This is a genomic window from Nocardia transvalensis, assembly GCF_015477765.1.
Lineage (GTDB): Bacteria > Actinomycetota > Actinomycetes > Mycobacteriales > Mycobacteriaceae > Nocardia > Nocardia transvalensis_A.
This window is the reverse complement of the sequence record NZ_JADLQQ010000005.1, coordinates 396,154-451,437: the sequence shown is the minus strand read 5'-3', so window position 1 is coordinate 451,437 and position 55,284 is coordinate 396,154. Positions and strand designations below refer to the sequence as shown.

Annotated in this window: 57 protein-coding genes (2 of these 57 cut by a window edge); 24 read left to right on the top strand and 33 right to left on the bottom strand. The window is 68.3% G+C overall.

The annotated features are described in order from the left end of the window. The 5 genes in view from IU452_RS17215 to IU452_RS17195 are tightly spaced (at most 9 nt apart) and all read right to left on the bottom strand, a layout consistent with a single transcriptional unit that may run on beyond the window. Positions 1–911, bottom strand: the 5' portion of a protein-coding gene (locus IU452_RS17215; protein ID WP_195110063.1) for a phage portal protein. The gene continues 361 nt to the left of window position 1, outside the view; the window shows 911 of its 1,272 coding nt (coding positions 1–911); it begins with the start codon at positions 909–911; its stop codon lies beyond the left edge, outside the window. Beyond that, a complete protein-coding gene (locus IU452_RS17210) occupies positions 908–2,374 on the bottom strand; it encodes a terminase large subunit domain-containing protein (protein ID WP_195110062.1) in 1,467 nt (488 codons plus the stop codon). Before IU452_RS17210 ends, IU452_RS17215 begins: the two co-directional genes overlap by 4 nt. Then, a complete protein-coding gene (locus IU452_RS39495) occupies positions 2,371–2,805 on the bottom strand; it encodes an HNH endonuclease (protein WP_195110061.1) in 435 nt (144 codons plus the stop codon). The genes IU452_RS17210 and IU452_RS39495 overlap by 4 nt, the downstream gene beginning before the upstream one ends. Before the next feature lie 9 nt (positions 2,806–2,814). Next, on the bottom strand, positions 2,815–3,675 hold the full coding sequence (locus tag IU452_RS17200) for a MarR family winged helix-turn-helix transcriptional regulator (RefSeq protein WP_195110060.1): 861 nt from the start codon (positions 3,673–3,675) through the stop codon (positions 2,815–2,817). 3 nt (positions 3,676–3,678) lie between these two features. Next, on the bottom strand, positions 3,679–3,864 hold the full coding sequence (locus tag IU452_RS17195) for a helix-turn-helix transcriptional regulator (protein WP_195110059.1): 186 nt from the start codon (positions 3,862–3,864) through the stop codon (positions 3,679–3,681). A 128-nt stretch (positions 3,865–3,992) separates the two neighbouring features. On the opposite strand from IU452_RS17195, the gene IU452_RS17190 reads away from it, so the two are divergent. Together IU452_RS17190 and IU452_RS17185 are read left to right on the top strand one after the other, a co-directional pair. After that, positions 3,993–4,586, top strand: a complete 594-nt coding sequence (locus tag IU452_RS17190) for a helix-turn-helix domain-containing protein (RefSeq protein ID WP_195110058.1) — start codon at positions 3,993–3,995, stop codon at positions 4,584–4,586. Continuing rightward, positions 4,586–5,764, top strand: a complete 1,179-nt coding sequence (locus tag IU452_RS17185; RefSeq protein WP_195110057.1) for a tyrosine-type recombinase/integrase — start codon at positions 4,586–4,588, stop codon at positions 5,762–5,764. Before IU452_RS17190 ends, IU452_RS17185 begins: the two co-directional genes overlap by 1 nt. Positions 5,765–5,779: 15 nt before the next feature. Here the strand turns inward: IU452_RS17185 and glnA are convergent, their stop codons facing one another. Continuing rightward, positions 5,780–7,216, bottom strand: coding sequence for a type I glutamate--ammonia ligase (glnA, locus tag IU452_RS17180; RefSeq protein WP_195110056.1), 1,437 nt, complete (start codon positions 7,214–7,216; stop codon positions 5,780–5,782). 318 nt (positions 7,217–7,534) lie between these two features. Then, positions 7,535–8,371, bottom strand: a complete 837-nt coding sequence (locus IU452_RS17175; protein WP_195110055.1) for an alpha/beta fold hydrolase — start codon at positions 8,369–8,371, stop codon at positions 7,535–7,537. An 80-nt stretch (positions 8,372–8,451) separates the two neighbouring features. On the opposite strand from IU452_RS17175, the gene IU452_RS17170 reads away from it, so the two are divergent. Continuing rightward, the gene (locus tag IU452_RS17170) at positions 8,452–9,054 is read left to right on the top strand and encodes a CGNR zinc finger domain-containing protein (RefSeq protein WP_195110054.1); all 603 of its coding nucleotides are present in this window, start codon (positions 8,452–8,454) and stop codon (positions 9,052–9,054) included. A gap of 36 nt (positions 9,055–9,090) precedes the next feature. Then, positions 9,091–9,549 (top strand): RDD family protein, encoded by a 459-nt coding sequence (locus IU452_RS17165; protein ID WP_195110053.1) that lies wholly within the window; start codon positions 9,091–9,093, stop codon positions 9,547–9,549. Positions 9,550–9,561: 12 nt separating this feature from the next. Here the strand turns inward: IU452_RS17165 and IU452_RS17160 are convergent, their stop codons facing one another. The 9 genes from IU452_RS17160 to sucB all read right to left on the bottom strand — a co-directional run bounded on the left by IU452_RS17160 (position 9,562) and on the right by sucB (position 18,967). Next, positions 9,562–9,876 (bottom strand): hypothetical protein, encoded by a 315-nt coding sequence (locus IU452_RS17160; RefSeq protein ID WP_195110052.1) that lies wholly within the window; start codon positions 9,874–9,876, stop codon positions 9,562–9,564. Next, positions 9,873–10,085, bottom strand: a complete 213-nt coding sequence (locus IU452_RS17155; protein ID WP_195110051.1) for a hypothetical protein — start codon at positions 10,083–10,085, stop codon at positions 9,873–9,875. The genes IU452_RS17160 and IU452_RS17155 overlap by 4 nt, the downstream gene beginning before the upstream one ends. A gap of 180 nt (positions 10,086–10,265) precedes the next feature. Beyond that, positions 10,266–11,009: a DUF4191 domain-containing protein gene (locus IU452_RS17150; protein ID WP_195110050.1), complete on the bottom strand. Its 744-nt coding sequence runs from the start codon at positions 11,007–11,009 to the stop codon at positions 10,266–10,268. 66 nt (positions 11,010–11,075) lie between these two features. Then, a complete protein-coding gene (locus IU452_RS17145; protein ID WP_195110049.1) occupies positions 11,076–13,277 on the bottom strand; it encodes an elongation factor G-like protein EF-G2 in 2,202 nt (733 codons plus the stop codon). A 182-nt stretch (positions 13,278–13,459) separates the two neighbouring features. Then, positions 13,460–14,512: a lipoyl synthase gene (gene lipA, locus IU452_RS17140; RefSeq protein ID WP_195110048.1), complete on the bottom strand. Its 1,053-nt coding sequence runs from the start codon at positions 14,510–14,512 to the stop codon at positions 13,460–13,462. A gap of 21 nt (positions 14,513–14,533) precedes the next feature. Continuing rightward, entirely contained in the window at positions 14,534–15,307 is a 774-nt protein-coding gene (gene lipB, locus IU452_RS17135; protein WP_195110047.1) for a lipoyl(octanoyl) transferase LipB, read from the bottom strand. A gap of 133 nt (positions 15,308–15,440) precedes the next feature. Next, positions 15,441–16,028, bottom strand: coding sequence for a GNAT family N-acetyltransferase (locus tag IU452_RS17130; RefSeq protein ID WP_195110251.1), 588 nt, complete (start codon positions 16,026–16,028; stop codon positions 15,441–15,443). 202 nt (positions 16,029–16,230) lie between these two features. Further along, positions 16,231–17,130, bottom strand: a complete 900-nt coding sequence (locus tag IU452_RS17125) for a TIGR01777 family oxidoreductase (protein WP_195110046.1) — start codon at positions 17,128–17,130, stop codon at positions 16,231–16,233. A 13-nt stretch (positions 17,131–17,143) separates the two neighbouring features. Further along, positions 17,144–18,967 (bottom strand): 2-oxoglutarate dehydrogenase, E2 component, dihydrolipoamide succinyltransferase, encoded by a 1,824-nt coding sequence (gene sucB / locus IU452_RS17120; RefSeq protein WP_195110045.1) that lies wholly within the window; start codon positions 18,965–18,967, stop codon positions 17,144–17,146. Positions 18,968–19,341: 374 nt separating this feature from the next. On the opposite strand from sucB, the gene IU452_RS17115 reads away from it, so the two are divergent. Continuing rightward, entirely contained in the window at positions 19,342–19,674 is a 333-nt protein-coding gene (locus IU452_RS17115) for an oxidoreductase (protein ID WP_195110044.1), read from the top strand. Here IU452_RS17115 and IU452_RS17110 read toward each other — a convergent pair. Beyond that, the gene (locus IU452_RS17110; protein WP_195110043.1) at positions 19,671–20,300 is read right to left on the bottom strand and encodes a peroxiredoxin-like family protein; all 630 of its coding nucleotides are present in this window, start codon (positions 20,298–20,300) and stop codon (positions 19,671–19,673) included. The genes IU452_RS17115 and IU452_RS17110 overlap by 4 nt on opposite strands. Positions 20,301–20,382: 82 nt before the next feature. Between IU452_RS17110 and IU452_RS17105 the strand changes: the two genes are divergently transcribed. Further along, entirely contained in the window at positions 20,383–21,318 is a 936-nt protein-coding gene (locus IU452_RS17105; RefSeq protein ID WP_195110042.1) for an AraC family transcriptional regulator, read from the top strand. Positions 21,319–21,443: 125 nt separating this feature from the next. On the opposite strand, the gene IU452_RS17100 is transcribed toward IU452_RS17105, so the two are convergent. Together IU452_RS17100 and IU452_RS17095 are read right to left on the bottom strand one after the other, a co-directional pair. Further along, complete coding sequence (locus tag IU452_RS17100) at positions 21,444–22,949, bottom strand: leucyl aminopeptidase (RefSeq protein ID WP_195110041.1); 1,506 nt, start codon at positions 22,947–22,949, stop codon at positions 21,444–21,446. A gap of 10 nt (positions 22,950–22,959) precedes the next feature. After that, positions 22,960–23,814, bottom strand: a complete 855-nt coding sequence (locus IU452_RS17095; RefSeq protein WP_324192675.1) for a TetR/AcrR family transcriptional regulator — start codon at positions 23,812–23,814, stop codon at positions 22,960–22,962. Between the two features lie 88 nt (positions 23,815–23,902). Between IU452_RS17095 and IU452_RS17090 the strand changes: the two genes are divergently transcribed. The 3 genes from IU452_RS17090 to IU452_RS17080 all read left to right on the top strand — a co-directional run bounded on the left by IU452_RS17090 (position 23,903) and on the right by IU452_RS17080 (position 26,895). Beyond that, a complete protein-coding gene (locus IU452_RS17090; RefSeq protein WP_195110040.1) occupies positions 23,903–24,517 on the top strand; it encodes a GNAT family N-acetyltransferase in 615 nt (204 codons plus the stop codon). Positions 24,518–24,556: 39 nt separating this feature from the next. Beyond that, complete coding sequence (gcvT, locus tag IU452_RS17085; protein WP_195110039.1) at positions 24,557–25,657, top strand: glycine cleavage system aminomethyltransferase GcvT; 1,101 nt, start codon at positions 24,557–24,559, stop codon at positions 25,655–25,657. Between the two features lie 137 nt (positions 25,658–25,794). After that, the gene (locus IU452_RS17080; protein WP_195110038.1) at positions 25,795–26,895 is read left to right on the top strand and encodes a branched-chain amino acid aminotransferase; all 1,101 of its coding nucleotides are present in this window, start codon (positions 25,795–25,797) and stop codon (positions 26,893–26,895) included. Positions 26,896–26,906: 11 nt separating this feature from the next. On the opposite strand, the gene IU452_RS17075 is transcribed toward IU452_RS17080, so the two are convergent. The 3 genes from IU452_RS17075 to IU452_RS17065 all read right to left on the bottom strand — a co-directional run bounded on the left by IU452_RS17075 (position 26,907) and on the right by IU452_RS17065 (position 29,273). Then, complete coding sequence (locus IU452_RS17075; RefSeq protein ID WP_195110037.1) at positions 26,907–27,620, bottom strand: MBL fold metallo-hydrolase; 714 nt, start codon at positions 27,618–27,620, stop codon at positions 26,907–26,909. A 103-nt stretch (positions 27,621–27,723) separates the two neighbouring features. Next, complete coding sequence (locus IU452_RS17070; RefSeq protein ID WP_195110036.1) at positions 27,724–28,695, bottom strand: carbohydrate kinase family protein; 972 nt, start codon at positions 28,693–28,695, stop codon at positions 27,724–27,726. A 227-nt stretch (positions 28,696–28,922) separates the two neighbouring features. Next, on the bottom strand, positions 28,923–29,273 hold the full coding sequence (locus IU452_RS17065) for an iron-sulfur cluster assembly accessory protein (protein ID WP_195110035.1): 351 nt from the start codon (positions 29,271–29,273) through the stop codon (positions 28,923–28,925). 228 nt (positions 29,274–29,501) lie between these two features. Here IU452_RS17065 and IU452_RS17060 point away from each other — a divergent pair, with 228 nt between their 5' ends. Beyond that, a complete protein-coding gene (locus tag IU452_RS17060) occupies positions 29,502–30,176 on the top strand; it encodes a DUF3043 domain-containing protein (protein WP_195110034.1) in 675 nt (224 codons plus the stop codon). Positions 30,177–30,329: 153 nt separating this feature from the next. Here IU452_RS17060 and IU452_RS17055 read toward each other — a convergent pair whose 3' ends face one another. Further along, positions 30,330–30,515 carry a hypothetical protein gene (locus IU452_RS17055; RefSeq protein WP_195110033.1) on the bottom strand — a complete coding sequence of 62 codons (186 nt, stop codon included), beginning with the start codon at positions 30,513–30,515 and terminating at the stop codon, positions 30,330–30,332. 86 nt (positions 30,516–30,601) lie between these two features. Here IU452_RS17055 and IU452_RS17050 point away from each other — a divergent pair, with 86 nt between their 5' ends. Beyond that, positions 30,602–31,558 (top strand): helix-turn-helix domain-containing protein, encoded by a 957-nt coding sequence (locus tag IU452_RS17050; RefSeq protein WP_195110032.1) that lies wholly within the window; start codon positions 30,602–30,604, stop codon positions 31,556–31,558. A 48-nt stretch (positions 31,559–31,606) separates the two neighbouring features. Here the strand turns inward: IU452_RS17050 and IU452_RS17045 are convergent, their stop codons facing one another. Then, positions 31,607–32,458 (bottom strand): alpha/beta fold hydrolase, encoded by an 852-nt coding sequence (locus tag IU452_RS17045; RefSeq protein WP_195110031.1) that lies wholly within the window; start codon positions 32,456–32,458, stop codon positions 31,607–31,609. A 651-nt stretch (positions 32,459–33,109) separates the two neighbouring features. On the opposite strand from IU452_RS17045, the gene cobT reads away from it, so the two are divergent. Both cobT and IU452_RS17035 read left to right on the top strand, forming a co-directional pair. Continuing rightward, on the top strand, positions 33,110–35,083 hold the full coding sequence (gene cobT, locus IU452_RS17040; RefSeq protein ID WP_324192674.1) for a nicotinate-nucleotide--dimethylbenzimidazole phosphoribosyltransferase: 1,974 nt from the start codon (positions 33,110–33,112) through the stop codon (positions 35,081–35,083). A gap of 45 nt (positions 35,084–35,128) precedes the next feature. After that, on the top strand, positions 35,129–35,878 hold the full coding sequence (locus IU452_RS17035) for an adenosylcobinamide-GDP ribazoletransferase (RefSeq protein WP_195110029.1): 750 nt from the start codon (positions 35,129–35,131) through the stop codon (positions 35,876–35,878). Here the strand turns inward: IU452_RS17035 and IU452_RS17030 are convergent, their stop codons facing one another. The 5 genes from IU452_RS17030 to asnB form a co-directional block, all read right to left on the bottom strand. Continuing rightward, positions 35,879–36,316 (bottom strand): pyridoxamine 5'-phosphate oxidase family protein, encoded by a 438-nt coding sequence (locus IU452_RS17030; RefSeq protein ID WP_195110028.1) that lies wholly within the window; start codon positions 36,314–36,316, stop codon positions 35,879–35,881. 63 nt (positions 36,317–36,379) lie between these two features. Next, positions 36,380–36,787, bottom strand: a complete 408-nt coding sequence (locus tag IU452_RS17025; RefSeq protein WP_195110027.1) for an ester cyclase — start codon at positions 36,785–36,787, stop codon at positions 36,380–36,382. Positions 36,788–36,820: 33 nt separating this feature from the next. After that, a complete protein-coding gene (locus IU452_RS17020; protein WP_324192673.1) occupies positions 36,821–37,477 on the bottom strand; it encodes a TetR/AcrR family transcriptional regulator in 657 nt (218 codons plus the stop codon). Positions 37,478–37,509: 32 nt separating this feature from the next. Further along, positions 37,510–39,120 (bottom strand): purple acid phosphatase family protein, encoded by a 1,611-nt coding sequence (locus IU452_RS17015; RefSeq protein ID WP_195110026.1) that lies wholly within the window; start codon positions 39,118–39,120, stop codon positions 37,510–37,512. A 149-nt stretch (positions 39,121–39,269) separates the two neighbouring features. Next, on the bottom strand, positions 39,270–41,195 hold the full coding sequence (gene asnB, locus IU452_RS17010; protein ID WP_195110025.1) for an asparagine synthase (glutamine-hydrolyzing): 1,926 nt from the start codon (positions 41,193–41,195) through the stop codon (positions 39,270–39,272). Positions 41,196–41,613: 418 nt separating this feature from the next. Here asnB and IU452_RS17005 point away from each other — a divergent pair, with 418 nt between their 5' ends. Further along, a complete protein-coding gene (locus IU452_RS17005; protein ID WP_195110249.1) occupies positions 41,614–42,612 on the top strand; it encodes a cytochrome c oxidase subunit II in 999 nt (332 codons plus the stop codon). A gap of 13 nt (positions 42,613–42,625) precedes the next feature. Next, a complete protein-coding gene (locus tag IU452_RS17000; protein WP_195110024.1) occupies positions 42,626–43,042 on the top strand; it encodes a cytochrome c oxidase subunit 4 in 417 nt (138 codons plus the stop codon). Between the two features lie 46 nt (positions 43,043–43,088). On the opposite strand, the gene IU452_RS16995 is transcribed toward IU452_RS17000, so the two are convergent. Together IU452_RS16995 and IU452_RS16990 are read right to left on the bottom strand one after the other, a co-directional pair. Continuing rightward, positions 43,089–43,910, bottom strand: coding sequence for an SDR family NAD(P)-dependent oxidoreductase (locus IU452_RS16995; RefSeq protein WP_195110023.1), 822 nt, complete (start codon positions 43,908–43,910; stop codon positions 43,089–43,091). 120 nt (positions 43,911–44,030) lie between these two features. Continuing rightward, complete coding sequence (locus IU452_RS16990) at positions 44,031–45,305, bottom strand: FAD-binding oxidoreductase (protein ID WP_195110022.1); 1,275 nt, start codon at positions 45,303–45,305, stop codon at positions 44,031–44,033. 178 nt (positions 45,306–45,483) lie between these two features. Between IU452_RS16990 and IU452_RS16985 the strand changes: the two genes are divergently transcribed. Beyond that, positions 45,484–46,248 (top strand): SDR family oxidoreductase, encoded by a 765-nt coding sequence (locus tag IU452_RS16985; RefSeq protein WP_195110021.1) that lies wholly within the window; start codon positions 45,484–45,486, stop codon positions 46,246–46,248. A 5-nt stretch (positions 46,249–46,253) separates the two neighbouring features. On the opposite strand, the gene IU452_RS16980 is transcribed toward IU452_RS16985, so the two are convergent. Beyond that, positions 46,254–46,931, bottom strand: a complete 678-nt coding sequence (locus IU452_RS16980) for a VOC family protein (protein ID WP_195110020.1) — start codon at positions 46,929–46,931, stop codon at positions 46,254–46,256. 114 nt (positions 46,932–47,045) lie between these two features. Here IU452_RS16980 and IU452_RS16975 point away from each other — a divergent pair, with 114 nt between their 5' ends. Both IU452_RS16975 and IU452_RS16970 read left to right on the top strand, forming a co-directional pair. Next, on the top strand, positions 47,046–47,384 hold the full coding sequence (locus tag IU452_RS16975; protein WP_416382332.1) for an MmcQ/YjbR family DNA-binding protein: 339 nt from the start codon (positions 47,046–47,048) through the stop codon (positions 47,382–47,384). 86 nt (positions 47,385–47,470) lie between these two features. Then, positions 47,471–48,139 carry a hypothetical protein gene (locus IU452_RS16970; RefSeq protein WP_195110018.1) on the top strand — a complete coding sequence of 223 codons (669 nt, stop codon included), beginning with the start codon at positions 47,471–47,473 and terminating at the stop codon, positions 48,137–48,139. Positions 48,140–48,172: 33 nt separating this feature from the next. On the opposite strand, the gene IU452_RS16965 is transcribed toward IU452_RS16970, so the two are convergent. Beyond that, positions 48,173–49,096: a helix-turn-helix domain-containing protein gene (locus IU452_RS16965; protein ID WP_324192672.1), complete on the bottom strand. Its 924-nt coding sequence runs from the start codon at positions 49,094–49,096 to the stop codon at positions 48,173–48,175. A gap of 48 nt (positions 49,097–49,144) precedes the next feature. Here IU452_RS16965 and cysD point away from each other — a divergent pair, with 48 nt between their 5' ends. The 6 genes from cysD to IU452_RS16935 form a co-directional block, all read left to right on the top strand. After that, entirely contained in the window at positions 49,145–50,050 is a 906-nt protein-coding gene (cysD, locus tag IU452_RS16960) for a sulfate adenylyltransferase subunit CysD (RefSeq protein WP_195110017.1), read from the top strand. Then, positions 50,050–51,888 carry an adenylyl-sulfate kinase gene (gene cysC, locus IU452_RS16955; protein WP_195110016.1) on the top strand — a complete coding sequence of 613 codons (1,839 nt, stop codon included), beginning with the start codon at positions 50,050–50,052 and terminating at the stop codon, positions 51,886–51,888. Before cysD ends, cysC begins: the two co-directional genes overlap by 1 nt. Positions 51,889–51,903: 15 nt before the next feature. Beyond that, positions 51,904–53,082 (top strand): hypothetical protein, encoded by a 1,179-nt coding sequence (locus IU452_RS16950; protein ID WP_195110015.1) that lies wholly within the window; start codon positions 51,904–51,906, stop codon positions 53,080–53,082. Between the two features lie 74 nt (positions 53,083–53,156). After that, positions 53,157–53,936, top strand: coding sequence for an SDR family oxidoreductase (locus IU452_RS16945; RefSeq protein ID WP_195110014.1), 780 nt, complete (start codon positions 53,157–53,159; stop codon positions 53,934–53,936). Positions 53,937–53,979: 43 nt separating this feature from the next. Continuing rightward, positions 53,980–55,116 carry a sulfotransferase family protein gene (locus tag IU452_RS16940; protein ID WP_195110013.1) on the top strand — a complete coding sequence of 379 codons (1,137 nt, stop codon included), beginning with the start codon at positions 53,980–53,982 and terminating at the stop codon, positions 55,114–55,116. Positions 55,117–55,135: 19 nt separating this feature from the next. Next, on the top strand, positions 55,136–55,284 hold the start of the coding sequence (locus IU452_RS16935; protein WP_195110012.1) for a MaoC family dehydratase. It continues 304 nt past the right edge of the window; 149 of the gene's 453 nt are visible here — the first part of the coding sequence; it begins with the start codon at positions 55,136–55,138; its stop codon lies off the right edge, out of view.

Below are 55,284 nucleotides of genomic sequence, written 5' to 3'. Positions count from 1 at the left end.
ACCCCGACGTAGTGGGCGGGCAGCGCGGACACGGCCATGATCTGACCGAGCAGCACCCGCACCGATGCCTCGTATCCGGCGAGGTCGGCCGAGGGGAGCTGGCCGAACTTGCTGTCGGCCGATTCGCTGATCATGGCGCGGTTGCCCTCGGGGATCGGGTTCACCGCGTTGCCAGCGTCGTCTTCCTCGAGCTCGATCCCGGTGGCCCAGCGACGCGGCCGGCCGACGTACTCGCTGGTGACCATCATGTCGGCTAGGGACTTGTTCAACGCGTCCACCAACGGTTTGAGGTCCTCGATCTCCGAGACCCCGTCCTCGAGCAGACGGTCACCGTTGCGCAACCGGACCACGGGCACTACCCCCAGCGGGTTCGCGAGCTCGTCGACGGTCGCGAATCCCTGTGTGGTTGCGCCGGTCTGGGGAGCGCGCAGGCGCATGATCCGGTCCGGCAGGTACAGGACAGCCTCGGTCGTGGTGTCGGTCTCCCACCGCTTGATCGCCGCCGTGATGTGGCGGGTACCGGGATCGGTGAGCACGGCAACCTGTTTGGCCGATTCCACGGTCACCTTCGCGCGTCCGTAGCGGTCGGCCCACACGATGACATACGCACTGCCCAGCAGCAGTGCTTCCCGGTGTGCGATGGCGCTGGTCTGATCGAGGTCGTTGCGTAGCCAGTCGGCCCACACGTCGGCACCGGTGAACCCGGTGACCCGCAGCCGCTCCGCGAGCGCGGTCACCGCCAGGCGCGGGATGTTGGAGGCCATGCGGCCGAAACGGTTGCCGAGCGCGGTTTTCGCTTCCGGGGACAGGAACGCCAGCGGTTGGCGACCGGTGTAGTAGCGGTCCAGTTCGGCGTAGCGGGCGGCTGGTTCGTCGAGGCGTTGTAGCAGCGTGGTCACCAACTCGGTCATTGAAAACTCCTCACTCGCTTTCTCGTGGATTTGGTCGAATGCCATGCGGCGCGGTCGAAGGCGACGATTGCCGCGACGGCGGCGTCGATCTTGCGGGGCGACCCGCGCTTGTCCTTGGACACCAGATCGCCCATCGGAGTGCGTTTGGCGACGCAGTGCGCGACGTGCGCGGCCAGCCGCGGGTCTCCGTCGTGGGTCACGGTGTGGGTGACCACGGCCTGATACAGGCGGTCGGTGGCCGGGGCCATCCGTGCGGCGTGGGCGGTGTTCCACTCCAGGACACGCCGTTCACCGTGCCGCTTGGCCCATGCCTCGATCTCGCTGCGCCACCCCCACGGGTCGCACGCCAGCTCAAGCACGTCGTAGGTGTCGAACGCGACCGCGACGGCGTTGTCGACGTCTTCGCGCGGCACTCGCCAGCGCGGGTCTCCGGGGTTCTCCCACAGCCCTTCCACCCACAGGTGCCCGTCGAGCGTGCAGCCGACCAGGGCGGTCGAGTCACCGGATGCCGAACCATCGAATGCCAGCACCACACGTGGCTTGCCGACGGACAGTGACATCCCGTCACCGTCCCCGGCGCACGCTTCCCACGCACCCCACGGCAACCACGACTCAGCACCGCCCACCCACTGCCCGAGGCGCAGCTGTCGGAACACCGGTTCGCGGATCGTGCGCCGAGCCGCCTCGATGCCATCCTCGGACAGGAACGGGTCTCGGCACGACAGCGCCGGATTCGCGACCCGCCACGCAGCACGGTCGCTGGTATCGCAGCCCTCTGGGGCGCGGAACTCGCGGAAGAAGAACGCCGGATCGTCTACGGCGCGTCCGTGTTCCACCAACCGCCACATGACGCTGTCCGGGGACGCGGCCGGGGTGCTGATGGCCAGTGTCAGTGATTCCGGGCGCTTGCCCGCGACCGAGGTGACCGCCTCCCATACGCCTTCGGTCACCACGTGCAGCTCGTCCACGATCTGAAGGGATGGATCATGCCCGTGCAGCGCGCCGACCTCGGCGGGCAGCGGCAGCAGCGTCGCGTCGTTCTCCGGGACGTACAACCGGTCCGCGTACACCTGCACCCGTTCGGCCAAAGCCGGATTCAGCTCCACCATCCGCTTCGCATACTTCAGCGTGATGTTGGCCTGCCGCTGATCGGAGGCGACCACCAGCACCTCGGCCGAGGGCGGGCCGACGAACAACTCCGCCACCGCCAGCGCGGCGGCCAGCATCGTCTTCCCGTTCGCGCGCGGGATCGACACCAACGCCGTCCGTACCCCCGCCGCATACGCGCCACGCACGATGTCGACCTGAAACTGCCGCAGCCGCAATGGCTTTCCCGCACCATGCCCGCGCGGGGTGACGAGGTATTCGCGGATGAACCGCTCCCGGCGACGCGCCCGGTCACGCGGCCAGCCCTTGAACGACAACGGCGGGGCGTCGATCTGCCCCTTCGGCCCCGCCTTCATCGCGATTCCCATGCGGTGTTTTCGGTGCTGCCAACGAAAAGGGTTGCGGCATCTCTGCTGGCGCCGCGCGAGATGTGAGTCGCAAACTTGGCCTCACCGGGGGCCGGAAGAACTTCTCGAGTAGGGGCTATCCCCCGGGCCCCCTTGCGGCCGTTGCACCGCCTACACAGCACCTGAAGATTTCTCAGCTCATACGCGAGATCCGGGCGCGTACTTACGGGGGCGATGTGGTCGACGGTCAACTCGTCGGTGGCACCACACGACGAGCACCACGGCTGTACCCGCCGCAGTCGCGCAGACAACCGCTTCCACCGCCCGCCGTTCCAATGCACATGGTCATGGTCACGAACACGGTCATCTCTCAGTGCGTGCTCCGGGCAGCGCGCGGTGGTGCTCGGTTCGCCGCAGTCCAGGCACGGGCGCAAGATCATGGTCTTCTCCTATGCGGATTTGCTGTCGTCGATGTACGCCCGGCGACGCGACGACGGGAGCTTTGGTTTCGGTTTCTGCCGTCCGCGCAAGACGGCCCAGCGCACGCTCGTGTAGTGGTCGCCCGCGTCGAGCATCTGCTGAGCCTTCGCCCGCTCCCCGGCCAGGAACCCACCCGGCAACTGGCTGTCCAGCCACGCCAGCGGGTTCGCCGCCGGATCCGATCCGAACTCGGCGACCGGCGCAGGAACGCTCGGGGCAGGCTCGACCGGCGCGGCAGCACTGGGGGTGAAGATCGCCTCGAACCCGTGCGCGTGGACGGTCTCCTCCACCACCTCAGCGGCGATCACTTCGGCGGGGCTCTGCTCAGCCACGCGCCCGCGCGCGCCCGCGTCAGCTAACGCAACGACCGCCGCCTGATCAGATGCATTGGTGGAATCCCCTGGTAGTAGTTCCTGGTGGGGGATAACTGAGTTGTCCCCTTCACCGGGTGCCGATTTACCCCCTTCCGAAACTGAGTTACCCCCTTCCGAAAATGGCTTACCCCCTTGCGAACCCGAAGGGGACAACCCGGTTACCCCCTTCGGGACAGCCAGCGAGTACACATTGGCCTTGCCCTTCCAGTACTGGTTTCCGCCCGGATCGACCAGCACGATCCACCCCTTCGCGGTCAGGGTTCGCAACGCCTTCTTCAACGTCGGCGGCGATACCTGCGCCGCCTCGGCCAGCGCCTTCATTCCTGGGTACGCGTTGGTCAGGTCGCCGTTCGCCCACGTGCTCAGATTCAGCAGGATGCGATACTCGGCGTGCGACAGATCCGCACCCCGTAGCGCCTCCATCCAGGCGAACTTGTTCAACGACCGGCCCGTCATGGCTCAGGCCACACCCCCACGCGTGGTCTCCGCCTCCTGAGCCTTGATCCAGCGCGCAACCTCGCTGCGCCGGTACACAACTCGCTTGCCGCCAAGGCGGAACGATGCCGGGCCCTCACCGATATGCCGCCAGTACCGCCACGTCGATTCCGGGATGCCAGTCAGCGAACTGACCTCTCTCGTCGTCAAGTACTCACGATGACCCTCTCGGGCAAGCTGATCCACCTGAACTCCATTTCGGATTGATCTGCAAGGCCATCTCAGATTATCGCTGGATTGGAGTGACAGCAAACAACAGTTTGGATTATCGTTGGCACATGCCGGATGACCATGACCATGACGAGTTGCCCGAGCCGACGCCTGGGGCGCAGCACGGCAGGCGGTTCACGCGCCCTGGCGAGCGCGGCCGAGCCGCGCTCGAAGCCGTACGCGCGCAACGGACATCGTTATCGGCTGAAGAGGTCTTCGCATCGAACCTGAAGACTCTGCGTGGTGATACCGGACTCTCCCAAGAGGCTCTTGCGGAGCAAATGTCGGAGCGCGGGTTCAAGTGGCATCAGGCAACGGTGTACAAGATCGAGAACGGTAGCCGACAGGTGCAGCTCGGTGAGGCAAAGGCCGTCGCCGCCATCCTCGGTGTGCCACTCGATCGACTCACCGATGACACGGACTCGGTTCAAGCAGTCTCGAAGATCCGCGCGATGCTGGTTCAACTCGACAAGTACGACCACCAGCTGTGGAGCGCTGCCATGCTGTACGAGGGGCTGAGGGAAGATCTCGAACGAGATTTCTACGCCCTGACTGACGAGCACCGAGATCTGATGCCCGACAACGAAATTGATGAGATCAGGGAGCGTATCGGGACAAGCGCCGCGCGCATAGCCAGTGACAATGAACGGGCCCCGTTCTGATGACTGTGCGCCGAAATCGCCGCGCTGGCGTAGAAGATCTGTGGTACAAGACCATCCGCAACGAGGACGGAACCACCGAGCGCGTGCCGTCCAAGCTGCACGGTACGGGCAAGCGGTGGCGGGCACGCTACGTTGATGACACCGGCAAGGAATTCACTCAGCGGTTCACCCGCAAGACCGATGCTCAGGACTGGCTGAACAAGGCCACATCTGCGCTCGAGCAGGGCACCCATGTAGCACCTCGCGACGCCAAGCTGACGGTCGAGCAATGGTGCGACGAATGGGTGAAAGGCTATGCGGTGCACCGAGATACAACGGTTCGGCAGGCCAAGGTGCACATCGCGCAGATCAAAGAGGAGTTCGGGAAGATCCAGCTGTCGGCGGTCCGGCCGTCGATGGTGAAGGCGTGGTGCGCCAAGCTGAAGGATCGCGGCCATGAACCGAGCTACGTGTACGCGCTGCACTCCCGGCTGTCACAGATCCTCGGTGACGCCGTGCTGGACGGCATTCTGGCCCGCAACCCATGCTCCCGTCGCACATCACCACCCGCAGGCAAGCAGAAGGTGTACTGCGCCACCACAGAGCAGGTGTGGGCGATCTACGACGCGATGCCGACGCACATGCGCAGCGCCATCCTGCTCGGCGCGTTCGCCGGGCTCCGGGTGTCGGAGGCGTGCGGGATCCGCGTCCGCGAAGACATGGACTTCCTGCGCGGCGTCGTATACCCGCATCAGCAGTGGGGCGGCAAGCCGTTGAAGACGGACGGTTCGGAAGCGCCGATTCCGATCGCCCGTGAGCTGGCACTGATGTTGTCGGCGGCCGTCAAGGAATTCCCAGGGGATCACGTCGTCAGCGACGAGTTCGGCAACCCGGTCCCGCCGTGGCAGGTCGAGCGTGCCCTACGCGATGCGCGCGGCGGAATTGCCGGTCTACCTGACGAATTCAGCTTCCAGGATCTGCGTCACTACCTTGCGTCGCTGCTGATCGCGGCTGGCGCGAACATCAAGGTCGTGCAGGCACGCATGCGGCATGCCAACGCCAAGACCACCTTGGACACCTACGGGCATCTGTGGCCCGATACAGACGAGTCCACCCGCAAAGTGATCGCGGATGTGATCACGAAGCGGATGGACTCTACTGCGTACTCTCTGCGTACCGATGCCTTGAATCAGGGGTGAATTCCCTGATCGGGCTTACACGTCGAAGTAGAGCTCGAACTCGTAGGGGTGCGGGCGGAGGTTGACCGGGGCGATTTCGTTGTCGCGCTTGAGCTGGATCCAGGTTTCGATGAGGTCCTCGGTGAAGACGTTGCCTTCGGTGAGGTAGTCGTGGTCCTGCTCGAGCTTGTCGATGACCGAGGCCAGGCTGGTGGGGGCCTGGGGGATGTTCTTGGCCTCCTCCGGCGGGAGCTCGTAGAGGTCCTTGTCGACCGGGGCCGCGGGCTCGATCTTCTTCTTGATGCCGTCCAGGCCGGCCATCAGCATGGCGGCGAAGGCCAGGTACGGGTTGCCCGAGGAGTCCGGCGCGCGGAACTCGATGCGCTTGGCCTTCGGGTTGTTGCCGGTGACCGGGATGCGCACGGCCGCAGAGCGGTTGCGCTGCGAGTACACCAGGTTGATCGGGGCCTCGAAGCCCGGGACCAGGCGGTGGTAGGAGTTCACGGTCGGGTTGGTGAACGCCAGCAGCGACGGCGCGTGGTGCAGGATGCCGCCGATGTACCAGCGCGCCAGGTCAGACAGGCCGCCGTAGCCGGCCTCGTCGTGGAACAGCGGCTTGCCGTCCTTCCACAGCGACTGGTGCACGTGCATGCCCGAGCCGTTGTCACCGAACAGCGGCTTCGGCATGAAGGTGACGGTCTTGCCCTCGGCCCACGCGGTGTTCTTGACGATGTACTTGAACAGCATCAGATCGTCGGCCGCCGACAGCAGGGTGCCGAAGCGGTAGTTGATCTCGGCCTGGCCCGCCGTGCCCACCTCGTGGTGGCCGCGCTCGAGCTCGAAGCCCGCGTTCTGCAGGTTGGTCGAGATCTTGTCGCGCAGGTCCACGTAGTGGTCGTACGGCGCGACCGGGAAGTAGCCACCCTTGTTGCGGACCTTGTAGCCGCGGTTGAGGGTGCCGTCCGGGTTGAACTCGGCACCGGTGTTCCAGGAGCCCGAGATCGACTCGATCTCGTAGAAGGCGCCGTTCATCGCCGAGTCGTAGCGGATGGAGTCGAAGATGTAGAACTCCGCCTCCGGGCCGAAGAACGCGGTGTCGGCAATGCCGGTGGAGCGCAGGTACTCCTCGGCCTTGCGCGCGATATTGCGCGGGTCGCGGCTGTAGGCCTCGCGGGTGAACGGATCGTGCACGAAGAAGTTCAGGTTCAGCGTCTTGGCGGCCCGGAACGGGTCGATCCGGGCGGTGCTGAAGTCGGGCAGCAGCAGCATGTCCGACTCGTCGATCGACTGGAAGCCGCGCACCGAAGAACCGTCGAACGCCAGGCCCTCCTCGGCCAGGTCGGCGGTGAAGGTCTTCGCCGGGATCGAGAAGTGCTGCTGGATACCGGGGAGATCGCAGAAGCGGACGTCGACGTACTCGACTTCCTCCTCCTTGATGTACTTGATGACCTCGTCGGCCGTGCTGAACGCCACTTAGTACTCCTTACGGATCGGTTCCCAGCCAGTGCCGCGTGCTGGGTTCGTCGCAGAACGCTATGGATGCGGTGTTTCCCGGCAATCAAGAATGTGTTTCGCCGGTGTTACACGTGCCGCTAGCCGCCGGGCAGCGATGTTCCCGCGCCCTGCCAGCAGCTCGGCCGGTTACCGATGTGTGCTCGACCAGCACGCACATCCTGCCACCAGTGGGATTGCGGCACCCGTCCGGACCCGCAAAAGATTCGGTAAGGACCGGCGCGTCGCGCCCGCGTGGCGTCGAAAGTTTACCGCCCGCAATCGGTGTCGTCCGAATGGTCAGGCTGCGCGGTCCAGTACGCCGAGGACGGTCGCGACGACCGCCTCGGGAGCGTCCTCCTGCACGAGATGACCCGCGCCGGGGACGGGGCGGAATTCGGCGCCCGGGATGCGCTGGGCGAGTTCGCGGCCGCGATCTATCGGGATCCACGCGTCCTGCTCGCCCCACAGCACGGTGACCGGACAGTCGATCGATCCGTAGCGATGCTCGATCTCGTCGGTGTACCGGTCGCTCATCTGGGCGATCTGCCGATAGAAGGCGGCCTGCCCGGTCGGGCCCAGCCACGGCTCGAGGTAGCGCCACAGCTCGGACTCGGTGAGTGGATCGTGGGCGGCGCCGCGGATGTAGGCGCGCACCAGCGCCTCGTGGGCGTAGGCGGGGAGGGCGGCGAAGACGTCCTCGTGGGCGCGGGTCGCCTGGACGAAAGGGGATCCGGAGGGGCCGAGCGCGACGGGATCGATGAGGGTCAGCGTGCGGTAGTCGCGGCCGTTCAGCAGCAGGGTGCGCAGGGCCGTGGTGCCGCCGAAATCGTGGGCCACCACATCCGGCCGTAGCAGTCCCCAGTGTGCGAGCAGGGCGGCGAACAGGCGGTTCTGCAAGCCGAGGGAGACGTCCTGGCCCGCGCGCATCTCCGAGCGTCCGTAACCGAGCAGGTCGAAGTAGTACACCCGCCGGCGGGCGGCGAGGTAGGGGGCGATCCGCCGCCATACCACCGAGGAGAAGGGGGTGCCGTGCAGCAGGACCAGGGGTTCGCCGCGGCCGATGCTGCCGTGGCGAACCTGTTGTCCCTCGAACTCGAACACCTCGGACAGGTGGCTGCCGTCGAACTCGTTCATCCCTAACCCCTAAAGCGTCATATTCCGGTTAGAATCCGAGAGTAGGGCAGGATTGTCACGGGTTCAAGGAGAGTCGGCGCATGACGACGTGGACGTCGAGCAATTTCATCGGCGGGCATCCCGTCCTGGACTTCGTGAACACGGCGGGCGGGCGGACCAGGGCGCGCGATGTCGAGCGATTGACGCGCTGGCGCGACGCGCTGGAGTGGGCTGTCCGGGCGGGTGTGCTCGACGGGACCGGCGCGGCTCGGCTGCGTGGCGATGCGGGCACGGCCGAGGGGGAGCGGGCGATCGGGGACCTGCGGGCTCAGCGCGAGGCCTTGCACGCCTATCTGATGGCGATCGTGGAGGACGCCGAGCCGCCCGCCGACGCGCGGGAAAGGGTCGAGGCGGACATCCGGGCGGCGTATGCGCACGCCCGGCTGTCGGCGCTGCCGAATCGGTCCGCTCCCTGGGACATTGGTGTCGGCACGGCCGGATTCGGGGTGCTCGGCGGGCGAATCGCCTTGTTGAGCAACGAATTACTGCTCGGTCCCGAGCGTGCGCAGATCCGCCTCTGCGGGGCGTGCTCGTGGATGTATCTGGACCCTTCACCGTCGGGTCGACGCCGCTGGTGTTCCATGGCGACCTGCGGGAATCGGGCCAAGGCCCGTCGTCACTACGACCGCGCGCGAAGGGTGTGACGTGGCCGACCCGGCCGCGGTGCCTAAGCTGGGGGCATGGGACGAATCACCGGTTCCTGGCTGTCGGGACCGAATGCGGCCGATCCGGGAGATCCGGCGCCGGGCGAATATCCGGGCGAGCTGCTGGGTCTGCCGGAATCGGGTGCGGGATCATTGGCATCGATGATGCGGCGCATCGTGGCGCTGTTCGTGGACTGGTTCATCGCCATGGGCATTGCCGCGCTGATCGTGCGCGGCGGCAGCGTCAACACCGTCACCCTGCTGGTCTGGTTCGTGATCGGCATCGTCACCGTGACGCTGTTCGGCTTCACGCCGGGCCAGTTCTTCCTGCGCCTGCGCGTCATCCGCATCGACGCGGCCGTCCCCGTCGGTTTCGTCCGCGCCCTGGCCCGCCAGGTCCTGCTGATCTTCGTCGTCCCCGCCCTGTTCACCGACTCCGACGGACGCGGCATGCACGACCGTGCCACCGGCACCGCGTTGGTTCGCTCGCGGTAACCGATAGTCGGGTCAGAGATCGAACCGCGCCCGCAGCGCGACCTTCAGGCGCTCGAGCTGCTCGCCGGTGAGGCGGGTCTTCAGCTCGACGAAGGCCGTCCGGGGAATGGTTGCCATCGAGTAGACGGCCACCACCTCGCTGTCGGAGAGGGGCACGGTCAGAAGTTCCAGTGCCGAGGGAACCTCGCGGGTGGGGGAGACCCGTGCGGCCATGACAGTCGGTCGGCTTCGTGCGAGCATATCCGCGTCCGCGACCACCGCCGAGTACTCTTGCCCCGAAATCGTTCGTACCGTCCAGATCTCGCCCTGCGCGGTCGGCTCGCTCATTCGGCGGGGTCCTGCTCCCATCCCAGTTCGAACGATAAATCCGGCCCTCCGTGCTGGGCCTCCCACTCGGTGAGCGCGCGGAGTTCGTCTTCGACCAGCCGGCTGCGAACCGCGCGGGCGATGTAATCGCTCATCTTGCCCTCGCCTGCTACATCCCGAAGTCGAGCCGCGATCTCGTCGGGAAGGACGATATTCATCTTCACGGCCATGTGCCCGATCGTACCTCGCATCATGTGCATGAAGCTGCCGTTGTCCTGTAGTTCCCGGCGTGCGTCCTCTAGTTCCCGGCGTGTGTCCTCTAGTTCCCGGCGTGCGTCCTCTAGTTCCCGGCGTGCGTCCTCTAGTTCCCGGCGTGCGTCCTCTAATTCCCGGCGTGCTTTTCGCCGGGATCAGCGGCGGCGAATGGTGCGCTGGACGCCGCGCATCTTGGCGCCGGTGGGGAGGGGGCCCTTGGGGAGGGCGGGGCCGCCACGGGTGGCCAGGGCGGACAGGCGGCCCTCGATGAGGTCCATGCGCTTGGTGTTGATGTTGCGGGGGAGTTTGGTGACGTAGCGCTGCAGGTCCTTCAGCGGCACCTGGCCCTCGTCGTTACCGATGACGATGTCGTAGATCGGGGTGTCGCCGACCAGCCGCGCGGTGCGCTTCTTCTCCTGTGCCAGCAGCGATTTCACGCGCTGCGGCGAGCCCTCGGCGACCAGGATGACGCCCGGCAGACCGATCACCCGGTGCACGGCGTCGAGCTGGGTGGTGGCGGCGACGCCGTTGGTGACGCGCCACTTGCCCTGCAGATTCTCCAGCACCCACGCGGCCGCCCCGGCCTGGCCCTCGGCCTTGGCATACACGTTCTTCTGCACGCGGCGGCCGAAGATGATGAACGCCACCAGCGCGCCCAGCAGCAGACCGATCGGCAGCAGGAACCACTGCAGGCCGAAGAACAGGCCGATCACGAACAGCACCACGGCGATGCCGACGAAGGCGCCGATCATCAACGGAAGCAGCAGCTTGTCTTCCTTGCGCTGCATCTGGAAGGCCTGCCAGAGCTGCCGACGCCGCTCCTTCGACGCCTGCTTGCGCGCCGCCTTCGCCGCGGCCTTCGCTTCCTTCGACGGTTTACCGCCCTTACCTGCTGCCATGGTTCTCAGGATAGTGGGCGAGGGTCCAGCGCCGCGCAGCCGGATCGGCCGGATTGCCCCGATCGATCAGGCCGGGGCCTTGGCCTGGGTGCGGATGGTCTCGGCGAGCTGGGTGGGCATGGGTTCGTGGCGGCTGTAGGTCCGGCTGAACTGCGCCCCTCCGTGCGAGAGGGAGCGCAGGTCGATGGCGTAGCGGCTCAGCTCCAGCTCCGGCACCTCGGCGCGGATGGCCGTGCGTCCGCCGCCGACCGGTTCGGTGCCCAGCACCCGGCCACGCCGGCTGGACAGGTCCGACAGGACCGCCCCGACGTAATCGTCGGACACCGTCACGCGCACCTCGGCGATCGGCTCCAGCAGGTTGATCTTCGCCGCCGCGGCGGCCTCGCGCAGCGCCAGCGCGCCCGCGGTCTGGAAGGCGGCATCGGAGGAGTCGACCGAATGGGCCTTGCCGTCGAACAGCGTCACCCGCACGTCCACCAGGGGATAGCCCGCGACCACGCCCTTGGTCGCCTGTGCGCGCACACCCTTCTCCACCGACGGAATGAATTGGCGCGGAACGACTCCGCCCACCACCTTGTCGACGAATTCGATTCCCGACCCCTCCGGCAGCGGCGCCACCTCGATCTCGCAGATGGCGTACTGGCCGTGGCCGCCGGACTGTTTCACATGCCGCCCGCGCCCGGTTGCGCTGGTGGCGAAGGTTTCCCGCAGCGCCACCTTGTGCTCGATCACATCCACCTGGACGCCGAACCGCGACCGCAGCCGCTCCAGGGCCACGTCGCGGTGCGCTTCGCCCAGACACCACAGCACCATCTGATGGGTCTGGCCGTTCTGCTCCAGCCGCACGGTCGGATCCTCGGCCACCAGCCGCCCCAGGCCCTGCGACAGCTTGTCCTCGTCGGCCTTGCTGTGCGCGCGAATGGCCACGGGCAGCAGCGGCTCGGGCATCGACCACGGCTCGATCAGCAGCGGAGTGTCCTTGGCGGACAACGTATCTCCGGTCTCGGCATGACCGAGTTTGGTGACGCAGGCGATATCGCCTGCGATCGCCTGGCCGAGCGGCCGTTGCTGTTTGCCGAAGGGGGCCGAGACCGCGCCCACCCGTTCGTCCACGTCGTGGTTTCGTTCTTCGGTGGGGCCGTGGCCGCAGACGTGCACCGTGTCGTCGGGGCGCAGGGTGCCCGAGAACACGCGCACCAGCGACAGCCGCCCGACGTAGGGGTCGGAGGCGGTGCGGATCACCTCGGCGGCGAGGGGCGCCTGCGGATCACAGGTCAGCGGCTCGGGGGCCGAACTGCCGGAGGGGGAGCTCGCCGAGACGGGATGCTCTGCGGGCGTGGGGAATCCGCGCGTGATCAGATCCAGGATCTCGACCATGCCCAGGCCCTGTTTCGCGCCCTCGGGCGGGGGAGCGGCGATCAGGATCGGATGGAAGCTGCCGCGCGCGACGGCCCGCTCCAGATCGGTGACCAGCGTGGTGAGATCGATCTCCTCGCCCTCGAGATAGCGGTCCATGAGGGTCTCGTCCTCGCTCTCGGCGATGATGCCCTCGATGAGCCGCCCGCGGGCCGTCTCGATCAGCTCGCTCTGTTCGGGTGTCGGTTCGGTGCGGGTGTGCTCGCCCGCGGAGTAGTCGAAGACCTGCTGGGTGAGCAGATCGATCAGCCCCGTCACGGGGCGGTGGCCGTCGGCGGCCTTCGGCCCGTACACCGGAAGATGCAGCGGCAGCATGCTTTCCGCCGCGCCGCCGCCGAGAAAGTCGCGACAGGTCTCGGCCATCTCGTCGAAATCGGCTCGGGCGGCGTCCAAATGGGTGATCACGAGCGCGCGGGGCATGCCGACCGCGGCGCATTCCTCCCACAGGGCGAGGGTCTGCCCGCCGACGCCCTCCGCACCGGCGGCGGCCGAGATCACGAAAAGGGCCGCGTCCGCGGCGCGCAGACCGGCCCTCAATTCGCCGACGAAATCGGCATATCCGGGAGTGTCCAGCAGATTGATCTTGATCCCGTCCCAGGCGATCGGGACCACCGACAACTGCACCGATCTATGTTGTCGCTGTTCGATGTCGTCGTAGTCGGACACGCAGGTGCCGTCCTCCACCCGCCCGGCCCGGGTGACCGCGCCGGTGGCCACGGCGAGCGCCTCGACCAGCGTGGTTTTCCCCGACCCACTGTGCCCGACCAGCACCACGTTGCGGATGTCCGTGGGACGCTCCACCGTGACTACCCTGCCGTTGCCTCCGGCGGGTGTGCTCGCCTTCTCGACCATGTGCCCTCACTCCCGGAGTACGACATGTGCGGTTAATCCGAGCTTCCCACCGACGACCACGACCTGTCAGCAATTCGAAAGATCCCGAGACACACCGAGATAGATCGAGCCACGCCCCTACCGGTCGGTCCGGGGGCGCGTGCGTGTATCCCCGTTGTTCCCGGCCTGCTTTTCCGCCGGGATCAGGAACCGAAGCGGGCGAGCACCGAACTGGCCTCCTGGGAGGCGGAGCCCTCCTCGGCGAGATGGGCCATCTCGGGCGCGATCTCGCGGCCGTGGTGGGCCATGGCCTGGGCGTAGAGGCGGCCGGCGCGGTAGGAGGAGCGGACCAGCGGGCCCGCCATCACACCGGCGAAGCCGATCTCGGTGGCCACGCGGGAGTGTTCGACGAACTCCTCCGGCTTGACCCAGCGGTCCACGGGGTGGTGCCGCGGCGAGGGGCGCAGGTACTGGGTGATGGTGAGGATGTCGCACCCGGCCTCGTGCAGGTCGCGCATGGCCTGGGTGACCTCCTCGGGAGTTTCGCCCATGCCGAGGATCAGATTCGACTTGGTGACCAGACCGGCCTCCCGGGCCGCGGTGATCACCGCCATCGAGCGTTCGTAGCGGAACGCCGGACGGATGCGCTTGAAGATGCGCGGGACCGTTTCGACGTTGTGCGCCAGCACCTCCGGGCGCGCGGAGAACACCTCGGCCAGCTGGTCGGGATCGGCGTTGAAGTCCGGGATCAGCAGCTCCACGCCGGTGTGCGGATTGAGTCGCTTGATGGCGCGCACGGTTTCGGCGTACAGCCAGGCGCCGCCGTCTTCCAGATCGTCGCGGGCCACACCGGTGATCGTCGAATAGCGCAGGCCCATCGCCTGCACGCTCTCGGCCACCCGGCGCGGCTCGTCGCGGTCGAGGGCGGCGGGCTTACCGGTGTCGATCTGGCAGAAGTCGCAGCGGCGGGTGCACTGTTCGCCGCCGATCAGGAAGGTCGCCTCGCGGTCCTCCCAGCATTCGAAGATGTTCGGACAGCCCGCCTCCTCGCAGACCGTATGCAGCCCTTCGCGTTTCACCAGGCCCTTGAGCTCCGAATACTCCGGGCCCATGGTGGCGCGGGTGCGAATCCACTTGGGTTTGCGTTCGATCGGGGTCTGGGCGTTGCGTGCCTCGATGCGAAGCAGCTTGCGTCCGTTCGGCGCGGCCGGGTTGAGCCCACCGTTCTTCGATGTCGGGGTGTCGACTGAGGTCACTGAACCGATGCTACGCCGATCTCATTCGGCCTTGGCGGGTGCTCCGGCACCGGCCGCGACCGGTGTGATCCGGGCAATAGTGTGATCGGAAACGGGCAGGTTGCCATCGAGGGCGCGCAGGATCGCGTCGGCGACCAGCGGGCGCACCTCGGCCACGGTGACGTCGCGGCCCAGTTCGCGGCTCAGCGTCGTCACCCCGGCGTCGCGGATGCCGCAGGGCACGATGGCCTGAAAGCCGTCCAGCGCGGAATTACAGTTCAGCGAGATGCCGTGCAGGGCCACGCCGCGCTGCACCCGCACGCCGATCGCGGCCACCTTCCGTTCCGGTTGCAGATCGTTCGCTGGAACCCAGACGCCCGAGCGCCCCTCGACCCGGCCGCAGCCGACGCCGAGGCCGCCGCAGACGGTGATGAGCGCCTCTTCCAACCGGCGCACGTAATCGACCACGTCGACGGGCTCGGCCAGGCGGACGATCGGGTAGCCGACCAACTGTCCGGGACCGTGCCAGGTGATCTTGCCGCCGCGGTCGACCGGGACGACCGGGCTTCCATCGATCGGCATATCTTCCGGCTCCGTCCGGCGGCCCGCGGTGAAGACCGACGGGTGTTCCAGCAACAGCAGCCGGTCCTGCCCGATGCCCTCGGCGCGCTCTGCGGCGATGCTGCGCTGCAGCTCCCAGGCGCGGTGGTAGTCGATGACGCCGAGATCCTCGACGATCACCGGGGTGTGGTCGGCGCGGGCGGATTCGACCAGCCGACGCGCCGGGATCACCGGCTGCGGCGACGTGTCGGTCATCGATGCGGGGGTACTGGCAGATTCGCTTGCAGGCGTGCTCTGTATGGACGGCTCGCTCACGGCGTCACCTCGCTGGCGCTCGATGCCGCCGTGCGCGATGCGCGCTGTGCCCATGGTTCGCTCGCAAGCTCGCTCACTGCTCCGACGTTACGCCATTGTTGCCGGTGGAAGCGACGGGCCCGGTGGCGGCCGGGTGCGCCGCTGCGGATGCCGCGTCGGGCGTCCCCTCGGGCAGCGTGAGTTGCATCAGCGTCAGATCCATCCAGCGGCCGAATTTGTGGCCGACCTCGGGCAGCACGCCCACGGTGCGGAACCCGAACTTCTCGTGCAGCCGAATCGAGGTGGTGTTCTCCGATTCGATGGCGGCGATCACCGCGTGCACGGTGCCGGATCGGCGGGCGCGCGCGAGCAGTTCGGTCAGCAATGCGGTGGCCACGCCGCGACCGTGGAAGCGGTCGGCGACATACACCGAGTTCTCCACGCAGAACCGGTATCCCGACTTCGGCCGCCACTGCGCGTAGGTGGCGTATCCGGCCACCTCACCATCGATATCGGCCACCAGCACCGGATAGCCCGCGGCGGTCCGTCCCCGCCACCACGTCAGCCGCTCGTCGAGCTCGACCGGCTCGGTATCCCAGATCGCCGTCGTCTCGGCGATCGCCGCATTGTGGATGACCAGGATCTGCGCCAGATCCTCTTCCCGTGCATCGCGAATCACCAACGCCGCCTGCCCGTTCTCACTCACCCGCCCACCGTAACCAGACCATTGCCGCCGCACCCGATCCGGTTCCCGAAACGTGGCACGCTCCACACGAGTGCCGCCTCGGTCCCCAGAGTCCGGACAGCCGCACCCCCTGCATGCATCCGCACACTTAGTAGGGCGTGCGGATGCATGCACGGGGTGCGGCTGACGTGGTGACCGTTCAGGGTTCGCGATTGAAGGTGGCCGCGAGGGCCTGGCCGATGGTGTGGTGATGGAAGGGGTAGCCCGCTTCCTCCAGGGCGGCGGGGATGGCGCGGGGGCCGTGCAGGATCGCCTCTTGGGCGAATTCGCCGATGAGCAGTCGCAGGGCGAAGGCGGGGACCACGAGGGCCGACGGCCGGTGCAGGGTGCGGGCGAGGGCCCGGCTGAATTCGGCGTTGGTGACCGGGGCGGGGCCCACCATGTTCACCGGACCGCGCACCCGGTCGTGGGTGAGAGTGAACACGATGCCGCCGATCTCGTCGGCCAGGGAGATCCACGGCACGTACTGGCGGCCGTTGCCCAACCGGCCGCCCAGACCCAGCGAATACAGCGGCTCGAGCATGTTGAGGATGCCGCCGTGCCGCGACAGCACGACGGCGCTGCGCAGCAACACCACCCGCACACCGGCCTCGGCCGCGGGACGGGTGGCCGCCTCCCAGTCGCTGCACAGCGTGCCCAGGAAGCCCGAGCCCGCCGGGTCGGATTCGGTGACCACCCGGTCACCGGTGTCGCCGCCGTAGTAGTGCACGCCGCTGGCGTTCACCAGCGTCGGCACCTCCGCGGCGGCGACCGCCCCGGCCAGCACGTCGGTCGGCGTGATCCGGCTGTCGCGCAGTTCCTGTTTGTAACTGCCGTTCCAGCGCCGGGCCCCGATCCCGGCGCCGCAGAGGTTGACCACCGCATCGGCACCCCGCAGGGCCCGCTCGGGCAGCAGCGCCCGGGCGGGATCCCAGGTGAACTCGTCGCGGGCCGCGGCGGGACGACGCACCAGGCGGGCCACCTCGTGCCCGTCGCGCCGCAGGGCCGCCACGAGCGCCGTCCCGATCAGCCCGGACGAGCCGGCGATCACAACCTTCATGCTCGACCGGTGCTTACAGGCCCAGATCCGCTTCGAACGCCGCTTCCTCCAGCCGGTGCTTGATGGTGGTGAGGAAGCGACCGGCGTCGGCGCCGTCGATGAGCCGGTGATCGTAGGTCAGCGGCAGGTAGCACATCGAGCGGATGCCGATGAACTCGTTGCCGTTGTCCGCGATCACCATGGGCCGCTTGACGATCGCACCGGTGCCCAGCATCGCCGCCTGCGGCGGGACCAGAATCGGGGTGTCGAACAGCGCGCCCTGGCTGCCGATGTTGGTGATGGTGAAGGTGCCACCCGCGAGCTCGTCCGGCTTCAGGCCGCCGCTGCGGGCGCGGTTGGCGATATCGGCGATCGCGCGGGCCAGACCGGCCAGCGACAGATCGCTGGCGTTGTGGATGACCGGGGAGAGCAGGCCCTGCTCGGTGTCCACCGCGATGCCCAGGTGCACGGCCGAGTGGTAGGTGATCTCCTTGGTGTCCTCGTTGTAGGAGGCGTTGACGTTCGGGTGCACGCCCAGCGCCTCGACCGCGGCCTTGGCGAAGAACGGCAGGAACGTCAGGTTGACGCCCTCGCGCTCCTTGAACGCGTCCTTGGCCTTGGCCCGCAGCGCCGCGATCTTGGTGACGTCGACCTCGTGGGTCTGGGTCAGCTGCGCGGCGGTGTGCAGCGACTCGAGGGTCTTGGCCGCGGTGATCTGGCGGATGCGGCTGGCCTTCTGGGTGGTGCCGCGCAGCGCCTGCAGTTGCGGGCGGACACCGGCCGGGGCCGCGGCGGCCGGAGCCTTCGGCGCGGCGGCGGGGGCGGCAGCGGCGGGCTGCGGAGCGGCGGCCGGAGCCTTCTGGGCCTCGGCGGCGGCGAGCACGTCCTGCTTGCGAATGCGGCCACCGACGCCGGAGCCCTTGATCGAGGACAGGTCGACGTTGTGCTCGGTGGCCAGCTTGCGCACCAGCGGGGTCACATAGGGGGCCTCACCGTTGCCGGAGGTGTCGGAAGGGGCCTGGGCGGGAGCCTGTGCCTGGGCGGCCGCGGGCTGCGGTGCGGGCTCCGGCTTCGGCTGCGGTGCGGGCTCGGGCTTGGGTTCCGGCTCGGGCTTGGGTTCCGGCTTGGGCTGCTCCTGCTGGGGCTGCGGGGCCTGCTGCTGCGGGGCCTGCTGGGCGGGCTCGGGCTGCGGGGCCGGGGCCGGGGCGGACTGCGCGGCCGGGCTTCCGCTGCCGATCACGCCGAGCTGACCGCCGACAGCGACGACGTCGTCCTCCTGCGCGGTGATCTCCAGCAGCGTGCCGGCGACCGGGGAGGGGATCTCGGTGTCGACCTTATCGGTGGAGACCTCGAGCAGCGGCTCGTCCACTTGGATCTGGTCGCCGACCTGCTTGAGCCAGCGGGTGACGGTCCCCTCGGTGACGGACTCGCCGAGCTCGGGCATCTTGACCGGGGTGCCGGAAGCCGAGTCGCCGGTGGAGGCCGCCGCGGGCTGGGGCTGCTCCTGCTGGGGCTGCGGCGCGGGCTCGGGCTGCTGAGCCTGCTGCTGCGCGGGTTCGGGCTGCGGGGCGGGCTCCTGCGCCTGCGGGGCGGGTGCCGAGGAATCGCCCGCGGCCTCACCGGCCTCACCGATCACGCCGAGCTCACCGCCGACCTCGACGACGTCGTCCTCCTTGGCCACGATCTTGGTGAGCACACCGGCGGCGGGCGACGGGATCTCGGTGTCGACCTTGTCGGTGGACACTTCGAGCAGGGGCTCGTCGACCTCGACCGTGTCTCCTTCCTGCTTCAGCCACCTGGTCACAGTGCCCTCGGTGACGCTCTCACCAAGAGCTGGCATCTGGACGGAGAAGGCCATGTCCGTTGACTCCTCTAACTGCTCGACGGGTCTACAACAGTTCGTCTCTCGGCGGGCGCCCACCGCGGGTCGCGGCGGATGTCCCTATCCAATTCGACAGGTTCGGGGGCCCTCCGTGGTTACGCAAGCTTCCTCCTACGGGCCCTGACCGAACCTGCCGGGAAGGCCACCGATCATTCTGTGTGGCACCGGAGATCCGTAGGGTTCTTGTTCCAACTCTCCATCCTTGCACTCGTCGCTGCGGCACGTGGCACAGGGCGGTCGTGTTGACCGCCGACGCCGCAGCGACGCCTGTCGCCGGGAATGTCCGAACTCCTGGCACTATCGATGGACCGGGTGCGAACGTCCGGTGTTCGAAGAGGAGGTGGGCGGAGATGGGTTTGCTGGATCGTTTCCGCCGCGGCGGGCCGACCGATGCGACCGATGCCCGGTATCTGTCCGAGTGGGTGCGCACCCACGTCGGCGTCGAGGCCTACGTCGAGCCGAAGACAACTGTGACCGATGTCACAGTCGTGCTGGTCGCGGCCGACGGCGAATGGACCCGGCGAGTGGTGGGGGAGCGGGGTGCGCTGCGGTTGTCGAGTTGGCTCGGCATTCCCGTCTACGACGTCCACCGCACCGGCTATCCACAGCGCATGCGCGACTACGACGCCCGCCGCCGCATCGAGCGGAGGCGGGCGATCGAGGACGAACTGCGATCGGACTAGCGAGTGAGCCCGGTCAGGATGTCCGCCGCCTCGGCACGGTTGCGGTAGTTGCCGTCGATGTGGGCGTAGCGGACGATCCCGTCGTGCCCGATGACGTAGGTGGCCGGGATCGGCAGTTCGCCGTCGGTGGCCGCCAGATCGGCGCCTGCCCTGTGATAGATGTCGCGGGCATCCTCGGCGACGGTGAACAGCAGACCGTAGGAGCGGGAGACCCCGTTGTCCGGATCGGACAGGACGGGAAAGGTGAGGGCGTTGCGCTCGGCTGTAGACAGCGAATCGTCCGGGCGTTGCGGCGAGATCGCGACCAATTGTGCGCCGTGGCTGCGGAATTCGGGCAGCGCCGACTGCAACGTGCGCAGCTGGATGTTGCAGAACGGACACCAACCGCCGCGATAGAACGACAGGATCACCGGGCCCGCGGTGAGCGCGTCGGAGAGGGTGAAGGGTGTGCCGGTGTGGTCGGGGAGGGTGAAATCGGGTGCCTTGTCGCCGACGGTCGTCGCGTCGGATCCGAGGGTGGTGAGACTTTCGGCATGGGCGTGCGCGCGCCTGCGGACGTCTTCCGGGAGCCGAGCGGCGAGCTGATCGGAGAGGCGAATCAGGTTGTGGGCGTAGCTTTCTGGCATATCGTCGACGCTATGATCGCAGGGGCCGCGCGACCATGATCGACAGTCGCGTATTCATAGCCGAACGTCTCGGGTGGATGTCATGGATGTGCTGACCGATGTGCTGGCGGCGACGGGGGTCAGCGGGGTGGTGCTCGCTCACCTGACCGCGGCCGGGCGCTGGGGGGTGCGGTTGGATCCGGTGCCCATGGCCGCCTTCCACGCCGTACTCGAGGGGCGGTGCTGGCTGCTGCGGTCCGGCGCCGAGCCCTTGGCATTGGGCGCAGGCGATTTCGTGCTGTTGCCGACCGGCGGCGGGCATGCGTTGGCGAGTGCGCCCGATGCGCCGCTGGTTCCGTACGAGCGGATCGCTCCGCCGCCGGGAACCCGCGCGATTCACCTGGACGGCCCCGGCGAGGTGACGCGGACGGTGTGCGGTGCGTACCGCTATGACAGTTACGGTTCGCATCCACTGTTCACGCTGTTGCCCGCGGTGGTGCGGGTGACCGCCGAACAGTCGGTGCGCCGACCGGAATTGGCCGCCACGCTCCGGTTGCTGGCCGCCGAGACCGGTGCCGGACGTCCCGGCGCCCAGACCGTCGTCGATCGGCTGGTCGACGTCCTGTTCATCCACGCGCTGCGCGCCTGGACCGAATCCCGCACCGAGACGGCCGCCTCCTGGCTGCTGGCCCTGCGCGACCCCGAGATCGCCCGCGCCATGGCCCTGCTCCACGAAAACCCCTCACACGCCTGGACCCTGGCGGAACTGGCCGCCCGCGTCGGCGTCTCCCGGGCCACCCTCGCCCGCCGCTTCACAACCTTGGTCGGCGACCCACCCCTGACCTACCTCACCCGCTGGCGCATGCACCTGGCCGCCCGCCGCCTCCGCAACACCCCCGACCCCATAGCATCCATAGCCCACGAGGTCGGCTACACCTCCGAATTCGCCTTCTCCCGCGCCTTCAAACGCATCCACGGGTCATCGCCTGCGGCATATCGTGCTGAGCACCACAAAGATCCAGCCCGCGCGACTGGATGAACCCGAGTTGCCAGCGTCTCCTGGCACCGCTCGGCCATTGCTCTGCCATCCGTTTCCCGGCGGCCCTGCGGCCCTTCTCATTCCCTGTGGCCCGGCCGCCAGGCCGGGCCACAGGGTCTCCACAACTACTCGGAGGCGATGTCGTCCAGGACGGTGATGAGGGTGCGGACCGGGACGCCGGTGCCGCCCTTGCCGATGTAGCCGTAGGGGCCGCCGGTGTTGTAGGCGGGGCCGGCGACGTCGAGGTGGGCCCACTGGACGTTCTCGGGGACGAACTCCTTGAGGAACAGGCCCGCCGAGAGCATGCCGCCCCAGCGGTGCCCGGCGACGTTGGCCAGGTCGGCGACCTTGGAGTTGAGGTCGGCGCGCAGTTCGGCGGGAAGCGGCATGGCCCAGCCGTTTTCGCCGACCTGCTGCGAGATGCGGGCGACCCGGTCGCGGAACTCGTCGGTGCCCATCACACCCGGCGTGCGGGTGCCCAGCGCGACCATCTGGGCGCCGGTCAGGGTGGCGACATCGATGAGGTAGTCCGGGTTGTCCTCACCGGCCCGCACGATGGCGTCGGCGAGAATGAGCCGGCCCTCGGCGTCGGTGTTGATGACCTCGACGGTGGTGCCGCCGTACTGGGTGAGCACATCGCCCGGCCGCTGGGCGGTGGCCGAGGGCATGTTCTCGGCCATGGGAACGGTCGCGGTGACCGTGATCGGCAGGCCCAGCCGCGCCGCCAGCAACGTGGTGGCGATGACCGCCGCCGCACCACCCATATCGGAGGTCATGTTCTCCATGTTCGCGGCGGGCTTGATGGAGATGCCGCCGGTGTCGAAGGTGATGCCCTTACCGATCAGCGCAACCTTCTTCGAACCGCCGCGGTAGGTGATGCGGATCAGCCGCGGCGGGCGCGAGGACCCCTTGCCGACGCCGATGATTCCGCCGTAACCGCCTGCCTCCAGGGCCTTTTCGTCGAGCACCTCGACCTCGAGCCCGGCGGCCTCGGCCAATTCCCGGGCCCGGGCCGCGAATTCGGCCGGATACAGGTGGCTGGGCGGGGTGTTGACGAAATCGCGCGCGGTGGCGACGGCCTCGGCGATCGTCTGCGCCCGGAACAACTCTTCCGCACCGGATTCCGGCGTCGGAACGAGGAATTCGACGCGGCGCACGGGCTGCTCGTCCGGCTTCGGTGCCGACTTGCTCGACTTGAACGGCGTGAAGGTATAGGCGCCCAGGTAGAGGCCCTCGGCCGCCGCACCCAGGTCCAGCCCCGACAGCGTGGTGACCGCGGTGCCCACCCCGGCCAGCGCCCGCCCGGCCACCCCGGCGGATTTACGGATCTGCTCGGCATCGACCTTGTCCTGCGCCCCCAGCCCCACGGCGAGCACGCTGGTCACACCCAGCCCCTCGGGCGCGGGCACCCGGGTCAACTCCTCGGCCTTGCCCTTGGCCCCGACCGCCCGCAACTGCTCCACCAGCGTCGCCCGCACCTCGCCGCCGAGCACATCCTCGAACGCATCCTCCGGCGCGAGCACCGGGCCGTCATCGGTACTGCACAGTCCCACGACGAGCACATCGGCATCCCCGATGCCAACCACACGAGCCAACTCCGGTCCCAGCGAACGATCTGCAACAGCTGTCATGCGCACCAGGCTACTGAACCGCGCCATCGCCCTCCTGCCCGGTGATATCCACCCGTCGGGCAGGCGTGTCGGCCGGAAAATGCCGGGCCGCGACACCCTCGAGCAACAGAGCCAGGCCCTCGTCCAGCAGATGATCGAAAACGAGGCGCGGCTCGTCGGCGTCTTCGGCGAAGAACCGGATCAGAGTCGGATGGGTGTCGGCGGTGACCAGGTCGCCCACCTGGGCGCGCAGTTCTTCGACGGGCGGGGACCAGACCGGGCTGCGTTCGGTACTGGTCAGCAGCGCCAACCCCTGCACCAGACCCGACACGGACAGATAGATCGTCAACATCGTGTCCCGGCTCATACCCGGGCGGTCGAGAGTGGCGAAGGAGCGTTCCAGGACGTCGAGCAGCGCCGGACTCATCGGGGGCCGGGTCTGTGCCAGCACCGGCAGCATCCATGGATGGCGTTGGTAGAGCTGCCATTCCGCCCGTGCCTCGGCGGCGAGCCGGCTCCGCCAATCCGCCGATGCGCTCGGCGGCGGCGTCTCGGCGAGGGCGAGTTCGGCCATCTCGGACAGCAGCGTGTCGCGATCGGGGAAGTGGCGGTACAGGCTCGCGGTCGCCACCCCCAGTTCGGTGGCGAGCCGCCGCATCGACAGCGCGTCCAGGCCTTCTCGATCCGCCAGGTTCACGGCCGCGCGGACGATGCCGACCATGGTCAGGTGCCGGGGCCGGGTGGGCCGCCGTAGCGGGGTCGCAGCTCGGCGGGCCCGGTAGGCACGGGCCTGGCACGAGCGCGAGCAGTAGCGGCGGCGGCGACCCCGCTCGGATTGTGGGCACGGTCCGTCGCAAACCATGCACCGCCGGTCTTGTTTCGTCACATCTACCAGTGTGACGAAAATGTCGTCCGATGGTGGCCGCGTGCCTAGTGTGGCGGAGGCATACACCGTTCACACCAGGAGGTTGGCGATGGAGACGAAACTACGGGTGCGCCGTGCGGGCCTGGACGAGGCCGAGAATGTCGCGCGGGTGCTCGCCGCGGCCAGTGTGGACGAGGTGGTGCTGGCGTGGGTCATGGACGGGCACCCCGAGATCGCCGAGCAGTACCGCGCGCAGTACGCGCCGGAACTGGTCGGCCAGGCACTGCGCGACGACGAGGTCTGGGTCGCGGGAGAAGGGGACGACATCTGGGCCGTCTCACTGTGGCAGACGGTGACCAGCCTGGACCGTGCTCAGGAGGAGGCGGCGCGGGCGCGCGAGTTGTACTCGACGGCGCCGCTGCCCCCGTTCCGGCGGCTCTCGGCGGTCACCGCGGCGATCGCGGACCGTCATCCGACCGAATTCCCGCACCGCTACCTGCAGCTCATCGTGACGCTCCCGCAGCATCGCGGGCAGGGAGCGGGCCATGCCATCGTGTCCGATCGGGTGAAGGCGGCCGCCGACGCCGGACAGCCCGCCTACCTCGAGGCCAGCACCGAGCGGTCGGCCCGGCTGTATCAGCGCTGCGGATTCGCCCGCATCGGCGATCCGATCCCGTTGCCCGAGAACGGGCCCACCCTGCTGCCCATGTGGTTCCGCGGCTGACGGTCCGTCCCGCCGAACGGGGCCGGTTAAGCTCGCCTGGTGACCGAGACGAAGCTGCTGCAAGGCCCGATTCACAACGTCCACGTCGAGTTGGGGGCGAGTTTCGCCCCGTTCGGGGGGTGGGAGATGCCGGTGCAGTACGGGGGGACCGTGGCCGAGCACACGGCGGTGCGGACCACCGTGGGGGTGTTCGATGTGAGCCATCTCGGGAAGGCGACCGTGCAGGGGCCGGGGGCGGCGGAGTTCGTGAATTCGGCGCTGACCAACGATCTGGGCCGGATCCGGCCGGGCAAGGCGCAGTACACGCTGTGCTGTACGCCCGAGGGCGGGGTGATCGACGATCTGATCGCCTACTACGTGAGCGACGACGAGATCTTCCTGGTGCCCAATGCCGCCAACACCGCGGCGGTGGTGGCCGAACTGCAGCAGGCCGCGCCGCAGGGGATCACGGTCACCGAGCAGCATCGGGAGTATGCGGTGTTCGCGGTGCAGGGCCCGAAGTCGGCGGATGTGCTTGCCGCGCTGGGGCTTCCGACCGATATGGAGTACATGGCCTTCGCCGACGCCGAGTGGGACGGCCGCCCCGTGCGGGTGTGCCGCACCGGCTACACCGGTGAGCACGGCTACGAACTGCTGCCGCGGTGGGCCGATGCCGAACCGCTGTTCCGCGCGCTGCTCGAGCAGGTGCGGGCGGCCGGTGGCCTGCCTGCCGGTCTCGGCGCCCGCGACACCCTGCGCACCGAGATGGGCTATCCGCTGCACGGACACGAACTGTCGCTGGACATTTCGCCGGTGCAGGCCCGCTGCGGCTGGGCGGTCGGCTGGAAGAAGTCCGAGTTCTGGGGCAAAGCCGCACTGGAACAGGAGAAGTCGGCGGGCCCGCGCCGAATCCTGCTGGGGCTGAAGGCCCTCGACCGCGGCGTGCTGCGCCAGGGCCAGACCGTCCTGCGCGGCGACGAGGCCGTCGGCGAGACCACCTCGGGCACCTTCTCCCCGACCCTGAAGATCGGCATCGCCCTGGCCCTGCTCGATACCGGCGCCGCCCTCGAACCCGGGGAGGTGGTGGAGGTGGACGTCCGCGGCCGCCGTCTCCGCGCCGAGGTGACCCGGCCCCCGTTCGTCACACCCCACACCTCCTGACCCTCGAGCGTGTCGCACACCGATGAGCGGGAGTGCGGGTGCGCTGGTGAGCAATCTGCACAGCACGCTCGGTTACTTCTATTCGGTATGCCGGACCGGGCTCCACGCGGTGGGCAGCGGGTTTTAGGATCAGCTGCATGACCGTTGCTGCGCAGTTCACCCGTGTCCCGCATCCCGCTCAGACTTCGGCGCAGCGGCGGCAGGAAATTCTGGCGGCGCCCGGATTCGGGCGGCACTTCACCGATCACATGGTGACCCTGGACTACGTCGACGGGCAGTGGGTGAACGGCCGGGTCGAGCCCTACGCCCCGCTGCCGCTGGACCCGGCGACCATGGTGTTCCACTACGGCCAGGCCATCTTCGAGGGGCTCAAGGCCTATCGGCAGGGTGACGGCAGCATCGCGACCTTCCGCATCGACGCCAATGCCCGCCGCTTCCAGCGCTCCGCGCGGCGCATGGCGATGGCGGAGCTACCGGAGGAGCTGTTCATCGAGTCGGTGCGCCAGCTGCTGGAGGTGGATGCCGATTGGGTGCCCGCCGCCGGGGGTGAGGAGTCGCTGTATCTGCGCCCGTTCATGTTCGCCACCGAATCCGGGCTCGGCGTCAAACCCGCCGAGTCCTACAAGTACCTGCTGCTGGGTTCGCCTGCGGGAGCGTACTTTCCGCGCGGCCTGAAGCCGGTGCGGGTGTGGCTGTCCACCGAATACGTGCGGGCCGCGCCCGGCGGCACGGGCGAGGCCAAGGTGGCGGGCAACTACGCCGCCTCGCTGCTGGCGCAGAAGCAGGCCGCGGACAAGGGCTGCGATCAGGTGGTGTGGCTGGACGCCTGTGAGCACCGCTACGTCGAGGAGATGGGCACCAACAACCTGTTCTTCGTCTTCGGCTCCGGCTCGCAGGCGCGGCTGGTGACCCCCGAACTGTCCGGGGCGCTGCTGCCGGGGATCACCCGCGACTCGCTGCTGACCCTGGCCGCCGACGCGGGCTACCAGGTGGAGGAGCGCAAGATCTCGGTCGAGGAGTGGCGCAAGGGCGTCGAGTCGGGTCAGATCACCGAGGTGTTCGGTTGCGGTACCGCCGCGGTGGTCATCCCGGTCGCCTCGGTGCGCTCGGCCGAGGGCGAATTCACCATCGGCAACGGCGAACCGGGCGAGGTCACCATGGCCCTGCGCGATACGTTGACCGGCATCCAGCGGGGTACCTTCGCCGATATTCACGGGTGGATGCGCAAGCTGGTGTGAGGCGGGGAGCCCTAGCCCGGCATGAGCATGTGCCACTGCTCCAATGTCTTCGGCCGCATCACGTAGTTGTTGTCGCGGACCGAGGACAACGCCGCATTGGGCTCCTGTGAATACCAGTGGCCGGGATATACCACCGGATCACCCTGCAACCCGGCCAGATAGCGCAGGCTGCGGAACATGGCGTCGGAGTCGCCGCCGGGGAAATCGGTGCGGCCGCAGCCGTCGATGAACAGGGTGTCACCGGCGATCAGGCGATCCTCGAACAGGAAGCATTGGCTGCCCGGCGTGTGCCCAGGGGTGTGCAGCAATTCGATCTCGAAACCACCGACGGCGACCTTGTCGCCGTGCTCGTGCCCGGTCAGCTCGCTCGGCGCGATACCGGTGACATTGGCGACCCACGGTAATTCCTGCTGATTCACGTGCACCGCGACGTCCACCCGTTCCAGCAGCTCACGCAGGCCGCGGAGGGTGAATCCGAGCATCGTGCCGCCCACGTGATCGGGGTGATGATGGGTGGCCAGCACGCCGGTCAGCCGCAGCCCGTCCGCCTCGGCGATATCCACCAGATCGCCCGCCGCATAAGCCGGATCCACGACCACGCACTCGCCGGTTTCACGATCACCGATCAAATACGCGAAATTGCGCATCTGAGTGGCGATCGGATCGCCCACGGCCCAATCCCGGCCGGACAGCAGCTGACGGAAATACAAACGGTCGGATCCCATGGATCTACCCTATTGCCCGGCAGCGAATTCCACGCATCCGGCCACGCTGTGAAACTTCACGGTGCCCGGCCGGTATTCACGAACTGCCCAACTGCGGGGCGGCTCAGTGCAGCACTGTGCCGATTTCCTCGGCCGCCTCGGCGCCGTAGGCGCTGCGGATACGCTCCAGCGCGCTCTCGCGCTCGAAGGTCCACTCCTGCGGACCGTCGGTCTCGAGCACGAGAACGGCCACCAGCGAACCCAACTGGGCCGACCGCTCCAGGCTGAGGCCGCCGGTATGGCCGGTGAGGAAGCCGGCGCGGAAGGCGTCGCCGATGCCGGTGGGATCCACCTTCGAGGTCTCGGGCACCACCTCGACGTTCACCTCGGTGCCGTCGCTGTCGACGATCTGCACACCCTTCGGGCCCAGCGTCGTGATCCGGATGCCCACCCGGCGGTCGATCTCGTCGAGGGTGAGACCGGCCTTCTGCCGCAGCAGCCCCAGCTCGTATTCGTTGGTGAACAGGTAGGCGGCGCCATCGATCAGCTCCAGCGCCTGCGTGCCGTCCAACCGGGCCAGCTGCTGGGAGGGGTCGGCGGCGAACGGAATGCCCGTTTCCCGGCATTCGCGGGTGTGGCGCAGCATCGCGTCCGGGTCGTCGGCGCCCACGAGGACCAGTTCCAGCTCACGGGTGCGGGAGATCTCGGCGATGGAGATCTCGCGGGCCTCGCTCATCGCGCCCGGATAGAACGCGGCGATCTGGGCCATTTCCTCATCGGTGGTGCAGATGAACCGCGCGGTGTGCGCCTTCTGCGATACGTACACGGCCGAGCAGTCGACGCCGTGCTGTTCCAGCCACTCGCGGTACTCCCCGAAATCCGGTCCCACCGCGCCCAGCAACAGCGGCGAACGGCCGAGCAGGCCCATCGCATAGGTGATGTTGCCGGCGACGCCGCCGCGGCGGATCGCGAGATCGTCGACGAGAAAGCTCAACGACACATGCTCGAGTTGGTCGGCGAGCAGCGCCTCGGAGAACCGTCCGGGGAAGTGCATGAGATTGTCCGTTGCGATGGATCCGGACACGGCGATCGTCACGAGAGCAGTCCTTCGGTATCGTGCGCTGCGCACGCTGGGGTCGTCGGGGTGTTACGAACTCGGTCGTCCGTAACGTACACCGTCCAAGAGCGGTCTCACCACCCTATCGTGCCCGGTGTCTCACTGGCGTGTTGGCTTGGGCCACAACCGGTCTCGACGTGCCCCGCGCACACGTCAGCGCGGAACCTCGGGAGGGGCCCCGCGCTGAGAGGTTTGCCCTTTATGTGTCAGTTGAAGCTGTCGCCGCAAGCGCAGGAGCCGGTGGCGTTGGGGTTGTCGATGGTGAACCCCTGCTTCTCGATGGTGTCGACGAAATCGATCGACGCGCCCTGCACGTAGGGGGCACTCATCCGGTCGACGGTCAGCGTGACGCCGCCGAACTCCGCGGTGAGGTCGCCGTCGAGACTGCGATCGTCGAAGAAGAGCTGGTAGCGCAGGCCGGCGCAGCCACCGGGCTGCACGGCGATCCGCAGCGCCAGGTCGTCGCGACCCTCCTGATCCAGCAGCGCCTTCGCCTTCGCGGCAGCGGCCTCGGTCAGAGTCACTCCGTGGGTGGCGGTCTCGTTCTGCACAGTCATGAACTCTCCTTCGGACCTGTGTTCCGTGAACAGCGCACGGCTCTCGAGCTGTCAACGCTTCTTCGCGGGTGGCTATTTCCAATCTTGCCACTCTCTCGGGCGTCGCAGGCCGGTCGACCCCTCGAACTGCGGGTCATCGTGTCCGATTCGGCCACGTTATGACCACTGACACACGCGCGGCGCGAACCGGATTTCCAGGTCGATCTGCTATCGAATAGCCTGGTCGGCGTGAAGTTCCTCCGCCGCGGCGATGCAAGCACCACCGACAACCTCGCCGACCAGACCTCGGCCGCCGACAGCGGCTCCGGCGGCGGCTCGGCCAACACCTCGGACCGGCCGGCCGCCACCGGCAAGGGGCGGCCCACTCCGAAGCGCCGGGATGCGCAGGGCCGCCGCCGCGGCCCGGTCGCGCCCGCCCCGTTGACCGCGAAGGAGGCCCGTGCTCGGCGCAAGGCCGCGCGCGGCACCCGTGAGGAGCGCAAGGCTGCCTCGGCGCAGCGGCGGGCCGATGCCGCCGAGCGGCGCCAGCGCATGCTCGCCGGTGAGGACAAGTTCCTGCCCGCGCGCGACCGCGGGCCGGTGCGCGCCTACGTGCGCGACCTCGTCGATGCGCGCCGCAACCTGGTCGGGCTGTTCATGCCGCTGGCGCTGGTGCTGATCTTCACCATGTTCCTGACTCCTGCCGTGCAGGCCTACGTCACGCTGGCCATGCTCGTGATGATGGCGTTCATGGCCGCCGAGGGCTTCCTGCTCGGCCGCATCGTCAACCGGCGGGTGCGCGAGCGCTTCCCCGACAGCACCGACTCGTCGCTCTCGCTGGGCTGGTACGCCTTCGTGCGGGCCTCCCAGGTCCGCCGCATGCGAGCCCCCAAGCCGCGGGTGAACCCCGGCGACGCCGTCTAGCCGCACCCTTCCAACAAACGCACCCCGCCCAGGGCCCTGGACGGGGTGCGTTCGTATGCGCGGGGTGCGGCTGGCTCGGGGTCCGGGTTCGTGGACGCCGGTGAGGGGGCGGCGCCCGGAACCGTTGGCCTGCCGTGCCCGCGGTGGGTGGGGTCAGCCGTGTTCGCGCATTGCGACCATGGCTCGGAGTTCCGCGTCGACACGCTGGGCATCGCGGTCGATGACGTCGGTCGATCCGAGCGGGGGCAGGGTCAGGCCGTGATGCATGAAGACGGACGGGGTGGCCAGGGCCAGCAGGAGGGCTCCGGCGGCGACGAGGAGAAGTAGTGAACTGAGCATGGCAGTAATTTTTCGCTCATATACTTCCCGCCACCAGTGGCAGTTGGGACATTGTTCGTAAATATTCGGCCACGTACACTTCGAGCATGCTCTCCAAGGTGTCGGTCGTGCTCAACGAACGCCTCGCGATGTTCGAATTCGGGGTCGTCTGCGAGGTTTTCGGGCTCGATCGCAGCGAGGACGGGTTGCCGGTGTTCGACTTCCGGGTGTGCGGCGCCGAGCCGGGCAAGCCCCTGACCTCCTCCACACCAGGGATAACCGTGACCCCTGAGTACGGACTGGAGGATCTGCTCGATGCCGACCTGGTGGCCATCCCGGCCTTTCCCGCGGGGGAGGAGATGGCCATCGATACCCGGGTGGTGCAGGCCGTTCGCGATGCCGTCGCGGCGGGGGCGACCGTGCTGACGGTGTGTTCGGGGGCGTTTCTCGCCGGTGCCGCGGGTCTGCTGGACGGGCGCAAGTGCACGACGCACTGGCGGTATGTGGACAAGCTCGCGGCGATGTATCCGTCGGCGACGGTCGATCCGGATGTGCTGTTCGTCGACGAGGGCAATTTGATCACCAGCGCGGGGACGGCCGCCGGTATCGATGCCTGCCTGCACCTGGTGCGCCGGGAGATGGGCAGCACCGTCGCCAACAAGATCGCGCGACGCATGGTGGTGCCGCCGCAGCGCGACGGCGGGCAGCGGCAGTTCATCGAACGGCCGGTGCCCGAATGCAATTCCGACAGCCTGCGGACCACGCTGCAGTGGATGGGCGAGCACCTCGAACTGCCGCATTCGATCGAGGACCTCGCCGCCCGCTCGGCCATGTCCACGCGCACCTTCGCGCGCCGCTTCGTCGCCGAGACCGGTACGACACCGGTGAAGTGGCTGACCAATCAGCGCATCCTGCTGGCCAAACACCTGCTCGAGGACACACCGTTGGATCTGGAGACCATTGCGGGCCGCTGTGGTTTCGGTTCCGGGGCACTACTGCGCCACCACTTCCAGCGCGTGGTCGGCATCGCCCCCACCGAATACCGCCGCCGCTTCGGCGCCTGAACGCAATGCTGGGGGTGAGCGCTCCAGATGGCGGGGGTGGTGCCGGGGTCACTCGGTGAGGAGGGTGTGCAGGATTTCGGAGGCGTGGGTCCAGAGCAGGGCGCCGCCCGCATCGGGGATGAGATGGCGGGTGGCGTGCGGGATCCGGGTGGCGAGGGTGGCGCCGTGGTCGGGGGAGTGGGTCGGGTTGGTGTCCAGGCCGCCGTACCAGAGGTGGACTCGGGCGGTGAGGTCCTCGACGCGGAACGGCCAGGGAGCCATGTGCAGGACGGTGTCGCGGGCATAACCCGCCGAGCCCTGCGTGAATCCTTCCTCCAAGGCATGGCGGAAGGCCTTCTCGAACGGAGGCTGCAGGTAGATCTGCCGATCCACCTCGGGGCTCCCCTCGATGCTCAGCCGCCACAATGTCTCCGCGCTGCCGAAGTCCGCGAATTCGGCTTCGGCACGGGCAGGCTCGTCGGCCACCAGGTCGACCAACTGCCGCCCCTCCGGCGTCAGTGCAAATGCGGGACAGGCGAGTTCGTCTCCCCCCGACACGATCGCCACCGCCGATGTGAGCCCCTGAGCCGCACAGGCGAGGGCGAACGGCGCGCCCTGTGAGAACCCCACGACCGCGGCACCGGAGAGCCCGAGATCCCGAATGTCATCGGCCCAGTCGAGCAACGTCCGCCCGGGTGCAGGCGTCGAACTCCCGAGCCCCGGACGATCCACCGAGATCAGCCGCACCCCCAACTCATCCAACACCTCCACACCGAACCCCAGCGACCGCCCCCATCCCGCCCCAGGACAGAAGAGCACCGGCCGACCGTCCCCGGGCCCCCATTCCGCCCAAGCCAACTCCCGCCCACCTCGCACCCCCGTAACCCCAACCCGCCCAGGCTTTTCCAAGATCACACCCATACCCCCATCCTGCCGCCCGCCCCACTCCCACCCGCAACCGAATATGCCCCACGGCCCCGCACCGACCGCTGGGGCGGCCGGTGCGGGGATGCGGAATTGCGTCGCCCGTGGGGATGCGGAATTGCGTCGCCCGTGGGGATGCGGAGTTGCGTCGCCCGTGGGGATGCGGGGTGCGCCCGCGAGGGTGCCGAGTGCGTCGCCACCCTGCGGGGTTGCGGAGTTGCGTCGCCCGGTGGGGATGCGGAGTGCGTCGCCTGCGGGGGTTGCGGAGTGCGCCCGCGGGGGCGAGGTGCGCGCCCATGGGGTGCGGATTTGCGTCGCCCCGTTGGTGCGCGCGCCTTATGCGTTGCTGGGTGCGCGCCCTGCGGGGTTGCAGAGTGCGCCCGTGGGGGTGCGGCGCACGTGCCCTGCGGGGTGTGGAGTGCGCCCCTTGTAGGGTTGGAGGTGCGACGTCGTGCGGGGGTATGAAGTACGCCCGGTTGGGCGGGGTGTTGTGTGCGGGGTGGTTGTTACTGGGGGTGGGGGTGGGGAGGGGGTAGTCGGTGTAGCCGGGGTGGGGGCCGCTGTAGAAGGTGGAGGTGGGTCTGGTTTCGTCCGAATAAGGCCATCCGGATGTGCGGGTATGGGTGGGGTGATTGGTACCGTGCTGGCGTGTTGAACGATGCTGCGAGCGGGCGTGGGCTGCGGACGCTGGTACTCGGTGGGGTGCGGTCGGGGAAGTCGGCGTTCGCCGAGGCGCTGGCCGGGCAGGCCGGGGCCGTGCGGTACATCGCGACGGCCGTGGTCGATCCGGCGGATGGGGAGTTCGCGGAACGGGTTGCCGCGCATCGGGTTCGGCGGCCGGGGGAGTGGACGGTGGTGGAGGGGGATCCGGTGGCGGCGCTGGGCGAGCCGACGCCGGTGACGTTGGTCGACGATCTGGGCACGTGGTTGACCGCGCGTATCGACGCACGAGCGGCCTGGGAGGCGCCGCGCGGCACGGTGGGACCCGATGTCGATGCGCTCGTCGGAGCGGTCGTGGGCTATCGGGAGCGGCTGATCATCGTGAGTCCCGAGGTCGGCATGGGTGTCGTGCCCGCCACCCGGTCCGGTCGGCTGTTCCAGGATGAGATCGGCGCACTCAACCAGCGCCTGGCCGAGATCTGCGACGAGGTGTACCTGGTCGTGGCGGGGGTGCCGACCCGGATCAAGCCCGGAACCGTTTCCGCCGAGGTCCTCGGCCTGGTCGAGGCCGCCGCTAGGGAAGCCGACGGTCCTGGGCTGATCGGTGTCGGGCCCGACTACACCGCCACCGAGACCGTTTCGCCGACTACCAGCGCCGAACCCATCGACGAAACCACCTCAGCCACCTCGGCTTCGATGGCCCAGGCCCCGGAAATTCAACGTGCGGAAGCAAGTTCGGCGGTCGATGCGACCGCGAGCGACGCCGTAGCGGGCGGCGGCGCGGAGTCGCTTCCGGTCGATCTCGAGGCAGGGCAGGAGCGCGGCACCGCTGCGGTGGCTTCGTCCGGCGGCGGTGCCGAGCGGCGGCTCGCCAACAATTCCCCATCCTTCGAGACGGCACCGGCATTCGGCCCGGTGGCAGCGCCGGATCCGCATGTCCGGGCCGAAGCCGAGACCCGGCAGTCCGAGTTGACCAAGCCTGCCAAGTCATTGGGACGGCTGGAGACACTGGGTAATTGGGTCGCCGCCTGTCAGGGCGTATGCCCGCCCAGACAATTCGAGCGGGCGCGTGTGGTCGTCTTCGCGGCCGACCACGGGATTGCGCGGCACGGGGTTTCGGCGTATCCGAGCGAAGTGACCGCGCAGATGGTCGCGAACTTCCTCACGGGCGGCGCCGCGGTGAATGCGCTGGCCCGTCTGGCCGATGCGACTGTGCGCGTGGTGGATATCGCCGTCGACGGCGACACCGACCCGAGCGTGTCGGCGTACAAGGTGCGCCGTGCCAGCGGAGCCATCGATCGCGAGGACGCCCTCACCGAACATCAGGTGTACGCCGCGCTGGCGGCCGGAAAGGCGATCGCCGACGAGGAGATCGACGGCGGCGCCGACCTGCTGATCGCCGGTGACATGGGCATCGGAAACACCACGCCCGCAACGGTTCTGATTGCCGCACTCACCGATACCGAACCGGTGCTGGCGGTCGGTCGCGGCACCGGTGTCGACGATGCCGGTTGGATGCGCAAGGCCGCCGCCGTCCGCGACGCGATGTGGCGGGCCCGCCCGCACCTGAAGGATCCGCACGCCCTGCTCCGCGTGGCCGCGGGCGCGGACGTGGCCGCCATCGCCGGTTACCTCGCCCAGGCCGCCGCCCGCCGCACCCCGGTGATCCTCGACGGCCTGGTCGTCACCGCCGCAGCCCTGGTGGCCGAGATGATCGCACCGGGCGCCAAGGATTGGTGGGTCGCCGGGCACCGCTCCACCGAACCCGCCCACCAACTGGCGCTGACCAAACTGGGCCTGCAACCCCTCGTGGACCTGGACATGCGCCTCGGCGAAGGCTCCGGCGCTCTCACGGCCCTCCCCATCCTCCGTGCCGCCGTCGCCACCCTCAGCGAAATGGCCACTTTCACCGACGCAGGCGTCAGCACAGCAGCCGCCCCCGCCCCGAGCAATGCCGTCTGACCACCGGCCCCCGCTCCCCGGCGAGGGTCGGAGGGGTGAGTCGGCGTGAGTGGGGTGCGGTTGGCGTTTTCCTGGCTGACGGTGTTGCCGGTGCGGGGGCCGGAGGCGGTGGATCGGGGTGGTGCGGCGCGGGCTATTGCGTTGGCGCCGTTTGTCGGAGTGGTGCTCGGGGTGGCTGCGGCGGCGTTGATGCGGGTGTTCGTGGCGGCCGGAATGTCTGTCGCTCTGGGTGGGCTGCTCGTTGTGGGGGCGTTGGCGTTGGTCACCCGCGGTATGCATTTGGATGGGCTGGCCGACACCGCCGACGGTCTGGGGTGTTACGGGCCGCCCGAGCGGGCTCGCGAGGTGATGAAGAGCGGGGGTGTCGGGCCGTTCGGGGTGGCCGCACTGGTGTTTGCCATTGGCGCGCAAGCCTTGTCGTTCGCCGCGCTGGCCGACGCGGGTCGCTGGTCGGCGATTGCGCTCGCGGTGGCGACCGGACGTGTCGCCGTGGTGCTCGCCTGTCGCCGCGGGTACGACGCGGCTCCGGGTGCCGGGTTCGGCGCGCTCGTGGCTGGCACCCAGCCGCGGCTGTCCATCGTTGTGTGGACCGTATTCGCCTTGGTAGCAGCAGTTTTCGCGGTGCCTGGGAAATATTGGCTCGGCCCTGTCGCCGTTGTGGCGGGTCTGTTCGGCGCGGGCATTCTGGTGCGCCACTGCGTCCGGCGTTTCGGCGGCCTCAACGGTGATGTCCTCGGCGCCACAATCGAAACGGCGGTGGGCGTGACCGCCGTCGTCCTGTCGCTCGGCTGCTGATCAGCGTCGCTTGGTGACCGACACACCCCTGCCGGGACGCCAGTGCTGGATGACGAGCAGCTCCTCGTTCTCGACGGAGGTGAGCACGACGTCGGTGAGGTCGAGCCGGAAATCGTGGACACCCGGCGGCGATTCGAAAGCCGCCTTGTCGGACCCGGTGATCTCGACCGCGACACCCATCACCTTCGCGTCACCGTCGCCGGGGTGGGCGTGTATCGCGCACCGCCCGTCACGTTGCAGGTCGCGCGCCTTCACGGCGCCGGGCATGGAGCCGAACATCAGGTCCGGACCGATGAACTCCACCTCCGACCCACTGACCCGCGGGGCGCCGTCGCGGCGCAGGGTCGCCAGCACATGGGTCTTGTGAGCCTCGAACCGCTGCCTCACCTGCGCGGCCAGCTCGGGTGCCTCGCGCTCGAAATCCAGCCATGTCGCCATGACGGCAGGATGCCAGCACCCACCGACAAGTTCGGTGCCCCAAGCCTTTTCACCAGGTAGGCGCTACATGCTCGAGACGCCCAGCTGCTGCATCATGCCCATGGCGTCGGAGATGGGCCAGTATTCGGCGAAGCGGCCGTTCTCCACACGGAAGATGTCGTGGCCGCTGAACGAGATCCGAGTGCCGGGGGCGACGGTCGCGCCGGGAATGCCGCCGCGATAGGAGCCGTGGAAGGTCCAGCGCGCGGCACACAGGTCGCCGTCGATGATCGGGCCGACGTCCAGAGTGTTCTCGATATCGGAGAACATCTCGTGCGACTGACGGATCTGCTCGGCCACCTCCTGCGGGCCGTGCACCTCTCGCGCGGGCCAGTGGCCCACGACGTCGGGGGTGAGTATCTGGTCGGCGACCGCGTAATCGCCGTACCACAGTTCGAACAACCAGCGTCGATACAGTTTGGCGATATCCATGCCCCCCATTTTGCGTACGCGTACGCAAAGCTGTCAACCATGGCCGATCAGGGCATCGACGAGCGCGGTCAGATCCTCGGCGATGTGGTCGTCGCGGTCGGGCGCGCTCCAATACGCACCCAGGGCGGCCAGCGTCGGGTAGGTGCCGGCGTCGGCACGGGCGGGAACCGCGACCTGATAACGCTCCCGATCGCGCGGCCGCTGCCGCCGGGTGCCCTGCAGCAGAACGCCGAGTGTGAACCGCCACACGACGCGATTGGCCGCCACGGCCCGGTCGAGGGGCAGGCCGCAGTCCTGCCAGGCGGAGTAGATCTCTTCGAGCAGCCACAGGATCGACGGCGCCATCACGTCGCCGCCCGCCAGGACGCTCACGATCCAGGAGTGCGCGGCTAGCTGATCGTGTTGCCACGCCAGCAGCGTGATCAGCCGCTCGCGCGGATCGGCGGGCAGGTCGGGCCGCGGCAACTCGCCCACCACCTGGTCCAGCAGCAGCACCAGCAGTTCGTCCTTGTCACGCACGTGCCGGTACAGGCTCATCGGCGCACAGCCCAGCGCGTCGGCGACCCGGCGCATCGACAGCGCGTCACCGCCCTCGCGGGCGACGATGTCCAGGGCGGTCGCCACGATCTGCTCCCGCGAGAGCCGGGTGGGTCGTCCCCGCTGCGGTGCGACCGATTCGTTCGCATTCACGAATCACAGTGTGGCATCCGGACCGGACGGGCCTACCCATCCGTTCGGGGGCGGGTGAGGGTGAACCGGTCGATCGGCTTCAGTTCGCCGGTGGGGCCGACCAGGGCGTAGTAGGTGGCGGTGATCGTGGTGTTTGCACCGGGACGGCCGGGGTCGACGTCGAAAGAACAGAAGCCGTAGGGATGGTCGGCGTCCTTGAACGCCGACCAGGGGGCCTGCTCGAGGACGTAGACGGGTGCCTTCTTACCGGTGGCGGGGTCGGCATTGCCCACCGCGGTGATGACCCGGCACTGCTGTCCGGGAAAGAAAAGGGCATTGGAGGGAACGGAGGTGCCTCCCCCGCCGATCACCAGATGCACCGTGCCCCTGGTGGTGTCGATGAGATCGGTGCGCGTGTCGGCGGGCTTCGGGGTCAGGGTTTCGGTGCCCAGGGTGCCGCGCACGGGATGCGAACGCTCGTAATGATGTTCGTGCCCGCACAGCACCAGATCGACCTGGTACTTGTCGAACAGCGGCAGCCACTCCTCGCGGATGCCGCGGTCGGCGCCGTTGAATTTGTCCGCCGAGGAGATCGCGGTCTGGTGCATGAACACCACCACCCAGTCGATGTCGCGGTCGGCGCGCGCGGCCGCCAATTCGGCTTCCAGCCAGCGCTTCTGGGCGCCGCCGGAGTATCCGCGCACATAGGTGTTACCGGAGTCCTGGTAGCAGATGTCGTCGTTGGCGACGGCGATCACGCGCATACCACCGACGGTGAAGGCGTACCACAGGCCCCGCGACAGATCCTCGCCGTGGTTGTCGGGCACGGTGAAATAGGTTTGGAATGCCTCGTATCCGATGGGGCCGTTGCCGAGTTCGTTCTCGTGATTGCCGGGCGCGGGCATCCATGGCCGATAGCGGGCCGAGCGAGAGTTGTTGGCCCACCAGTCGTTCCACGTGCGGATCCGGTCGGTGGCCAGGTTGGCGTAGCACAGGTCGCCGTTGACGAGGTTGAACAGCGGTGCCAGCCGCTCGATGCCGGAGGTGACGTCCCCGGCGAACGGGGAGCCGAGGTTGTCGTTGACGTACTTCCCGTTGTCGAGCTTGCCGAGGGTCGGGGTGCCCTGATCGCCGAAACTGGTGAACCGGAACGCCGCCCGGCCCGCCGGTGCGGTCCGCAGCGTACCCAGCTCCGGCGGCGCGCCGTCGTGCCCGGCCGCGTAGACGTAGTCGGTGTCGGGGGTGAGCCCGGTCAGTCGCGCATGATGGGCATGAACCTCCATGCCGGACTTGGCATCCCGATAGGTGCGCGTACGCGCCTGAATGACCGTGCCGAATCCGTCGGCGGCCGTGCCGAACCGCACCTTCGGATCCCGCACCGACCCGACCGTATGCCAGGAGACCACCGCCTCCCGCGCGGCATCGGCCCCGAACTGCAGATGTAGGCCCGAGACGCGCGGTGCGGCACTGCCATCCGGCCCGGTCAGCAGTTCCGCCGAGCGGGGCCAGTATTCGTGCTTCGAGGGAGTGGACCGGAGGGCCTCGGTGGCACCGGCCCCGACGGCCAGGCCAGCGATGGCGGCCACCCCCGACGCCCCGAACAACCACCGCCGACTCACACCCTGCTGAGGGTTGGTGCCCTGGGATTCCTCGTGCTCGGTCATGGGCCCTAGCTAACCGGCCCTCGGTTCTGGAAGCGCCACGACACGGCGAACTACAGGTGAACCGTCCCGCCCGCCGATGACCCCGCCGCCCGGCCTGGCGGCCGAACGGCGGGGAAGCGACGGGGCTCCGCCGGGCAGCGGGGCTGGATCTACAGGCGCACCGGGTAGGTGGGCTCTTGGATGTCGGGCTTGATGCGGTCCTCGACGAAGATGCCGTGCCAGACCATGAAGACCAGGAGGGTCCAGAGGCGGCGGCTGTGGTCGGCGGTGCCGGTGCGGTGCTGGTCCAGCATGGATTTGATGGCCGTCTTGTCCAGCAGGTGGTCGGTTTGGGAGTCGGCGATCTGCTGGGCTGCCCAGTCGTAGAGTTCCGGACCGCGCAGCCAGTGGCGCAGGGGGACCGGGAAGCCGAGCTTCGGGCGGTGCAGCACGTGCGGTGGGACGATGGTTTCCAGCGCCTTGCGCAGGGCGTACTTGGTGGTTTCCTTGGTGATCTTCTGGTCGAACGGGATCTGCTCGGCGACCTCGAAGACCTCCGGATCCAGGAACGGCACCCGCAGCTCCAGCGAATTGGCCATGGTCATCTTGTCGGCCTTGACCAGGATGTCGCCGCGCAGCCAGGTGAACAGGTCCAGATGCTGCATGCGCGCCACCGGATCCCAGCCGCGCGAGCGGGCGTAGATGGGCGCGGTGACGTCCTGATGCGTCCACTCCGGCCGGAAGTCGCGCAGCACCGCCCGCAACTGCGCGTCGCTGAAGCTGCGCGCGTTGCCGTAATAGCGCTCCTCGAGCGTCAGCGAGCCCCGGTGCAGCAGGCTCTTGCCGCGGGTCCCCTCGGGAATCCGGTCCGACAGCTTGCCCGCCAGCCTGCGCACCCCGCGCGGCAGATATTCGAAAGGCTTCAGCGACAACGGTTCCCGGTAGATGGTGTACCCGCCGAACAGCTCGTCGGAGCCCTCACCCGAGAGCACCACCTTGACGTGCTTACGGGCCTCCTTGGCCACGAAATACAGCGGCACCAGCGCCGGATCGGCGACGGGATCGTCCAGATACCAGACGATTTCGGGAATCGCGCTCGCGAAGTCCTCCGGGCTCACCACCCGGATGTAGTGCTCGGCCCCGATCGCCTCCGCGGTCTCCGCGGCCACATCGGCCTCGGAATACCCCTCCCGTTCGAAGGCGGAGGTGAACGTCAGCAGGTTCGGGTTGTGCCGAATCGCCAGCGCCGCAATCGCGGTGGAGTCGATGCCACCGGACAGGAACGAGCCGACCGTCACATCCGCCCGCATATGCTTGGCGACCGAATCCTCCAGCACCGCGGCGATCTCGCGGTAGCGCTTGTCCTCGCCGCCCGCCGCGAACGGCCGCACCCGGAACTTCGGCTCGAAATACCGTGTCACCTGCGGCGTCTCGCCCGGCTGCAGGGTCGCGTAGCAGCCGGACTCCAGCCGCCGGACATCGCGATGCAACGATTCGGGCTCCGGCACATACTGCAGCACCGTGTAGTGCTCCAGCGCCCGCACATCCAGCTCATCCGAAAGACCCAGCGGCTCGAGCAGTTCCAGCAGGCTCTTCTTCTCGCTGGCATAGGCGGTGCCGTTCGGCCCGGTGGCCAGGAACAGCGGCTTGATGCCGAAGGGGTCGCGCGCCAGCACCAGCCGATGCGTCTCGGTATCCCAGATCGCGAAGGCGAACATGCCCCGCAAGCGGGCGAACGCCTCGGTGCCCCAGTAGTGGTAGGCCGCCACGATCGACTCGCCGTCACCCTCGGTGCGGAACCGCGCGCCGTGCTCGGCGGTCAGCTGCTCACGCAGCTCCAGGTAGTTGTAGATCTCCCCGTTGAACGCCAGCGCATACCGCTCCGGATGCTCCGGCGGCCCCCAGAACAGCGGCTGGTGCGAATGCTCGATATCGATGATCGACAGCCGGTTGAAGCCCAGGATGATGTGCTCGTCGTGCCAGGTGCCGCGCTCATCGGGCCCCCGATGGCGGCCGCAGTGCAGGGCGTCGTAGACCTGCTGCACGACAGCGTCGGTCGCCACATCGGCTGTCAGAAATCCGAGCAGTCCACACACTGCGTCGAGAACCTCGCTTCGCGTCGGGATCCCGGCGAAAAGCACGCCGGGACATCAAGGGGCCGGGAGCACCGAGTTTCAACTGGGCCGGGTCCGAGTATGCCGTACCGGGGGTCGTCCCGCCGTCCCCGGTGTGTCGAATTCGACCCGGTCACAACACAGCACCCGGTTTGGTCTACGCTGCGTAGTACTCGGGAACTCCCGGGGCGGATCGTGCGTTGGCACCCGTCCGTCCGCGAGCGGCCCGAACGTGCTGAATATGCGCCGCCCGGTCACCGGGCGGCGCCGAGTCGGATAGACGACCAGGAAGGCGTTGAGCGTGGCGCACAAGGCGAGCGAAGCGATAGGGGCACGACCCGGCGGAGGCGCGACCTCCGGCCGGGGCCGCATCCTTCGGCGGGCCGGGCTGGCGGTGTCCATGGGGATCACCGTGCTGCTCGTCTCGGGCTGCTCGATCGACAATCCCGTGCTTCGATTCGGCTGGCCCACGGGTGTGACCCCGCAGGCGACCAAGATGCGGGAACTGTGGACGTGGTCGGTCGTCGCCGCCCTGGCGATGGGCGTGCTGGTGTGGGGCCTGACGTTCTGGACCGTGGCCTTCCACCGCAAGAAGGCCAACTCGCCGGAGTTCCCCCGCCAGACCGGCTACAACGTCCCGCTGGAGCTGAGCTACACCGCGATCCCGTTCGTGATCATCGCGGTGCTGTTCTACTTCACCGTCGTCGTGCAGAACTACGTGCACGAAAAGATCTCCAACCCGGACGTGGTCGTCGACGTCACCGCCTTCCAGTGGAACTGGAAGTTCGGCTACCAGAAGGCCGTGCTGGCCGGTGGCCAGGTCTACGACGGTGTGGACAACACCCGGCAGGGCCTGAACCAGGAGATCATCGACGAGTACAAGGAGCGCCACGCCAACGGCCACCCGCAGCCGGGTCCGTTGCACGGCAAGCCCGCCAACGACATCTCCTACCTGCACTACGACAAGGTCGAGACGATCGGCTCCAGCCAGGAGATCCCGGTGCTGGTGCTGCCGACCAACAAGGTCATCGAGTTCCAGCTGGCCTCGGCCGACGTCATCCACTCCTTCTGGGTGCCGGAGTTCCTGTTCAAGCGGGACGTGATGCCCAACCCGAAGGAGAACCACTCCGACAACACCTTCCAGATCACCAAGATCGAGCGTGAGGGTGCGTTCGTCGGCCGCTGCGCGGAAATGTGCGGCACGTTCCACTCGATGATGAACTTCGAGGTGCGCGCGGTCAGCCCGGAGAAGTTCGAGCAGTACCTGAAGGCCCGCGAGGCCGGTCGGACCAACGCCGAGGCGCTGGCGACCATCGGTGAGTCGCCGGTGTCGGTCACGACCCACCCGTTCAACACCGAGCGCACCGCCCGCGGCGCGACCGTGGCCGAGAGCAAGTGAGGACTGATCTGACATGAAGGTCGAAGCACGCATCTTCGAGCTGCTCACGGTGTTCTTCATCATCGTGGGTGTCGTCTACGCCTTCTTCACCGCCCAGTCGCGCACCGGTGTGGAATGGGCGGGCACCACCGCCATCGTGCTCACCGCGGGCCTGACCCTGATCGTGGGCACCTACTTCCGCTTCGTGGCGCGTCGTCTCGATCTGCGGCCGGAGGACTACGAGGACGCCGAGATCGTGGACGGCGCCGGTGACCTGGGCTTCTTCTCGCCCGGCAGCTTCTGGCCCATCCTGATCGCCGCGGCCGCCTCGGTGACCGCCCTCGGGTTCGCCTTCTTCCAGCTGTGGCTGATCGCCATCGGTGTGGTGTGCATCCTGATCACCGTCGGTGGCCTGGTGTTCGAGTACCACCTGGGTCCCGAGAAGCACTGATCCCCGTTCCGAGAGAGCGCGGTGTCCGGTCGGGCACCGCGCTTTGTCATATCCCGAAGGCGTGGATCAACCGGCTGGTCGAGCGGGGTGCCACCCCGGCCAGGCCGCGCAGGGTGCGGCTCAGCATGGACTGCGCACTCGAGCAGTCGCGGGACGGCCGGGTGCGGATGGCGGTCTCGATCCAGCGAGCGGTCTCGGCGGGTTCGGTCATCTCCCCGTCGGACTCGGATCCGGTGCGGGCGGCCGGGTAGTGCACCGCGGTGACATGGATGCCGCGGGGAGCCAGCTCGGCGTCGGCGCACAGCCCGAATGTCGTCCAGGCGGCCTGGGAGCTGGCGTAGGAGGCGAAGTTCGGGGCCGCGCCGGTCTCGGGGCTCCACGGTCCCACATTGACCACATGGCCCGACCCGGAGGCGAGCATGGCCGGCAGCAGGCCCAGGGTGAGCCGCAGCGGACCGAAGTAGTTGGCGGCCATCATCCGCTGGTAGTCGCGGAAGCGGTCCAGCGACTGCAGGACCGGGCGGTGCAGTGGGCGGCCGGCATTGTTGATCAGGACGTCGACGCTGCCGTACTCGCGCAGCACCCAGTCGACGAGCATGTCGACGTCGCCGAGGGCGGAGATGTCGCAGCGGTACCAGTGCGCCCGGCCGCCATCGCGGGTGAGCTCGGTGCAGGCCGCGGCCAGCCGGTCGCCGCGCTTGGCGATCAGCAGCAGCTCGGCGCCGCGGCGGGTGAGCAGTTCGGCGGTGGCGCGGCCGATCTCGGAACAGGCGTCGGTGAGCAGAATGCGCCGACCGGCCAGTGAGTCTTCCAGGCGGGCGCGGCGCAGCTCGGCGAATCGGGCGGGGGCGGAACGGAACTCGATCATGCGGTGTCCTCTGCTGCGAACGAACGAGCTGAACCACGCATCGGTACCCCGACCGCGCCGATGCCCCGGCAGCGGGTGCTGCAGGCTATTACATAGCTAGCGGGTGTGGCGGGTCACATGTTAATCGGTCGTGTGATATAGACGGGCCCGTTCGGAGCGGCAGATGTCAGTTATTCCGGAATCGATGTCGCGCAACAGATCCGGTGTGCCGGACTTGCCGGAATAGGTGCCGGTGGGGCGCAGGCGGCAGGTGAAGGAGATGAAACCGTGGTCCTCGCCGGACAATTCGTGCAGGTAGGGGGAGCGCACGCCATAGGTGAGGGCGGAGATGACGGTGAAGCAGCCGTTGCGCTCGCGATGGTCGGTGAGCAGGTCGTGCAGCTGGTGGAAGACCGAGGTGTAGGTCGACAGCGGCGCGAACAGCGCCACCCGGTAGGCCGGACCCCGTTCGGAGGAGGTGATGACGGTATCGGCGAGATATTCGGCGTCGCGCAGGGTCAGCACCTTCGGGGCGAACATCAGCGCACCGGCGGCGGCATTGCGGACCGGCATGGCCGCCGGGCCGCGCGCCGCGGAGGCGATGGCACCCAGCGACTTCCGCGCGCGGGCGCCGAGCTCACGGCGGGCCCGCAGCGACGGGGTGGCGGCGGTGGGGTGCAGGCTCGACCACTGCCCGAAGCGCACGGTGCCCAGCTGCACGTGGCCGGTGCCGACCGGCCGCGAGACCCGCAGGGGTGCGGTGTCGACCCAGCGACCCACCTGCAGCATGGCATCGCCCGGCTTGACGATCTCGGCGAGGGAGTGCTCGACGAAGGTGTCGAAGTCGAGGAAGCGGTGCGCGTCGGAGGTCAACCAGGTGTGGTCCTTGTCGATCTCGACGGCCTCGAGGGTGAGCGCGGTGATGATTCCGGTGCGGCCGCCGCCGCCGAGGATGCGCCGGAAGCGGTCGGCGTGGTGGGTGCGCCCGCAGGTGCCGAAACGTCCCTCGGGATCGACGTATTCGAGCGAGACGACGTTGTCGCTGAACATGCCGAAGCGGTGCGAGGCGGCGCTGAGCCCGCCGACCGCGGCGAAACCGCCCGCGGTGATCTCGCGGTGGTCGCCGACGATGGGCAGCCCCAGCCCGTGCGCGGCCAGGGTGCGGTCGATATCGGACAGCCGCGCGCCCGCCTGCACCCGCACCAGCCGCGCGTCGGCGTCGACGGCCTGCACGCGGTTCATGCGCCGCAGCGACAGCACGACACGCCGATCGGGAGGACCTAGCTCGTCGTCGGCACTGGGCTCGCCGCCACACACGGTCAGCGGCTGCGGACGTGAATCGCGAACTGTGCGAACGACATCCGCGGTGTCGCGGGGGAGGTATTCCTCAGGGAGGGCGGCCAGCGTCGTGCTCATGGCCCCACAGCTAACCACAGACGGGCCGGTTCGTCTGCCCCTGGCGACGCGGGGTGCGCGGGGTGCGTGGTGAGGGGGTCGTCATGGCGCGAAATCGCCACAAGCGGGCGCTCGTTCAGATCGGTGACAGGCGCCAGGGACGCTTGTCGTGTCGATCGCGACGCGGTTAGGTAGGGATATGAGCACGGTTCTCGTGGCCGGGGGCACCGGAGCCCTCGGCAAGCGCATAGTGCAGCGGCTGCGGGTGCGTGGGCACGAGGTGCGGGTGTTGTCCCGCCGGGAAGGTGCCGGGACGCATGTAGGCGATCTGACCACCGGTGAGGGCGTGCGGGCGGCCGCCGACGGTGCGGAGTTGATCGTGCACGCGGCGTCGGACTTTCGCAGACTGGGCAAACCGGATGTGGCGCAGACACGGAACCTGCTGTCCGTCGCGGGCGAGGCCCACCTGCTGTACGTGTCGATCGTGGGGATCGATCGGATCCCGGTGCGCTACTACCGCAACAAACTCGCCTGCGAGAAGCTCATCGCCGGAAGCGCCGTACCGCACACGATCCTGCGCGCCACTCAGTTTCACGACCTGATCGCCACGATGCTGCGGGGCGTGGAGCGGCTGCCGATCGCGCCGCTGCCCGCGGATTTCCGCTTCCAGTCCGTCGGCACCGAGGACGTCGCCCTGCGGGTGGCGGACCTGCTCGAGGGCGAACCGCGCGGTCGGGCACCGGATTTCGGCGGCCCCCAGGTCCTGACGCTGGCGCAGATGCTCGAGACCTGGCGCGCCCACCGCGGCCGGCCGCGGCGGGCGGTGCGAATCCCGCTGCCGGGTATGGTCGCCCAGGGCCTGCGATCCGGCTACCACACCTGTCCGGACCGCGCCTGCGGCGTCCAGACCTGGGCCCAGTACGTCGCCTCCGATCCGGCACCGGCCTACCGTCGGCGGTCCTAGACGTCTCAGGCGACGGTCGCCTCGAGGTCGGCGTGTGCGGTGAGCGCGAGTTTGCCGTGGCGGTCGGGCAGTTCGATGTGCGCCGCCACCGGACCGCGGGCGGGCCGGTCGGCGTCGGTCGGGAACCAGATGCGGTCGAGGTCGGCCAGGATCAGCAGGCCGTCGTGATCGCCGATCGGTGCGAATGTCGGTAGTTGCGGCGGGAACTGGGGAAGACCGAACGTGTCGCGCAGGGCGCCGACCGCCTCGGGGACGTCGGGCACACCGATGCCCACCTCGCTGATCGACAGGAGTCGTGGCGCCGCGCCGTCACCGGCGGGTGCGCCCGAATCGTGCTGCCGGGCAATGAGTTCCAGGAGAATGCCCTCGGGCCCGCGGAAGTAGAGCGACCGCGAGTCCCATGCGGCCGGACCGTCGATCACCTCGGAGTCGTTCACGCGCAGCAGGTCCACCCGCTCGCCCAGCCACCGCCGCGCGGTCTCGAAATCGCGGGGCGCAATGCCGAACGCCAGATGATGCACCCCGGAGAACGCCTCCCCGCGGGTCACCACCAGCCTGCTGGCGCCGATGCCGACCTGCACCCGCTCGGCCGACGCCTGCACCGGAAGCTGCAGTACCTCACGGTAGAACGCCGCGTTGGCCCCGAGCTCGGTGGCGGTGATGGTCACTTCGCGGATTCTCATCCGGTCCTCCTTCGTCTTCGCGTCGCCACCGACGCTAGAACCTCAACCTCTGTTGATGTCAAAGGAGATGCTCTTGACGCCGAGAGCCGAGCGGCGTCTGGAAAAATGCGGTGGGTGAGTGCCACCGGGGATGATGTCCGCGCCTTTGCTCTGTCGTTGCCGCAGACGTCGGAGCAGTTTTTGTGGGAGATGCCGATCTTTCGGGTCGCGGGCAAGCTGTTTCTCACCCTTCCCGAGTCCGAAACGTCGATGGCGGTGCGCTGCCCCATCGCCGACCGGGACGAACTGGTCGTCGCCGAACCGCACAAGTTCTGGATCGCCGCCCACGAGGCCAACAACGCCTGGGTGCGCGTGCGCCTGTCCGAGCTCGAGGACCGCGACGAACTGGAAGCCATCGTGCTCGATTCCTGGCGGCAGGCCGCGCCGCGGAACCTGCTCGACGAGGCAGGCTGACGGGGCGGCCGCGACTAGACTGGGGACGCTGCTCGTGAACGTGGTCGATGTCGGTGTCCGAAGCAGAAGGCCCAGCGGAGATGATCATGGCCGGACAAGGAAATGGTAAGAGGCACACCGAGTCTCGATGGCCGGGCGGCGTACCGGCGATCCGCTACCCGGAGCGGGCGATCATCGATTCCCTCCTCCCGGCAATGGTCGAGCGGCGCAGTGCGGTGCTGACGGCCGCCCCGGCGCTGGTGCACGTCTGGGGCTTCACCGGGACCGGCGGGGCCGAGGAGATCAATGCGGCGGGTGTGACGGAGTTCTCGCCCGACGACGCCCCCGTGGTCGCCGGGTCGCCGATCCTGGAGATCGCCGCACGAATGATGACGGGTATGGGCGGGCGGCTCTGGGGATTCGGGCTGGCCTACCGGTCCCTCGCGGAGGCGACCGTCCGTGAGGTGGGCGGGGCGGCGCAATCGGAGTCCACGGCTCGGCTGCAGGACCGCCCCACCGCCGAAGAGGTCTGGGTGGCAACGATTTTCGATGCCCGCGGCCACGAATATACCCAGCTGCGGTACCTCTATCTGCCCGACCTCGAACCGATCGGCTGGGACGCCGACACCCTCGACCGCCGCAGCACCATCGACGACTGGTTCGACCGCGCGTATCGGGGAATCGTCTCCGCCCACGTCTGGGCCGCGGCGCTGGCGCTGGACGCGACCCGCAACCACACCATCCTCGGCCAACTCCAACGCCACCTGCGGCGGTGATCCCGGCCCTCCCCGAGAATTCGGAGGCGGGGGTCAGGCAGCGTTCAGAGAGTCGGTGATCCGGTCGGCCGTGGCCGCGACGGCGGAACCCAGTTGCGCCAGCGCCGGTGCGGTCAGGAGCATGTCGGGGCAGGCGACGACGGTCGCCGCGACGGTGTGGTCGTCGGTGAAGACCGGGGCGGCCACCGTCACCACCGCATTCTCGGCGCCGAGTTCGTCGGGGAGATAGTCGATGGTGATCAGGTCGGCGATCATGGCGTTGAGACGGTTGCGCAGCGGGTCGGTGACCGGTGAATTGCGCAGGGCGGCAAGGGCTTGCAGCATCGGGGCCGAGTCGTCGGCCAGGCGTTCCACGGAATAGCCGCGCGAGCGCACCGCCTCGAGCACCGCGACCAAGCGGTCCCGATGCGCGGGATCGGCACTGTCGACCCAGGCGCGGCGCTCGGATTCCGGTGCCCAGGCGACGAATTCGCGGGCCACCGGCGGTGCGATGGGCAGGCGGCGGCCCGCGCGGATCCACGGCACCGACGGGCTGCCCATCACCTCGCTGATGACGATCGAGCCGTTGTCACGCTCGGCGAGGAAGACCGGAACGGCCGCGTTCTCGGCCAGCTCTCGCATCGGCTCCAGCGCGAGCCGGCGCAGCGGAAATGCCGCCTCGGCCCGGCGGGCCACCGTCAGCAGGCCCAGGCCCAGGCCGTAATTGCCGTCCACGTCGCGCACGGTCCAGCCGTCGGCCGTCAGCTGGGTGAGTACCGCGTGCGCGGTGGCCCGGGACATGCCGGTGTCGCGCACGATCCGGGCCAGCGACAGATGGTCGGCGGGACGGCGCGAGAGCAGCTCGATCACCTGCACCACCCGATGCGTGGGTGGAGACGCGAAAGCGGCGGTGTCGGAGCCGGAGTCGGCAACGGGCTCTTGACCGGCGCGCCGGGAGCGGCCTATCGTCGGTGTCACAATATCGAACGATAGCGTCGAATATTCGACAACGCAAGTGGGTGAGTGATGCGGACGGGATACGAGCTGTCGCATCTGGCGGCGTGCGAGGCCGAATCGGTGCACATCTTCCGGGAGGTCGCGGCGACGTTCGAGCGTCCGGTGCTGCTGTTCTCCGGCGGTAAGGATTCGGCGGTGATGCTGGAGCTGGCGCGCAAGGCGTTCTGGCCCGCCCCGCTGCCGTTTCCGTTGCTGCACATCGACACCGGGCACAATTTCGACGAGGTGATCGACTTCCGCGACCGCACCGCGGCGCGGCTGGGTGCCCGCCTGCTGGTGGCGCGGGTGCAGGACGATATCGACGCCGGCCGGGTGGTGGAGCGGCCGGGGGAGAGCCGCAACCGGCTGCAGACCACCACGCTGCTGCGCGCGATCACCGAGCACCGGTTCGATGCGGTGTTCGGCGGCGCCCGCCGCGACGAGGAGAAGGCGCGGGCCAAGGAGCGGGTGTTCAGCTTCCGCGACGAATTCGGCGGCTGGGAGCCGCGCGCGCAGCGGCCGGAGATCTGGAATCTGTACAACGGCAGACACCGTGCGGGCGAACACATCCGCGTCTTCCCGCTGTCGAACTGGACCGAACTCGACATCTGGGAGTACATCGATCGCGAGGAGGTCGAACTGCCTCCGCTGTACTACGCGCACCGGCGCACAGTGGTGTGGCGCGACGGAATGCTGTTGGCGGCCAACCGCTTTCTCCCACTCCGCGTCGGCGAGGAGGTCTTCGAGGCGACGGTGCGCTTCCGCACGGTGGGCGATGCCACCTGCACCGGCTGTATCGAGAGCGAGGCCGCCGATCCCGCGGCCGTCATCGCCGAAACGGCCGTCACCCGCCTCACCGAGCGCGGTGCGACCCGTGCCGACGACCGCATCTCCGATTCCGGAATGGAAGACCGCAAGCGGGAGGGCTACTTCTGATGGGCCGCAATCTGCTGAGACTGGCGACGGCGGGCAGCGTCGACGACGGTAAGTCCACCCTGATCGGCCGCCTGCTCTACGACTCGAAAAACCTGTTCGCCGACCAGCTGGCGGCGATCGAGCGGGTCAGCGCCCGGCGCGGGGACGCGGCGACGGATCTGGCGCTGGTGACCGACGGTCTGCGCGCCGAGCGCGAGCAGGGCATCACCATCGATGTCGCCTACCGCTATTTCGCCACGCCCCGAAGGAAATTCGTCATCGCCGACACCCCCGGGCATGTGCAGTACACCCGCAATATGGTGACCGGCGCCTCGACCGCGGACCTGGCCCTGATCCTCGTCGATGCCCGCAAGGGAGTGGTGGAGCAGACCCGCCGCCACGCGTTCCTGGCCACCCTGCTCGGTGTGCCGCACGTGGTGGTGTGCGTGAACAAGATGGATCTGGTCGGCTGGTCGCAGGAGCGGTTCGACGAGATCCGCGCCGAATTCGCCACCTTCGCGGCCAAACTCACCGTGAACGACCTGAGTTTCGTGCCGGTGTCGGCGCTGCACGGCGACAATGTCGTCGACTCGTCCGCGCGCATGCCGTGGTATCCGGGCCCGCCGTTGCTGCCACACCTGGAGGACGTGCACATCGCCTCCGACCGCAACCTGATCGATGCGCGACTGCCCGTGCAGTACGTGATCCGGGGCCACGGGGCCCACCGCAGCTATGCGGGCACCGTCGCGGGCGGCATCTTCAAACCCGGTGACGAGATCGTGGTGCTGCCGTCGGGACGGACCACGCGGGTCGCGCATATCTGGGGGCCGGGTGGCACCACGGTGAAGGAGGCGTTCACCGGGATGGCCGTCTCGCTGACCCTCGACGACGAGGTGGACGTGGGTCGAGGAGATATGCTGGCGCGCCCGGGGAATCGGCCCCATATCGATCGTGAGGCGGCCGCCATGGTGTGCTGGTTCTCCGACGACACCGTGCTGCGTGGCGGCTCGGAGTACACCATCCGCACGGCCGCCCAGACGACCAAGGTGCGCGTCACCGGCCTGGACTATCGCCTCGACGTCAACACCCTGCACCGCGAGGTCGGGGCGGAAAGCTTGGCGCTCAACGATATCGGGCGGTTGACGCTGCGCAGTCACCGGCCGTTGATGGTCGACCCCTACCGCGACAACCGGCGCACCGGCAGCTTCATCCTCATCGACGATGCGACGAATCAGACCGTGGCCGCGGGCATGATCCTCGCCCGCGACACCGGTGCGTCCGACCGGCGCTCGGAGGTCGTGTGGCACGGCTCGTCGGTGGGACGCGCCGGACGGCCGCACGAGGGGGCGACGGTCTGGCTGACGGGGCTGTCCGGATCCGGAAAGTCCACGATCGCCGTCGAATTGGAGAGACAGCTGGTGGAATCCGGCCGCCCGGCCTACCTGCTCGACGGGGACAATCTGCGCCACGGCCTCACTGCCGACCTCGGTTTCGGCGATGACGATCGCCGCGAGAACATCCGGCGCGTGGCCGAGGTGGCGGCGCTGTTCGCCGATGCCGGTGTGGTGGCGATCGTGTCGCTGATCAGCCCGTTCGCCGCCCAGCGGGAACAGGCGCGCGCCGCACACCGCGATCGGGCGCTGCCGTTCCATGAGGTGTTCGTCGACACCCCGCTGGAGCTGTGTGAACGCCGGGATCCGAAGGGGCTCTATGCCCGTGCTCGCGCCGGGAAGCTGCGGCAGTTCACCGGCATCGACTCGCCGTATGAGCGACCCGAACACCCGGACCTGATCGTGACACCGGAGCAGGGGACGCCCGCCGACATCGCCGCATCGATCCGGCGTGAATTGGGATTGTAGAAAGTTGGGAAAGCGATGGAACAATCCGTGACCGAGCCGTTCCTGGCGGCCGTCGCCGAGGCCGAAAAGCTCGTGTCCTCAGCGGAATTCATTCACGACGAGCAGGATCTCGCCGAGGGGTACGACTACCTGCAGGGCAGTATTCAGGCCGTCCTGCACCTCTCCCGCGCCCACGGCACCAGCCACCCGTACTTCGTCACCTCCACCGGCCCCTACACCAAGATGGGCCTGGACAACCCGGACACGCTCTACTACCACGCCAATGTCGAGCCGGCCGCGGAGTATCTGGTCACCGGCACCCGCGGCAGCACGGTCGACCTGAGTTTTCAAGTGCTCAAAGGCGATTACACCGCCACCGACGTGCCCAACGGCGACGACGCCTTCGACGACCGTCGCCTGCTGATCGACCCCGACGGCAGTTATCGGCTGCGATTCGGGCCACCCAAGCCCGATCCGGAGCCGAACTATTTCGTGCTCGGGGAGGGCGCCTCGATGCTGGCGGTGCGCGAGGTGTACGGCGACTGGAACCGCGAACGCAAGGGCACCATCCGCATCGAACGCGTCGATACCATCGGAACCGCCCCTGTCCCAACCGATCTGGAACAGCTGCGCAAACGCTATCGCGCGGCCGGGCGGATGCTGGTGCAGCGCATCCAGACGTGGTTCAACTTCCCCACATGGTTCTACCTGGATCTGCCGGTGAACACGCTCACCGAACCGCGGCTCACCCCGGGCGGCCTGAGTACCCAGTACTCCTCGGTCGGCCACTTCGATCTGACCGAGGATCAGGCGCTGGTCGTCACCGTGCCGAAATCCGAGGCGCCTTACCAGGGTTTCCAGCTCGGCAGCCGCTGGTACATCTCCCTGGACTACGTCAACCACCAGACCAGCCTCAACAGCGCTCAGGCGCAGGTCGATCCGGACGGTGTGATCCGCATGGTGGTGTCGGCCTGCAATCCGGGCGTCGCGAACTGGATCGAGACCACCGGGCGGCGCCGGGGGATTCTGCAGTTCCGCTGGCAGCGCACCGACCGGCCGATCACCGCCGCCGACGGACCCACCGCGACGCTGGTGCCGATCGACGAGGTCGCCGCCAGGCTGCCCTATTACGACAGCAACCGCATCGACGAAAACGGCTGGCGGGCACGCATTGCCGAACGGCAGCGCGGCTTTTCGGAAAGGATGCTGGCATGAGCGGTCACGGCCCGGAGGCGGCAGCGGAGCGTAATCCCGGAGGGCCCAGAGCTCATGCCGAGGATGGATACAGCATGACAATGCTCGCCGATAAGGTTGTCGTCGTCAGCGGTGTGGGGCCGGGTCTGGGCCGGTCCATCTGCACCCAGTCGGCGGCCGCGGGAGCGAAGGTGGTGCTGGCCGCGCGCACCGAGTCCCGGCTGCACGAGGTGGCCGCCGAGATCGGGTCCGGCGGCGGGACGGCGCTGAGCGTGCCCACCGACATCACCGACGATGCGGCCGTGGCGAATCTGCTCGCGCGGACCGTGGAGACCTTCGGCCGCGTCGATGCCCTGGTGAACAACGCGTTCTCGGTGCCGTCGATGAAATCGCTGGAGCGCACCGATTTTCAGCAGATCCGCGACAGCCTGGATCTGACCGTTCTCGGCGGGCTGCGCATGACCAAGGCGTTCGCCGATGAGCTGGCGAAGACCAAGGGGGCGGTGGTGATGATCAACTCGGCCGCCATCCGGCACTCCGAACCCCGCTACGGCAGCTACAAACTGTCCAAGGCGGCGCTGCTGGCGATGTCGCAGACGCTGGCAACCGAGCTGGGGGAGAAGGGAATTCGCGTCAACAGCGTCGCGCCGGGCTATATCTGGAGCGATCAACTGAAGTGGTATTTCGGCAAGGTGGCCGAGAAGTACGGCATCACCGTCGAGCAGGTGTATCAGCAGACCGCGGCCCGCTGCGATCTGAAACGCCTGCCCGAACCCGACGAAATCGCTCGCGCGGTGGTGTTTCTCGCCTCCGACTGGGCCAGCGCCATCACCGGTCAGACCATGGACGTCAACTGCGGCGAATACCACGCGTGATTCCGGCGAAAGCATGCCGGAATTTGGTAATTAGGGAGTTTTCATGACTGCACGTACCGATGTAGGCACCGTCGACGATTTGCACGCCTCGGCCACGAAGGCCTGTGGCCTCACCGATTTCGGCGCCGACGACTATCGCGAGGCCCTCGAGGTCCTGCTCGAGTCCTATCGCCGCGACGCGGACCTCACCGAACTCGGCAGCAAGATGAACCGCTATTTCCTGCGCGGCGCGCTGGTCGCGCGGGCACTGAGCGAGGCGTCGTGGCAGGCACATCCGGAGTACGCCCGGACCCCGATCACCCGCCCCCTCTTCGTCACCGGCCTGCCCCGCACCGGCACCACCGCGCTGCATCGGTTGCTGGCCGCCGATCCGCGCCACCAAGCCCTGGAGATGTGGCTGACCGAATTCCCGCAGCCCCGCCCGCCGCGCGAGACCTGGGCCGACAATCCGGTCTATCAGCGCATCGACGCCGGATTCGCCCGGCACCACATCGAGAATCCGGAGTTCATGGGCCTGCACTACATGAGCGCGGCCGAGGTGGAGGAATGCTGGCAGCTGTTGCGGCAGACGGTGAAATCGGTCTCCTACGAATGCCTGGCCTATCTGCCCACCTACTCGCAGTGGCTGCGGCGCCAGGATTGGACCGACGCCTATCTGCGGCACCGCAAGAACTTGCAGCTGATCGGCCTCGGTGACGACCGCCGCTGGATCCTGAAGAATCCGAGCCACCTGTTCGGCCTGGATGCGCTCATGGCCGCCTACCCGGACGCGCTCGTGATCCAGACCCATCGCGACCCGGCCACGGTGCTGGCCTCGGCCTGCAGCCTGTCCGAGCATGCCGCCCGAGGATGGTCGAATACGTTCTCCGGCAAGAGGATCGGGGAGACACAGCTCGAGCTGTGGTCCCGCGGGCTGCGCGAATTCACCGCGGCCCGCAGGCGCTACGATCCGGCGCAATTCCTCGATATCGAGTTCGCCGAGTTGCGCGCCGATCCGCTGGGCACCGTCGAGACCATCTACCGCGCCTTCGGGATCGACCTCACCGACGAGGCCCGCGCCGCGATGGCCGCGCTGGACGAACAGAGCCGCACCGGGGACCGCAAACCCGTCCACAGCTACTCACTGGCCGACTACGGATTGAGCGAGGCGCAGGTCAAGGAGTATTTCCAGACGGTGTAGAGGCGACTAATCTTCTCCCATGACGGATTTCGCCGACTTCGACGAACTGCGGGCGGCCGTGGGAACCGAGATCGGTGTCAGCGACTGGCTGACCATCGATCAGGACCGCATCGACAAGTTCGCCGACGCCACCGACGACCACCAGTGGATCCACGTCGACCCGGACAA

What these genes read in the sequence shown, in the direction of transcription:
- IU452_RS17015 (WP_195110026.1), bottom strand. Translation starts at nt 39,120, where the DNA reads ATGACCGAGCACGAGGAATCCCAGGGCACCAACCCTCAGCAGGGTGTG.
- IU452_RS17170 (WP_195110054.1), top strand. Translation starts at nt 8,452, where the DNA reads ATGACGACGTGGACGTCGAGCAATTTCATCGGCGGGCATCCCGTCCTG.
- IU452_RS17125 (WP_195110046.1), bottom strand. Translation starts at nt 17,130, where the DNA reads ATGAAGGTTGTGATCGCCGGCTCGTCCGGGCTGATCGGGACGGCGCTC.
- IU452_RS17210 (WP_195110062.1), bottom strand. Translation starts at nt 2,374, where the DNA reads ATGAAGGCGGGGCCGAAGGGGCAGATCGACGCCCCGCCGTTGTCGTTC.
- IU452_RS17075 (WP_195110037.1), bottom strand. Translation starts at nt 27,620, where the DNA reads ATGGGATCCGACCGTTTGTATTTCCGTCAGCTGCTGTCCGGCCGGGAT.
- IU452_RS16940 (WP_195110013.1), top strand. Translation starts at nt 53,980, where the DNA reads ATGACTGCACGTACCGATGTAGGCACCGTCGACGATTTGCACGCCTCG.
- IU452_RS17150 (WP_195110050.1), bottom strand. Translation starts at nt 11,009, where the DNA reads ATGGCAGCAGGTAAGGGCGGTAAACCGTCGAAGGAAGCGAAGGCCGCG.
- IU452_RS16985 (WP_195110021.1), top strand. Translation starts at nt 45,484, where the DNA reads ATGAGCACGGTTCTCGTGGCCGGGGGCACCGGAGCCCTCGGCAAGCGC.
- cysD (WP_195110017.1), top strand. Translation starts at nt 49,145, where the DNA reads ATGCGGACGGGATACGAGCTGTCGCATCTGGCGGCGTGCGAGGCCGAA.
- IU452_RS17045 (WP_195110031.1), bottom strand. Translation starts at nt 32,458, where the DNA reads ATGGGTGTGATCTTGGAAAAGCCTGGGCGGGTTGGGGTTACGGGGGTG.
- IU452_RS17145 (WP_195110049.1), bottom strand. Translation starts at nt 13,277, where the DNA reads ATGGTCGAGAAGGCGAGCACACCCGCCGGAGGCAACGGCAGGGTAGTC.
- IU452_RS16995 (WP_195110023.1), bottom strand. Translation starts at nt 43,910, where the DNA reads ATGATCGAGTTCCGTTCCGCCCCCGCCCGATTCGCCGAGCTGCGCCGC.
- IU452_RS17165 (WP_195110053.1), top strand. Translation starts at nt 9,091, where the DNA reads ATGGGACGAATCACCGGTTCCTGGCTGTCGGGACCGAATGCGGCCGAT.
- IU452_RS17190 (WP_195110058.1), top strand. Translation starts at nt 3,993, where the DNA reads ATGCCGGATGACCATGACCATGACGAGTTGCCCGAGCCGACGCCTGGG.
- IU452_RS17030 (WP_195110028.1), bottom strand. Translation starts at nt 36,316, where the DNA reads ATGGCGACATGGCTGGATTTCGAGCGCGAGGCACCCGAGCTGGCCGCG.
- lipB (WP_195110047.1), bottom strand. Translation starts at nt 15,307, where the DNA reads ATGACCGACACGTCGCCGCAGCCGGTGATCCCGGCGCGTCGGCTGGTC.
- IU452_RS17110 (WP_195110043.1), bottom strand. Translation starts at nt 20,300, where the DNA reads ATGCCAGAAAGCTACGCCCACAACCTGATTCGCCTCTCCGATCAGCTC.
- IU452_RS17200 (WP_195110060.1), bottom strand. Translation starts at nt 3,675, where the DNA reads ATGACGGGCCGGTCGTTGAACAAGTTCGCCTGGATGGAGGCGCTACGG.
- IU452_RS17055 (WP_195110033.1), bottom strand. Translation starts at nt 30,515, where the DNA reads ATGCTCAGTTCACTACTTCTCCTCGTCGCCGCCGGAGCCCTCCTGCTG.
- IU452_RS17175 (WP_195110055.1), bottom strand. Translation starts at nt 8,371, where the DNA reads ATGAACGAGTTCGACGGCAGCCACCTGTCCGAGGTGTTCGAGTTCGAG.
- IU452_RS17155 (WP_195110051.1), bottom strand. Translation starts at nt 10,085, where the DNA reads ATGGCCGTGAAGATGAATATCGTCCTTCCCGACGAGATCGCGGCTCGA.
- IU452_RS17090 (WP_195110040.1), top strand. Translation starts at nt 23,903, where the DNA reads ATGGAGACGAAACTACGGGTGCGCCGTGCGGGCCTGGACGAGGCCGAG.
- IU452_RS17025 (WP_195110027.1), bottom strand. Translation starts at nt 36,787, where the DNA reads ATGGATATCGCCAAACTGTATCGACGCTGGTTGTTCGAACTGTGGTAC.
- cysC (WP_195110016.1), top strand. Translation starts at nt 50,050, where the DNA reads ATGGGCCGCAATCTGCTGAGACTGGCGACGGCGGGCAGCGTCGACGAC.
- IU452_RS17115 (WP_195110044.1), top strand. Translation starts at nt 19,342, where the DNA reads ATGGGTTTGCTGGATCGTTTCCGCCGCGGCGGGCCGACCGATGCGACC.
- IU452_RS17000 (WP_195110024.1), top strand. Translation starts at nt 42,626, where the DNA reads ATGAAGGTCGAAGCACGCATCTTCGAGCTGCTCACGGTGTTCTTCATC.
- IU452_RS17005 (WP_195110249.1), top strand. Translation starts at nt 41,614, where the DNA reads ATGGGGATCACCGTGCTGCTCGTCTCGGGCTGCTCGATCGACAATCCC.
- IU452_RS17185 (WP_195110057.1), top strand. Translation starts at nt 4,586, where the DNA reads ATGACTGTGCGCCGAAATCGCCGCGCTGGCGTAGAAGATCTGTGGTAC.
- IU452_RS16950 (WP_195110015.1), top strand. Translation starts at nt 51,904, where the DNA reads ATGGAACAATCCGTGACCGAGCCGTTCCTGGCGGCCGTCGCCGAGGCC.
- IU452_RS17065 (WP_195110035.1), bottom strand. Translation starts at nt 29,273, where the DNA reads ATGACTGTGCAGAACGAGACCGCCACCCACGGAGTGACTCTGACCGAG.
- IU452_RS17100 (WP_195110041.1), bottom strand. Translation starts at nt 22,949, where the DNA reads ATGACAGCTGTTGCAGATCGTTCGCTGGGACCGGAGTTGGCTCGTGTG.
- IU452_RS16945 (WP_195110014.1), top strand. Translation starts at nt 53,157, where the DNA reads ATGACAATGCTCGCCGATAAGGTTGTCGTCGTCAGCGGTGTGGGGCCG.
- IU452_RS16970 (WP_195110018.1), top strand. Translation starts at nt 47,471, where the DNA reads ATGGCCGGACAAGGAAATGGTAAGAGGCACACCGAGTCTCGATGGCCG.
- IU452_RS17050 (WP_195110032.1), top strand. Translation starts at nt 30,602, where the DNA reads ATGCTCTCCAAGGTGTCGGTCGTGCTCAACGAACGCCTCGCGATGTTC.
- IU452_RS17160 (WP_195110052.1), bottom strand. Translation starts at nt 9,876, where the DNA reads ATGAGCGAGCCGACCGCGCAGGGCGAGATCTGGACGGTACGAACGATT.
- IU452_RS39495 (WP_195110061.1), bottom strand. Translation starts at nt 2,805, where the DNA reads ATGATCTTGCGCCCGTGCCTGGACTGCGGCGAACCGAGCACCACCGCG.
- IU452_RS17080 (WP_195110038.1), top strand. Translation starts at nt 25,795, where the DNA reads ATGACCGTTGCTGCGCAGTTCACCCGTGTCCCGCATCCCGCTCAGACT.
- sucB (WP_195110045.1), bottom strand. Translation starts at nt 18,967, where the DNA reads ATGGCCTTCTCCGTCCAGATGCCAGCTCTTGGTGAGAGCGTCACCGAG.
- IU452_RS16990 (WP_195110022.1), bottom strand. Translation starts at nt 45,305, where the DNA reads ATGAGCACGACGCTGGCCGCCCTCCCTGAGGAATACCTCCCCCGCGAC.
- IU452_RS16980 (WP_195110020.1), bottom strand. Translation starts at nt 46,931, where the DNA reads ATGAGAATCCGCGAAGTGACCATCACCGCCACCGAGCTCGGGGCCAAC.
- IU452_RS17105 (WP_195110042.1), top strand. Translation starts at nt 20,383, where the DNA reads ATGGATGTGCTGACCGATGTGCTGGCGGCGACGGGGGTCAGCGGGGTG.